Origin of the sequence: Flavobacterium hercynium, from assembly GCF_002217285.1 — a bacterium.
GTDB lineage: Bacteria > Bacteroidota > Bacteroidia > Flavobacteriales > Flavobacteriaceae > Flavobacterium > Flavobacterium hercynium.
Genome location: NZ_MUGW01000036.1, coordinates 1 through 57,671 on the forward strand (window position 1 = coordinate 1; position 57,671 = coordinate 57,671).

Consider the following 57,671-nt stretch of genomic DNA (forward strand, 5'->3'; position numbering starts at 1 on the left):
AATCCAAAAATCTAAAATCTAAAATCTAAAATCTAAAATCTGAACTCTAAAATCTATTACTCCCATTCCCTTGCGTATATTCAAACTAATTCTTATTTTTAGTACTTGAATATGCCGTTATGATAGAAATAGATATTGAGAAAGAAAATAAAGCAATTGCACAGGAATACAAGGAGTTACTCCGCATAAGCTACCAGACTTTATCGCCAACTGACAAAAAACTTATTCGTAAGGCTTTTGATGTAGCAGTTGATGCGCATAAAGAACAGCGTCGCAAATCCGGAGAGGCCTATATATTTCATCCCATTGCGGTTGCAAAAATCGTTGCTTCTGAAATTGGTTTGGGAGCGACTTCTATTGCCGCGGCTTTATTGCATGATGTTGTAGAAGACACACCGTTGACGGTTGAAGATATCGAACGACTATTCAATCCAAAGGTTGCTCAATTGGTTGAGGGACTTACCAAAATTTCATTGGTTCAAAAAGACCTGAATGCTTCGATGCAGGCAGAGAATTTTAGAAAAATGATTCTGACGCTGAATGATGATGTCCGCGTTATTCTGATAAAATTAGCCGATCGTCTGCACAACATGCAAACCATGGACTCCATGGCGGAATACAAGCAAACCAAAATTGCCTCCGAAACTTTATACATTTACGCTCCACTCGCCCACCGTTTAGGTTTGTACAACATTAAAACCAAACTGGAAGATTTAGGATTAAAATACACTGAACCTGCTGTTTACGAAGATATTGTAAGCAAAATTAGAGAAACAAAAGAGGAACAGGATGCTTATATCAAAGATATCTCCGATGTTTTGAAGAAATCGCTTGATGGCGAGCAAATTGATTACATTATCAAAGGACGTCCAAAATCTATTTATTCTATTCGTCGAAAAATGCGTGCTCAAAACGTAAGCTTCGATGAAGTTTATGATAAGTTTGCGCTTCGAATTGTGTATAAATCAGCTCCACATGATGAGAAATTTGTGGCTTGGAAAATCTATTCGATCGTAACAGATCATTACAGACCAAGTCCAAGTCGTTTGCGTGACTGGATTTCATCACCAAAATCAACAGGTTACGAAGCACTTCACATTACGGTTATGGGACCAAAAGGCCGCTGGGTCGAAGTTCAGGTGCGAAGTGAGCGTATGGATGAAATTGCCGAAAAAGGATATGCAGCGCATTACAAATATAAAAATGGAGCAACGGAAGAAAGCGGACTTGATGTTTGGCTTAATCTGCTTCGCGAAGCTTTAGAAAATCAGGAAACCAATGCGGTAGATTTTGTTGAAGATTTTAAAATGAATTTATATTCTAAAGAAATCTTCGTCTTTACACCCAAAGGAGAAATAAAATCGTTACCCAAAGGAGCGACTTCACTTGATTTTGCCTTTAGTATTCACTCTGAAATCGGAATTAAAACGAGAGGAACCCGCGTAAACGGACGTCTAGTTCCTTTGAACCACGAACTAAAAAGTGGTGATCAGGTTGAAGTTATTACGTCTGTTAACCAAAAACCAACTGTAAACTGGCTTGAATACGTAACGACTTCAAGAGCTAAAAATAAGATTAAAAATGTTCTTAACGAGAACACCAAAAAAATTGCAGAGGAAGGAAAAGAATTACTTACCAGAAAACTAAAACACCTAAAAATAACCATTAGCGAACAGGTTATCAATGAATTAGTTAACTTCTTCAAATTAAAAACAAGTCTTGATTTATTTTACAGAGTTGGAATTGGCGCTATCGAAAATCAGCAATTAAAGGATTATGCTGCGCAAAAAAGCAATTCGATCATCAACTTCTTCAAAAATAAAATTAAGCGTAACAAAGACACTACGACTCCGGAAGAAATTCACAAGCAAGTTATTAGCAGTAACTACGACATGCTGGTTTTTGGAACGGAACACGATAAACTTGATTATAAACTTTCGCAATGCTGTAACCCGATTCCGGGTGATGATGTTTTTGGATTCGTAACGATCAACGAAGGAATAAAGGTGCACAAGAAAGATTGTCCAAATGCGATAGGAATGCAATCTAACTATGCATACCGAATCATGAGCGCAAAATGGATCGATTCTTCGCAGGAAGAATTTAAAGCGATCATTAATATTACCGGAATGGATGTCCTTGGACTTACGAACCAATTAACGAAGGTAATTTCGAATAATATGAGTGTAAACATTCAGAGTATTTCATTGAGTACTGATGCTGGTATTTTTCATGGTCAGGTCGCGGTAATTGTACAGAACAATACAATTTTGAAAAAAATGATAAATGCCATTAAAAAAATTGATGGTGTTGATAAAGTAACGAGAGAATACCGAACCTAAATTTCGATATCTTAGAAAATAGAGTTAAGAAAAACACGGTACAGAAATTGTTAGTTTTATCTTAAATAAAAACAAATATGTTAATTAAGTTTTAAGTGTGTTGAAGCAAAAAAAACAGCGCAAAAGCCCTAAACAAGACTATTTACAGGTTACAAACTGAGAATTGAAAGTTAAACTTTGAACTTTAAACTTTTATTCATTAAAATAAAAAATTATCTTTGCCAGATTATGACACTAATTTCAACTGACAACACTAAGAATCAAGAAATTGTAAAAAATGTTTTTACAATGTATCTTGAGCAAAAAGGGCATCGCAAAACTCCTGAGCGTTATGCTATACTTCAGGAAATTTACGATAGTGAAGAGCATTTTGATATAGAAAATCTTTATATCAAAATGAAAAATAAAAACTATCGTGTGAGTAGAGCAACATTATACAATACTATTGAGTTATTGTTAGACTGCGCTTTGGTTAGAAAACATCAATTTGGTCAAAATCAGGCTTATTACGAGAAATCATACTTCGACAAACAACATGATCACATTATCATGACGGATTCTGGCGAAGTAATTGAATTTTGTGATCCCCGAATTCAGACCATTAAAAAAACAATCGAAGAAATATTTGATATCGAGATCACGAATCATTCTTTATATTTTTACGGAAACAAAAAGCAAAAACAATAGTTCCTGAACGGGAATTATTAAAAGATAAAAAAAAAGAAAAATTAACTACATTAATCAGTAGGGCAATTGAAATTGTCTAAACGCAAATTTAAAAACAGAATGACCGTAGATTTATTACTAGGATTACAATGGGGAGATGAAGGTAAAGGGAAAATTGTTGACGTTCTTACCTCAAATTATGATATTATTGCACGTTTTCAAGGAGGACCAAATGCTGGACATACATTAGAATTTGACGGAATTAAACATGTTCTTAGAACTATCCCTTCAGGAATTTTTCATAAAAAATCAGTAAATATCATCGGAAATGGTGTTGTTATAGATCCTGTAGTTTTTCAAAAAGAAATTGAAGGTTTAGAAAAATTTAATCTTGACATCAAAAGCAAATTAATCATTTCAAGAAAAGCACACTTAATTTTACCTACACACCGTTTATTAGACGCAGCTTCTGAAGCATCTAAAGGAAAAGCTAAAATTGGTTCTACTCTTAAAGGAATTGGTCCAACTTACATGGATAAAACCGGAAGAAATGGTTTACGTGTTGGAGATATCGAATTAGAAGATTTTAAAGAGCGTTACAGAGCATTAGCTGACAAGCATGAAGCTATGATTGCTTTTTATGATGTTGCTATTCAATACAACTTAGCGGAACTTGAAAAAGAGTTTTTTGAAGCTATCGAAGAATTAAAAAAATTAGATTTTATTGACAGTGAAGAATACATGCACCAAGCTCAAAAAGCGGGTAAATCTATTCTATGTGAAGGAGCTCAGGGTTCTTTGTTAGATGTTGATTTTGGAACTTATCCATTCGTAACATCTTCAAATACTACTGCAGCCGGAGCTTGTACTGGTTTAGGAATTGCTCCTAATAAAATCAAAGAAGTATATGGAATTTTTAAAGCGTATGTTACACGTGTTGGTAGCGGACCTTTCCCAACTGAACTTTTTGACGAAGTTGGTGCTACAATGGCAAGAGTTGGAAACGAATTTGGATCTGTTACAGGAAGACAAAGACGTTGTGGATGGTTAGACTTAGTAGCTTTAAAATATGCTATTCAAGTTAACGGTGTTACACAACTTATGATGATGAAAGGCGATGTTCTTTCTGGATTCGAAACTTTAAAAGTTTGTACAGAGTACAACTACAAAGGTCAAAACATTTCTCACTTTCCTTACAACATCGAGCCGGAAAACGTAACTCCTGTTTACAAAGAATTTAAAGGGTGGCAAGCTGACTTAACTGGAATGACTAGTTATGATCAATTGCCAATCGAGCTAAAAGAATATATTGAGTTTATTGAAAAAGAAGTTGAAGTGCCAATCAAAATTGTATCGGTTGGACCAGACAGAAAACAAACAATCACAAAATAAGAATACTAAACGCTCTGATAAACAGAGCGTTTTTTTTTGTAAAATATTTTGCATTTATTTTTTTAATAACGGAGATAAAAAGATTCTCTTTTGTAAATTAGATTAACATAGAACACCTTAGCTTAATTATGAAAAATCCTGAGATTGAAATAAAAGAAACTCAATTATTATCAGACAACTGGTATACCTTAAATAAAGTAACTTTTACTTATAAAACAGAAAAAGAAAGGGCAGAAACTCATATTCGCGAAGTTTATGATCGAGGAAACGGAGCGGCTATTTTATTATACAACAAGGCTAAAAAGACGGTTATCCTAACGAGACAATTTCGTTTACCAACGTATCTTAACGGAAATAAAACCGGAATGCTTATCGAAGTTTGTGCAGGACTTCTTGATCAGGATAATGCTGAAGAAGCTGTTATTCGAGAAACTGAAGAAGAAACAGGTTATCGCTTAAACAAAGTTCAAAAAGTAATTGAAACCTATATGTCTCCGGGCTCTGTTACTGAAATCTTGTATCTTTTTGTTGGAGAATATGACGAAAGCATGAAAGTTAATGCCGGCGGAGGATTAGATGAAGAACAAGAAAACATTGAAGTTCTGGAATTTACTTTTGATGAAGCGTATGCAATGATCGAATCAGGAGAAATTTTAGATGCTAAAACAATTATGTTACTCCAACATGCAAAAATAAAAGGGCTAATCTAAGCATTAAGCAATAATCAATATATTTTTGACCTTGTTCCCAATGGAATAAGGTCAAATATCTGAAATGATAATCCAATAAATAATTCAAGAAATTATGTAATTCGATTGGAGGCTAAAAAAATAACTTTACTAAACTAAAAAAAACCAGTTTATGAGAAAGTTATACTATACATCAAATGCTCTTTTGCTAATTTTTCTAGTTTTTTCTTCTTGCAAAAAGAACGAAACAAAAGAAACTAAAGAAATAGCTGCAACAAAAAAAACAGTTGAATACAAAAAACCGCAATCAATTGGATTTCATTTTGAAAAAACAAAAGAATGGTTAGAAGCTAATAAAAGTGATTCAACCAAACTAGATATCGCTTACGCTGTAAACAGAACTGATAAAGCCAACTTTGCTAAATTGGATTCTGTTGTAATTCCGTCTGATTTTAGTGGTGATTTACCTTATTATCTTTCGTTTCCTATTCACGTTTCAAATTTGAAGGAAGTAAGCAAGGTTATTATCTTTTCTTATCCTTCTCAGACTTTTGCTGCGTATGAGAATGGTGATTTAGTATATACGGGACCAACAAACATGGGACGTAAGAAAGACCAAACGCCTACCGGATTGTTTTTTACGAACTGGAAAGCAGAAAAAACAACAAGTACTTTTAATGATGAGTGGGAATTGAAATGGAATTTTAACATCGAAAACAAACTTGGTGTTGGGTTTCATCAATATGAGTTACCTGGATATCCTGCTTCGCATTCATGTCTTCGTTTGCTGGAAAAAGATGCAAAATTTTTATACAAATTTGCTGATGAATGGATTCTGAAGGATAAAGAGAATGTAAAAGTAAAAGGAACTCCTGTTATTGTTTTTGGACAATATCCTTTTGATGGCCCAAAACCGTGGTATGCATTAGTGCAAGATCCAAAGGCTTTGAACATTTCTGAAGAAGAAGTAGAAAGTCAAACGCAGGGTTTTATACAAGAAATATTAGAAAATCAAAAAGTTAGAGAAGCTGAATCCAATACAGCATCGTAAACTACTTTTTATATAGCATATTGCAGCTGACACAAATTTGAAACTTTGGTGTTGGCTGCTTTCTTTTTTAGCCAATTTTACTTTTAAAAAATCGCTTTTTATTTTAGCGTAAGTCGATTAAATTTTTATACTTTCGCTTTCGAAATAACTTCTTTTTGACTAAAAAAAAGAATGTAAAATAACGTAAACGATGGTAAAAAAACTAGCCCTCCTTTTTATGCTGTCCAGCTTTGTAGCGATAGGACAAACCAAAAAAAAACCTACTTTAGAATCGTACACCAGCCGAAAAGGAATTTATGAGTTAAAATATAATCCTGCTAACTGGATTAAAAACGAAGAAACAACCGGCTGGGATGCTGAATTTCATGACAAATACAATTTGATTAATGCGTATTTTATTGAATATGATTATTTCATTACTGAGAAAAATCTAAAAAGCACAATCGAAGAGCAATACAAAGAGTTTGGAACTATTGCAAACCTTAAAATTGCTAAAAAGAAAATTAATGATCTTACCGTTAATTACTACACTTGCGAGTTAGACTACAACGATTATTTATATAAATATCAAGGTTTTTTCTACAGCGGAAAAGGTGGCTCTATACAATTACAATATGGTGCACAGGCTGAAGCAATAGAACCTAATCAGGGTATTATTGATGAGCTGAATAATGGTCTTGTTGTTATTCCTAATTAAGCTAACTGCCTAATTTATCTATTTATAGATACCTACAAGGTTTTGAAAACCTTGCAGGAAAGCTAAATTAATATAGATTCTTATAAATAAAATACCTAACAGGTTTTGGAAACCTGTTAGGAGAGCTAACTAAATATTATTTATTACTTGACCTGCAAGGTTTTCGAAACCTTGTAGGTCTTTTTCTTTAAACATCGACAATACCTAATAGGTTTTGGAAACCTGTCAGGAGAATTAAAAATAATAGCTAAATTATTTAACTAGAAAAACAAAAAGGCATAAGAAGCGAATCTTATGCCTTTTGTTTTATAGAAAAAACTAAAAATTATCTTGAATAATTTGGAGCTTCTTTTGTGATTGTAACGTTATGTGGGTGACTTTCTGTAATTCCGCTTGATGTAATTCTAACGAAACGTCCTGATTCCTGTAATGTTGGAATATCTTTTGATCCGCAGTATCCCATTCCGGCACGAAGACCACCAATGAATTGTAACATACTTTCGTTTAATTCTCCTTTGTAAGGAACACGTCCTACGATTCCTTCCGGAACTAGTTTTTTAACGTCGTCTTCAACATCTTGGAAGTAACGGTCTTTTGAACCTCCTTGCATTGCTTCTACAGAACCCATTCCGCGGTATGATTTGAATTTTCTTCCTTCGAAGATAATTGTTTCTCCTGGAGATTCTTTTGTTCCTGCTAGTAATGATCCTAACATTACACAGTCTGCACCTGCTGCAATTGCTTTAGGAATATCTCCTGTGTAACGAATTCCACCATCTGCAATAACGGGAACTCCTGTTCCTTTGATAGCAGCAGCTACTTCTAGAACTGCTGAAAATTGAGGAAAACCAACACCTGCAACAATACGTGTTGTACAGATAGAACCAGGTCCGATTCCAACTTTTACACCGTCTGCTCCATTGTCTACTAAATATTTAGCAGCTTCCGGAGTTGCAATGTTACCTACAATTACATCTATTTTTGGGAATTTTGATTTTACTTCTTTCAATACATTCACTACACCTTCTGTATGTCCGTGTGCTGTATCGATAATAATAGCGTCTACACCTGCTGCAACTAAAGCTTCTGCTCTTTGTACTGCATCGCCTGTAACTCCAATGGCTGCAGCTACTCTTAAACGTCCGAAGATGTCTTTGTTTGCGATTGGTTTTTGAGTTAATTTGGTAATATCTCTAAAGGTAATTAACCCAACTAATTCATTGTTAGCGTTTACAACTGGTAATTTTTCGATTTTATGTCCTTGTAAAACTACTTCTGCTTGTTCTAATGATGTTCCCTCAGCTACTGTTACTAAGTTTGAACTTGTCATTACTTCTGCAATTGGTTTTGATCCGTCTTTTTCGAAACGTAAATCGCGGTTGGTTACGATTCCTTTTAAGATTCTGTTTTCATCAACGATTGGAATTCCGCCAATTCCGAATTCTTTCATGGCATTTTTTGCGTCTGCAATTGTTGAGTTCATTGGTAATGTTACCGGATCGATAATCATTCCTGCCTCAGCACGCTTTACTTTTCTAACTTTCGCAGCTTGTTGCTCGATTGTCATGTTTTTATGTAAAACACCTATTCCACCTTCTTGAGCCATAGCAATTGCCATTGCACTTTCGGTAACGGTATCCATAGCAGCTGATACTATTGGAACGTTTAGTGTTATATTTCTTGAAAATTTTGATTGGATACTCACTTCGCGAGGAAGCACATTCGAGTAGTTAGGTACTAATAATACATCGTCGTAAGTTAAACCTTCGCCGATAATCTTGGTGTTGTGTGCTATCATGTTGCAATTTCTAGTTGAATTGCGTGCAAATATAGTGAATAAATTGCAAACTTAAATACTAACTTATTCATAAATTTAATTTTACAGGAAAAGCATTATCTTTTTGATGAGCTCTAGCCCTGATGGAAAAGGAAAGCCACGAGAAGTAAAACTGCATTTTTTTTTGGGTTTAAAAAGCGACCAGCGGAAGCTCTTTTAAAGCCTTAAAAAAAGTGGTTTTGCCCAAGTGCTTGTATTGGACAGCAGGAATAGCTTCTAATTATTTTTCTGCATCCTGAAAAACAAAATTGAAACCTAATTGAAATGCCATACTATTGGCTTTCGTAACATCTTTGAGTTCTAAAAGATTATTGACCATAGCATAAACATTGAATTTACCGACGGTTCCTGAAAATCCCAATCCTATGTTTTTACTCGAAAAGGCATCGACGGTATAGGTTGCTTTTAAATCTAGACCATCTGAAATACTCCGTTTGTAATAAGCGGTGAGTGCTGCAAATGGGGTTCTGGGTGTGCTCATGAGAAATAATTGTCCTCCAACGGCATTGGCATATTTTCGTTTTGCAGAGGTTTTGCAATTACAATCTTCTGATGATCTCGATTCACCAAAGGAATATTGAAGTGATGTGTAGAATTTTGTGGGCCTCCATGTGGTGTATTTATTGTAGGTTGTGTCACGCGGAATTGCTTTTTCGAAATCGTCGATGATGTTTCCGGGTTCATCGGTTTGGGAGAAATTTGGTTTTACGCCATCATAACGGTATTGTCCTTTGTAGGTTAGGGTTTCGATGTCTTTGGTCTGATTGATAAATCCTAAATCGACGATACTGGCGGTAAATTGCAGGTTTTCTTTGAAATAATACGTTATTCCGGCATCGATTCCCAAACCTAAGCTTCCGTCTAAAAAAGTGTTGCGGGCGATATCGCTTGCTATACTTCGATCGTATTCGTCTTTGGTAAAGCTGGAGATACCAGATGTTTTAAGTTCTAAATGCGAGGCAATTACCTGAGTATAAAGATTGGGTGTTCCTTCGGTTTGTTGTGTCCAGATGAATCCGGAATTTTTTGTGGATGTTGCATTTGCTCCGCTGGAATACAATTTTGCACGTCCTCCGACTACTAATTTCTTATTGATCTTTTTGTGAAATCCGATATGAAATACAGACAATACTTCGGCCTTGACACTTAAGTCGGCTAAATCGAATGATTTTCCGATGTAATTTTGATTACCATACATTGCCAGTATGGCGGGGTCTTTGGGCATGTACATAAAGAAGTCGAATTCCTGATAAGCACCAAATGAAATGTAAGATTGGCTTTTTTCTCCTCCTATTCTAAATCCGCCTGAAAATAATTCTAGTTGTTGATTGACCTGTACACGATCATTGTTTGATGTTTTATTGATTACGCTTCGTACTTTATCATTGAAGTCAACGCCATTGTCTGCAAATAAATCATAGGCAGAAAAACCGCTTGAACCTATATTTGCTGAAATTCCGGAGAGTAACGGAACGCCAAAATAAAAATTATACGAAACATCGGCTCCTGGATTTAGCATAGACGATTGTGGAATGCTGGTAAAATTATACAGGATTTCTTTGTTTTGAGCAAAACAAGTGAGCTGAATAGCACTAATCAATACTAGATATACTTTTCTTATTTGTCTCATTGAATCTCAAAATAAACGGTTCCGCCGGAACGTAATTTTATATTCCCTGTACTATTTTGATCTAGTGGTGTTCCGGGTAACATTCTGACCACGAAACCTACTTGTGCGGTTTGCTTAAGAAGATCTAAACGTTGATTTTGAAATACTTCAGTTGGATATTTTATGATATTTGTACTTCCTGAGTTAGCAGGTATATCGAACCTAAGAGTTTCTAAAATTTGACTGTTGGCATCTAAAAGCTGAAGATCTACAATAAAGGCACGTGGAATTGTATTTTCGAGTTCAAAATCGATATCAGTTCTTACGATATTTTCTCTTAGAAATTTTTGTTTAAAGACTTCAAATTCTTTTGCATCAAATGCTATTTCACCTCCTCCTCCGTAACCAAAATCGGAAACGGGAAGATCAAAATAGGCAAAATTAGCTACAACAACCGGCTCTAATTTCAGGTCTTTGGTCTGATCAAAATCGAGATCACTCGCGCATGAAAAAAACAACGATGCGGCAATTAAAATTCTGAAAATTCTATTACTGGAGTTTATTTTCATGACTAAATATCTAAAGTATAATAAGATACAACGTCAATAAATCAAAGCTTATTATGACGCTATACTAAAATTAATACTTTTTAGTGATATTTACCAAATAATTTTGAAGCCTCATTATAAGCACTTTCAAAACTAAGCGAGTTGAGTCCTGTTGTTTTTTTGTTTGATGTAAAGTAGGAAATTAGTTTTTCAGTAGGCATATTTCCGGTTAGTTTGTCGGTTGCCATAGGACAGCCGCCAAACCCCTGAATAGCACCATCGAATCGAAGGCAGCCGGCTTTTGATGCTGCATCAATTTTTTCGAACCAGCTTGTTGGTGTGGTATGCAAATGCGCACCAAACTCTATTTGAGGATATTTTGGAATTAAATTTGAAAAAAGATAGGTAATCACTTCTGGTGTAGAACTTCCCACGGTATCTGAAAGCGACAGGATTTTGACCCCCATTGTAGACAATTTTTCTGTCCACTCGCCTACTATTTCAACATTCCACGGATCACCATACGGATTTCCAAAACCCATTGAAAGGTAGGTCACTACTTCTTTGTCTTTTTTAGCTGCAATTTCGAGAATCTCTTGTAAGGTAACTAATGATTCTGCAATGGTTTTATGGGTGTTTCGCATCTGAAAATTTTCGGATATCGAAAATGGAAAACCTAAATATTGTATGGCTTCGTGCTCTGATGCTGTTGCTGCTCCTTGTGTATTGGCAATAATCGCCAATAGTTTACTGGTAGTTTGCGAAAGATCTAATTCAGCCAAAACCTCGGCTGTGTCCTGCATTTGAGGAATTGCTTTGGGTGAGACAAAACTTCCAACATCGATGGTATCAAATCCTACTCTAAGCAAAGCCTGGATGTACGAAACCTTGTTTTTAGTCGGAATAAAAGTTTTGATACCTTGCATGGCATCACGTGGACATTCGATAATTTTGATTTCTTTACTCAAAGCTTATTCTTTTGTGAAGGCTAAGTTAGTTTCTTTTTTAAAGAAATAAAAGTTATAATTTTCTAAATTAATTATTACACAATAACGTAATAAAAAACAATATTACATATAAACGTAATAATAATAAAAATTCCTTATATTTGTAATAAACTACTTTAATAATTTTTAATTATATTTGAATTATGACTAGCGTAATTACAGGTGATATCATTGGTTCGAGACAACAAAAGTCCGAACATTGGGTAGAGGGTTTAAAAAAAATCCTGTCTCCGTTTGGTACTACACCAAGCAACTGGGAGGTTTACAGAGGTGATGAATTTCAAATTGAAATAAAAAATCCTGAAGATGCGTTATTGACTGCTATTTTAATAAAAGCGCATTTAAGAGCCGTAAAATCAGATGCGAGAATGAGTATTGGTTTTGGAGATAAAACGTATAATGCGGAAAGAATTTCTGAAAGCAACGGATCTGCCTTTATCAATTCGGGTGAACTTTTTGAAACTTTAAAAAAACAAAAAGTGACTTTGGCAATGCGAATGGGCGATGTTGCATTCGACGATACGCTGAACCTGATGTTGCGACTAGCCTTGACTTTTATGGACAGCTGGCTAATACAGTCTGCTGAATTTGTTGCTCTTGCTATTGAAAATCCTGATTTATCGCAGGAGGAATTAGGTCAAAAACTGGGCATTAATCAAGCTGCTGTGAGCAGACGACAAAAGCGGGCTCAATTTGATTTGGTTATGAATTTAGATCGTTATTTTAGAACTCAGATAAAACAACTTACGACATTATGATTTTATTTATAAAACTTCTTTTAGCACATTTACTTGGTGATTTTATCTGGCAGCCCAATTCATGGGTTACCGACAAGGAAGTCAAAAAACATAAAAGCATTTATTTATACCTTCACATTCTACTTCACGGAACATTAGCAGCAATTCTGGTTAGAGAAATTAAGTTTATACCGTATGCCATTTTAATTGCCGTTACGCATGGCGCTGTTGATCTTGTAAAACTGAATTTTCAAAAAAGCAAAACAAAACGTACCTGGTTTGTCGTAGACCAGATAGCGCATGTTCTTATTTTAATTGGTATTGTTTTGCTATATGAAAATAAAGCCGTGAGTTTTTCGTGGATCAACAATCAATTTTGGATTTTACTAACTGGTATTTTACTGATTACGAAACCTACTTCTATCTTTATTAAAACAATTATCTCGATATGGACTCCTGATAATGAAACAAGCAGCGACGATTCTCTCGCTAGTGCAGGTAACTACATTGGGATACTGGAACGATTATTTATTTTCTGCTTTATCCTAATTGGACATTTTGAAGCAATCGGTTTTTTGCTGGGTGCTAAATCTGTTTTTAGATTTGGAGACCTGAAAATAGCCAAAGACAGAAAACTTACTGAGTATGTTTTAATTGGTACTTTAATAAGTTTTGGAATTGCTATTGCAGTCGGACTTATTGTTCAGGCGCTGCTTTTACAGTTGCTTTAAAATTTCTTTATTAATGGCTTTGATCAAGGCTGGCCCTTCGTAAATAAAACCTGTATACAATTGTACTAAACTTGCTCCTGCATTTAATTTTTCGATAGCATCCTCCGCAGTATGAATTCCTCCTACTCCAATAATTGGAAATGCTTTGTTGCTTTTTTCAGATAAAAAACGAATTACTTCTGTAGATCGTTTTGTTAACGGTTTTCCTGAGAGACCACCCATTTCTGCCTGATTTGGAGATTCTAATCCGTCACGCGAAATGGTTGTATTGGTAGCAATTACTCCTGCAATTTGAGTTGTTTTTACAATATCGATGATATCCAATAATTGCTCGTCTGTAAGATCCGGAGCGATTTTTAATAAAATTGGTTTTACTTTCTGAGTGCTTGTTTTTTGCTTTTCTACGTTGGCATCCTGCAATGTCTGCAATAAGGCTGTTAGTGGCTCTTTATCCTGTAATGCTCTTAAATTGGGTGTGTTTGGTGAACTTACGTTTACCACAAAATAATCTACGTGATCGAACAAAGCATCAAAACAAAGTAAATAATCTTCTACGGCATTTTCGTTTGGCGTAACTTTATTTTTACCAATATTTCCTCCAATTAATACTCCTGAATTACTCTGCAAACGTCTTACAGCATCAATAACACCTCCGTTATTGAATCCCATTCGGTTTACAATTGCCTGGTCTTCTTTTAATCTGAACAAACGTTTTTTTGGATTTCCTTCCTGACCTACCGGCGTTACAGTTCCTATTTCGATAAAACCAAATCCAAAGTCTGAAAGCTCTTTGTACAACTTAGCGTCTTTATCAAATCCTGCAGCAAGTCCAACCGGATTTTTGAATTTAATTCCGAATACTTCACGCTCTAAACGAGGGTCTTTTACTTCGTAAACTAATTTAACTATTGATGAAACTCCCGGTATTTTTGAAATGAATTTAAGAAATGAAAAAGTAAAATAATGAACTTTTTCAGGATCAAAACAAAAAAGAATCGGACGAATTATCAATTTATACATAAAAGTTTTGTGTTGTAGTTGTTATTGCGTGCAAATGTAATTATTCATACTTTAAAATGCTTCATTTTTACAAAAAACTGTTTTTTGTGATTTATTTCTCCTCTAAATCAAGAATAAGCTTCTAAATCCTATCCACTGTTTATTACATACTTTTAAACCCCTGAAATATTGTTTATATTTGCCTAAAAATTAGAAAAATGCAACATATCATAGATCGCTTCATCAGTTATGTAACAATTGATACAGAATCTGACCCAAATTCACAAACTACACCAAGTACTGCTAAACAATGGAACCTTGCCAATAAATTAGTCGAAGAGCTAAAAGCAATTGGCTTAGACGATGTTACAATCGATGATAAAGCGTATATCATGGCTACTTTGCCAAGTAATGTGGAACATGAAGTGCCTACAATTGGTTTTGTTTCGCATTTTGATACTTCGCCTGATTTTAGCGGAGCGAATGTAAAACCTCAGATTGTTGAAAATTACGATGGAAAAGACATTATTCTAAATGCTGAAAAAAATATCGTTTTATCTCCAAGCTATTTCAAAGATTTACTGCAATATAAAGGGCAAACGATTATTACGACTGACGGAACTACCTTATTAGGTGCCGATGATAAAGCCGGAATTACAGAAATTGTATCGGCAATGGAATATTTAGTTCAGCATCCTGAAATTAAACACGGAAAAATCAGAATAGGTTTTACTCCTGATGAAGAAATTGGCCGCGGAGCGCATCATTTTGACGTTGAAAAGTTTGGCGCACAATGGGCGTACACGATGGACGGAAGTCAGATTGGTGAATTAGAATATGAAAATTTTAATGCTGCAGGAGCTAAAATTACTTTTAAAGGAAAAAGTGTTCATCCTGGTTATGCTAAAGGAAAAATGATTAACTCAATGCTGATTGCAAATGAATTTATCAACGAACTTCCAAAAGGCGAAACACCACAGGAAACTAAAGGTTACGAAGGTTTCTTTCACGTACACCACTTAACAGGAAGTATCGAAGAAACGGTTTTAGAACTGATTATTAGAGATCACAACAAGATTAAATTCGAAAAGCGAAAAGACCTAATTGGAAAAATTGCTAAAAAAATAAATAAAAAATTCGCTAAACAATTTGGAGAAGATATTGTAACCACTGAAATAAAAGATCAGTATTACAATATGAAGGAAAAAGTGCTTCCGGTAAAACATATTGTTGATATTGCTGAAAAAGCAATGAGAGAATTAAACATTAAACCGATCATTAAGCCTATTCGTGGCGGTACTGACGGATCTCAATTATCTTTTATGGGATTACCTTGCCCGAATATCTTTGCAGGAGGACACAATTTTCACGGAAAATACGAGTATGTTCCGGCAGAAAGCATTCAGAAAGCAACTGATGTAATTGTGAAAATCGCTGAATTGACTGCTATACCGGGTATTTTTGATGTAACAGAAAAACCGAAAAGAAAAAAGTAAGGAATGTAATCTGTCCAAAAATACATTTAAAAAAATCCCAAATTCTATTTCAGAATTTGGGATTTTTTATGCTTATATAATTTGTGCAATTGCTTTTTTTACTGCGAAATTTGTTGTTAAATTTTAAACTTAACATTTGTTTTGTTTGAGAACAAAAACTTACATTTACGCTCGAAAAAAATAACAAACCTTTTCTTAATATCAATATTCAAAAGATGTCATCAACCTGACATTAGAAAAATATGGACTAAATGGGAAGGTGATTTTAAAGAAAAAATAAAAACAATTATAAACCCCTAAAAAAAATTAAACAATGGAAAAAGAAAAAAGTAAAGCAGGAAGGATAATGCTAATAATAAGTATCATTTTTTTAGCAATAACTTTATACGTTACTTATTACAGATATACAAAAATTCAAAGAGCGATTTTTACTACGGGCAAAATTGTTCGTTTTGAAAAGAAAATTGAAGAAAAACGGGAAAATAATAGAACAAAAAAAACAACTTTTTATTATCCTGAATTTGAGTTTAAAGATAAAACAGGGCGATTAGTAAATGTAAAATCAAATGCAGGTAAAGGAAATTCTCCTGCTTACAATGTTGGCGAAGAAATTGAAATTATGTATAGTCCCGACGATAGCAGCGATGCACAAATAAACGATTTTGCAAGTTTATGGTTACCAACTTTTGTCTTAGGTATTTTTACTTTAATCTTTTCATTCGTTACTTATATCATAAGAAAAAAAGAACTTTAATAGTTCTTTTTTTCTTATCCCTTTTATCCTTAACAGAATTTTCAAACCTATATGTTTATCGGATCATGAAATTAAACTATAATTTTTCTATTATTACTTTTAGAAAATCCTTTCATAAAACAGTATGAAGATCACTACCCTATTCTCATTTCTATTTATCTTTTCATCCCTACAAAGTTTTGCTCAAAGAAGCGAAAACAAAAGTAATCCTAAAACGAAAAATATTTACGAAGTAATTAAAGATGATATTAATCTGACATTAGAAAAGTATGGACTAAATGGGAAGGTGAAAACAGTAGAACAAAAAACCCATTCTCTTCCTAAAGATTCTATAATTAATTTTAGTAATTATGAATTAATCGATCTAAATAAAGAGCACGAATATTCTAACCTTGCGGAAATGGATAATGATTGCAGAGTAACTTTTAATGAAAATGGTTTTCTAACAAACAGAATTTCATTTGGAAACAGATTTGGCAGTAAGTCTGTAGTAACAGATGCCTTATTTTATGACAAAAACAATCAACTTATTATTAGTAAAAATAATTTACTAGGCGATGATTTTTCATTTTCTGGCGACATAAAATTTGAGTATACTAAAACCGGACATCTTATTAAGCAACATGTAAAAAAGCAGGTATGGCTTTACAGTTATTTTGAAGATAAAAATCAGGTAAAAATTCTGCATCATGAAGATAATGAGTTCTGGTACGAGAATTTATATACTTATAATCAATTAGGACAAAAAATTGAAACTTTAAGGTATAAAAAGGACAAAACTATAGAAAGCCGTATCGTATATGAATATGATGATCAAGGAGAAATAGCAAAAGAGATACTCTTTAATCCTGATGGTACATCTCAAGAATATTACAAGCACAAGTACGACCAAAACATAAAGGTTTATCAACAACTTGACAAAAATCAGAATTGCATAACAAGGATTACAATTAACCCAAAATACACACCAACTATCAGAATAAGGAAAATTGAATATTATCAATAAAACTAAAAAAGAAAAAACTATGATCATTTAAATACTCTTTATCTAAGTGCTAATGTTGAATAACATCAATCAGAATCCTTTTCGAAAAATGTTATTAAAAATCATCAATCAAAAAGCTCAAAACAATTAGAAATAATACATTAAACAAAAGTACACACCAAACAAAACCAATATATAATCAATACCTTAATGAAAAAAAATAATCTGATAAGCTTTTTACTTTTACTTTTTCTTGTGAGTTGCAACTCACAAGAAAAAGTAAAAGTAAAAAAAGGACATATAAAATCTACAAAAGAAATTGAGTACAATCTAGTTAACAATATTGTGACATATTCTAAAGGTGAGCGAGTAAGCTTGACAGGATTTGGTCAGGATCATATTGAAAATTTTGATTCTTTAGGAAATTTAAAAGAAACTTATAGCATATCCAATCTATCACCAGACCTAAAGTTTGTTTTAAGATCTAAATATGAATACAACAAAAAAAATCAGCTGGTTTCGGAAATCCGTTACACAGATAAAAACACTGTTTTTTCAACAACAACATGTAAATATGACAAGAAAAACAGATTAGAAAAAGAAGAATATATAGTAAGTAAAAACAGAGCTGGTTATCAAAGTTCTTTACAGGTTTACATGTACGATAAAAATCCAATTTTAAAGGCTGATCTTTTATTAGATACAATTACAAACAAGTATGAAGTCAATCATTATGAATTAATTAAAAAAGATAAAAACAACAATATTTTAGAAACCATTTATCAAGATGCTGACGATAAAACATATCGGGAAGAATATCACAAATATGATAAAAACAATAATTGTATTAGTACCACTTTTGTAGAACAAAGATTTGAAGAAGAAAAAGAAAAGTCCACATTTGATTACGAATACAACAGTCATAATGATATTGTAAAATCTCTTTATAAAACAAAAAAATACGAGTCTGTAACAAAATATCAATACGAATATGATAAATACGGAAACTGGATCATCAAAAAAGTTATAAAAGACGATGGTACTGGCAGCTATTTTGAAAGAGAAATTTCATATTACTAACTTAAATCAAGTTGCAATTCAAAATTTTAAAATAAAAAAAATCCCAAATTCTAAATTAGAATTTGGGATTTATATTTTATAGTAATCTAAAAATTATACTTTTTTGTTTAAAGCAGCACTCATTTCCATAGAAATAGCTGAACGCTCTAATTTTAATTTTCCAGACATTGTTTCAATAATAACTGTTGTCTCAGCAAGCTCTGCCACTCTACCGTGAAAACCGCTTTTAGTAATTATTTTGTCCCCTACTTTTAGGCTGCTTTCAAATTCTTTTTCGTTTTTCGCTCTTTTTTGTTGTGGTCTGATCATGAAGAAATAGATTACCACGAACATTAATAGAAATGGCGCAAATTGAGTTAATTGTCCCATAATTTAAATTCTGTTTTTGATTTATTATTATTTTTTTGAAATCTTACATTAAACCTCTTCCAACTTTTACCAGTTTTTTATTGGCTTCAAGTTCTTTTACAAGGTTATCTAAAATCCCGTTGATAAAAATACTACTTTTTGGTGTAGAATACTCTTTTGCAATTTCTAAATATTCGTTAAGAGTTACTTTTACAGGAATTGAAGGGAATTTTAAAAACTCACAAATTGCCATTTTTAAAATAATCGTGTCAATTTCAGCAATTCTTTCGCTATCCCAGTTTGGCGTTTTATCATCGTATTCTTTTGCTAATACTGATTCGTTTAAAACTGTTCTTCTGAATAAATCTTTTGCAAAATCCTTATCTTCAACGTCCTTATACAATTTAGGCACTCTAAACTCGTCAGGATTGTTGTTTTTTATTGCTTTTAATTGTTTAATGATATGTGTATTAACAACAGGAATATCATCAACCCAAGTTAACTTATCATCTTCAAGGTATTCGTATAACTTTTCGTTAGGAACGATTACTTCTGAAAACAAATCAATTATAAATTGTCTGTCTTCTTCAAATGTATTCGCAGTATTGCTCATGTATTTTGCATACACATCGCTTGCTTTAATATCATTTAAAAGCAAAATGATATAATCGTCATTTAAAGACCAATTGTTGATTTTACGGTTTTCTAAAGCGATGCTTAAGGAATTGCTTTCGGCAAGAAGCTGAAAAATTTTATTGTTTATAAATTTTTCATTAGGATTACGTTCTGCAGCAGTCGCAAGATGTTTTTTACTTGATAAATGCAAAAATACAGATTCTTTTTTGCAAATTTCGATCAATGAAGAAACCATTATAAGATATAAGTCCTGAATATTATCAATACTATAAAAAAGAAACTTCTCTTCTTTTTCCATATTATCAGAACCGCTTTGGTGCATTGCATAAATGGATTGCATTACTTTAACGCGTATGTGTCTTCTGTTTACCACCTTGTAAGAACATTTAAAAATTAGTCTGCAAAAATAAGTATTTCACACGTCAAATTAAAATTTATATCCATTAATTTTTTAAGACTCAAAAATCAAGTATAATTTCTGCCAAAATTTATTTTTACAAAAAAAAATCCCAGTATTCACTTCCTGTTTACATGGTAAAACGGGATTGAATACTGGGATTGTAAAATAATAGTTTTTACTTATTTTTTGCTGTTTTCAATTTTTCTCAAATCAATACGATTTTGAGCGATTGTTAAAGCAGCTTTATGTGTCGTCATGTTGTTTGCAACAGCATAATCAATAATTTCTAAAGTTGTATTATAGATATTTTCTGTTTTGCTCATGATTTCTGCTTTACCATAATGCTCTAATTCAGCATAAACGTTGATAATTCCACCAGCGTTGATTAAGAAATCAGGTGCGTATAAAATACCTCTTTCCTGTAATCTTGCTCCGTGAACATTTTCATCTGCTAATTGGTTGTTGGCAGCACCAGCAATTACTTTAGCTTTGATTTTGTTTACTGTATTGTCATTGATTGTAGCTCCCATTGCACATGGTGCGTAAATATCAACATCAGCAGTATATAAATCTTCGCCTGTATAAATTGTAGCGTTGTATTTTGAAGCTACTTCATATAATTTTTCTTCGTTGATGTCTGCAATAGTAACTACTGCTCCTTCTTTAGTTAAATATTCTACTAAAGCTTCTCCAACGTGACCAATTCCCTGAACTAAAACTTTTTTACCATCTAAAACATCAGAACCAAACTGGCTTTTAGCAGCCGCTTTCATTCCTAAGTAAACACCATAAGCTGTAATAGGAGAAGGATTTCCTGAACCACCTCTTTCTTCAGAGATACCTGTAACGTAAGGTGTTACATCTCTAACAGTGTCCATATCTTTAGTTTCCATTCCAACATCTTCTGCTGTAATATATCTTCCACTTAGAGAGTGAACAAACTCACCAAATTTACGCATTAATTCAGGCGTTTTTTGTGTTTTTGCATCTCCAATAATTACTGCTTTACCTCCACCAATATTAAGTCCGGTAATTGCAGATTTATAAGTCATACCTCTTGAAAGACGCAAAACATCGTTTAATGCTTCCCATTCGGTATTATAATTCCACATTCTAGTACCTCCTAAAGCTGGCCCCATAACTGAATTATGAATACCAATAATTGCTTTTAAACCCGTATCTTTGTCGTTGCAAAATACAATTTGTTCGTGATCGTCAAAAGATAATTGACCAAAAACGGGATCCATTTTTTGAAGTTCCTTTCCAGTTGCGAAAGTTGCATCCATAGCGTTACTATTTATTTGTTAAATATTATGAATTTGTCAAAAAGACATCTCAAACTTAAACAAAAAATATACATGTGCTAATTTTTTATCCTTTTAATAACAATTTTACAATCGAATTGTTTTGACATAATTATAAATTCTATTACCTTTAATTGAGAATAATTTATAAAATCAAATCAATTTAATATTGAATCTCTTAAAAAAATGAAAGAATTAAGCTATTTAAACAAATATTTCATTAAATATAAATACAGTTTTTCAGCCGGAATTTTAATCACCATTATCGCACAAATATTTTCTTTGTTTACACCAAAGCTTATTAGTAAGTCGCTAAACGCTATTGAAAAGTTCGATAATTTACCTGAATCTCAAAAAGTTTCAGAAGCAATTATCGATTCTTATCGCCAGGATTTAATCCATAACGTACTGCTAATCATAGCCACTACAATTGTTGCAGGATTTTTAACCTTCTTAATGCGTCAGACTTTGATTGTAATGTCACGTCATATTGAGTTTGATTTAAAAAATGAAGTTTTTAAGCAATACGAAAATTTGTCTCAAAATTTCTACAAACAAAACAGAACTGGAGATTTAATGAATCGTATTAGCGAAGATGTTTCAAAAGTGCGTATGTATGTAGGTCCGGCCGTAATGTACACGATCAACACTTGTATACGTTTTGCTATCGTTATTATATATATGTATAGTGTTTCACCATTATTGACTTTGTATACAATTTTACCATTGCCTATTCTTTCGTATTGTATTTTCAAACTTAGCTCAGAAATCAATAAGCGAAGTACCACCTTTCAGCAATATTTATCTAAAGTATCAAGCTTCTCACAGGAAATATTTTCAGGAATCAGAGTCATTAAAGCTTATTCTTTAGAAAACCAGCATCAGAACAATATGGTGATGCTTGCTGACGAAAGCAAAAAAAAGAGTTTGGATTTAGCCAAAGTACAATCGCTGTTTGGTCCTCTCATGATTGCCTTAATCGGAATTAGTAATTTGGTGGTAATTTATTTTGGAGGTGTTATATACATCAACGGTACTATTCCTAACATTGGTACGATTGCTGAATTTATTTTATATGTAAACATGCTAACATGGCCGGTAGCGTCTTTAGGTTGGGTTTCTTCTATGGTTCAGGAGGCAGAAGCTTCTCAAAAACGTTTGAATGAATTTTTGAAAATCGAACCGGAAATCAAAAACAATAATGAAAACCCTTCTGATATTCAAGGTTCAATTGCTTTCGAAAATGTAAGTTATACGTATGAAGATACTAATATTGAGGCGCTAAAAAATATAAGCTTTACTGTAAAGAAAGGAGAAACTTTAGCTATTCTTGGAAAAACAGGTTCCGGAAAATCTACAATATTATCATTGCTTTCGCGTTTATATGATGTTAGCCATGGAAAAATAACAATAGATGAGAATGAAATAAGCGCTTTAAACTTAAACGATCTGCGCAATAATATTGGAATTGTACCGCAAGACGCTTTTTTATTTTCTGATACTATTAAAAACAACATTAAATTTGGTAATCAGCATGCAACTGACGAGGAAGTAATAGAAGCTGCTAAAAATGCTGTTGTACACGACAATATTATTGCTTTCAACAAACAATACGATACTGTTCTGGGAGAAAGAGGTATTACACTTTCGGGAGGACAAAAGCAGCGTGTATCTATTGCAAGGGCAATAATTAAAAACCCTGCTATTCTATTATTTGACGATTGTCTGTCTGCAGTTGATACGGAAACAGAAGAAACTATTTTAAATAATTTATTTGAAATCTGTAAAGATAAAACTACTATAATTGTAAGTCATCGTATTTCATCGGCTAAAAATGCCGATAAAATAATCATTCTGGAAGACGGCAGAATTATTCAACAAGGGTCTCATAATCAATTAATAAATCAGGAAGGTTATTATTCATCATTATATTTAAAGCAACTTTCGGAAAAAGAATTACTTTAATTGTTGTATAATCGATAAATTTTTATGATTTTTGAGTTCTATTAATTCCAAAAATGACAGAACGTATTATGAGAGAAAATGACATGCTAGAAAAAGAAGAGATTTTTTCTAAAGTTTTACGAGCAGGAAGAAGAACTTATTTCTTTGATGTAAGAGCTACTAAAGCTGATGATTACTATATCACGATTACCGAAAGTAAAAAATTCACTGAAGAAGATGGTTCTTTTCATTTTAAGAAGCACAAAATCTACCTATATAAAGAAGATTTCAGCGCTTTTGGCGAAATATTAGACGAAATGACTTCGTACGTCTTAAACCACAAAGGCGAAGAAGTAATTTCTGAGAGACACCAAAGAGATTTTAAAAAAGAATACGGTTCTGAAAAACTTGAAGTACAAAGAACTAGTTTCACTGATATTGATTTTGACGATATTTAGTCCAACCTACATAGCTTTTTAAAAAGTATAAGTCCAACATGTCCCGCATCTTGGACTTTTTTTATATATTTAAATTTCTATTTTTAAAAAATATAAAATGAAAAACCTATTTCTTTTATTAAGTATCTGCCTAATCGGAATTTCTTCTTTTGCCCAAAAGTTAGATTACGATACTAAATCAAATATTCAATACTACAATTCGGCTGTAAACAAAACCGACAGCTATATCAACGAACGCTGCGTTTTGGATATCTATTACCCAAAAAATTCTAAAGGCTTTGCTACGATTGTTTGGTTTCACGGTGGAGGATTAACTGGCGGCAGCAAAGAAATTCCTGAAGCGCTGAAAAATAAAGGCGTGGCTATCATTGGCGTAAATTACAGATTGTCTCCAAAAGCAAAAGCCGCAAAAGCGATTGATGATGCAGCCGCCGCAGTTGCCTGGGTCTTTAATAATATTTCCAATTATGGAGGTGACCCTTCCTTAATTTTTGTTTCCGGACATTCTGCAGGCGGTTATTTAGACTTAATGATTGGCTTAGATAAGAAATATTTACAAAAAGAAGGAATTGATGCCAATGCTATCGCGGGACTAATTCCGTTTAGCGCTCAATGCATTACTCATTTTGAAATTAGACGAGAAAACGGAATCCCGGAAACTCAGCCAACAATAGATGCTTTCGCTCCACTATTTTTTGTTCGTGCTGATGCACCTCCTCTTTTATTGATTACTGGAGATCGCGAATTGGAAATGTTGGGACGCTATGAAGAAAATGCTTATCTCATGCGCATGATGAAATTAAAAGGTCATAAACAAACGCGCCTTTTTGAATTAGACGGTTACAATCATGGTATGACGGAACCTGCTTTTCCATTACTTTTAAACGAAGTAAACCGAATAATTAAAGAAAAGAATAAAGATAAAACACCCCAAAAATAGTTCCTTAACCAAGACATCAAAATGAATACACATTTATTAATTTTACCCGGACTTGGTAATTCCGGAGAGAAACACTGGCAAACTTTCTGGCATGAAAAATTCAAAAATTCAACACGTGTAGTACACGACAATTGGGATGAGCCTGTACGCGAAGAATGGATTGCACGATTAAACGAAGAAATTTCTAAACTTGAAGAACCTACTGTTTTAGTTGCTCACAGTCTTGCCGTTTCACTCGTTTTGCATTGGACAGCCTTGTATACTAACAAACACATTGTTGGAGCTCTATTAGTTGCTCCCGCCGATGTAGATTCACCGGAACATACTCCTGAATGTATTCGGAATTTCGCACCTATGCCAACGCAAAAGCTACCATTTCCATCTATTGTTGTAGCTAGCGAAAATGATCCTTATGCTTCTTTCGAAAGAAAAAAATATTTTGCCGAAACATGGGGAAGTGATTTGGTAAATGTTGGTAAACAAGGACACATCAACTCTGATTCTGATTTAAAATATTGGGAAGAAGGGCAAGTTATTTTGCAGCAGCTGATCAAACGTATAGGATAGTGGTCAGTTTGTTAGTGGTCAGTGTTCAGTTTCTTTTAGTGTTCAGTTTTTTAGTATTTCACTGATTTTATTTTAGCCAATGAAATTCTAAACCAAAAACATTAAAAAAAGGAGTCCTTGGCGCTAAATACTAAGTACTAAGAACTAAGTACTAAGTACTAAAAAACTAAGAACTAAGAACTGATCACTAACAAGCTGAACACTGAATACTAAGTAACTATCCTATTCGAAGTCCGTTTTCTACTTTAAAGTCGGGTGCTAATAATATAACGTCTCCCTCCTCGCCTACTGCGCCAAGAACAAGGCATTCACTCATAAATTTCCCGATTTGTTTTTTAGGAAAGTTAACTACTGAAACGATCTGGCGATTTACTAAATCTTCTTTTTGATAACGTTTGGTAATTTGAGCCGAAGATTTTCTGATTCCAATTTCGGCACCAAAGTCTATTGTAAGTTGATAGGCAGGTTTTCTGGCTTCAGGAAAATCATTTACTTCGATAATTGTACCTACACGCATATCTGTTCTTTCGAATTCACTCCAGGTTAAATCCATATTATATTTTTAATTTTTAAATATTTTAATGTTATAAATATTCTTACTAATTCTATAACATATTTTATTGGTTCCGTTTCTACTTTTACAAATGTAAATGAACAAGTTAACATTTAAAAATTTATAAAATGGAAAATAACGTACTAAATACCGACCAATCGCTTAGAGATTCTCAATTTGATATTCAGCATCCCAATACAGATAAATTTATAGAGACTGCACATAATGTCAAATTATATGTAAAAGATTATGGTAAAGGAAAACCGGTTATTTTAATTCATGGCTGGCCGCTTTCGAATGAAATGTGGGAATACCAAATCGATTTTCTGGTTCAAAACAATTACAGAGTAATTGCTTACGATCGTCGTGGATTTGGTAAATCTTCGCAACCTTGGGACGGATACGATTACGATACGTTAACAGATGACCTGAAAGAAATTATCGAACAGCTTCAATTAGAAAACGCAACGCTTGTTGGTTTCTCAATGGGAGGTGGTGAAGTAGTTCGTTATTTTAGCCGTTATGGTGGAAAAGGCGTTACGAAAGCAGCTTTAATTTCCTCAATTATTCCATTTTTATTAAAAACAACTGACAATCCTGAAGGACATCCAAAAGAAAAAAGCGACGGAACTGCCACAGCTATTGCAGAGGACAGAATTGGATTTGTAGATAACTTTGGAAAAACCTTTTTTGGGATTAACATTATCAACAAACCATTGAGTACTCCTTTATTGGAATATTACAGAATGTTATGTTCTTTTGCTTCGCCAAGAGCTACACAAAAATGTGCTGAATCTTTTTCTTATACTGATTTTAGAGATGAATTAGATTTTATCAAAGTTCCTACTTTAATTATTCACGGTGATGATGACAAGATTGTACCGATCGATCTTACTTCTAAAAAAGCAGCCGAAGGTATTCGTAACAATACGTATATTGTTTATGAAGGCGCACCACACGGCTTATTTTACACAGATAAAGATAAATTAAACAATGATTTATTGAGTTTTTTAAATTCGTAAACATTTCCATATAAAATCAATAGAAACATCCAAGGAGCAAAATACAATTAAAGTAAAATGCTCTTTGGATGTTTTTTTATTACTGATGCTCTTTTTTATCCGGAATTTAAATTTAAATTTGAATTAAAGAATATAAAATGGCACGAACTTCTTCAAACATGTTACCTCTCGGAACAATTGCTCCAAACTTTAAATTAAAAGATACGAATTCTAATAATACGTATTCTTTTGAAGATTTAAAGGGATCAAAAGGTACACTGGTTGTTTTTATGTGCAATCATTGTCCGTTTGTACTTCATGTACTTAGCGAAATCATCATGATTGCTAATGATTATCGTGTTCAAGGACTTGGTGTTATTGCAATTTCAAGCAATGATATCGAGAAATATCCACAAGACGCTCCCGAGATCATGACGGAATTTGCTTTTCAGAACAAAATAGACTTCCCTTATTTATTCGACGAAAGTCAGGAAGTAGCCAAAAGTTATGACGCTGCCTGCACACCTGATTTTTACTTGTTCGACAATCAGGATCGTTTGTTTTACAGAGGTCAATTAGACGATTCCAGACCTAATAACGGAATACCTTTAAGTGGAAGCGATTTGCGAAGCGCTATTGATGCTTTAATCTACAACAGAACGCTTAAAGACCCGCAAAAACCAAGTTTAGGGTGTAATATTAAATGGAAATAATCTCCTAAAAATAACATTACTATCCTTTAAAAAAGTTTAGTTATCTTTGTAGATCATCAAAAAAATAAAATTGTGAACAATCTATTATTTACAGCATCTTGTCATGCGTTTTCTTTTACAGGAAAACCGCTTACGGCTGTATTTGTTTCACATAGCAAGGCCTTTATCAATTAGGCCTCCGTCTATTTCATTTTCTCTTTCAGGCGGAGGATTTCTTTACGTTTACCGATTCATTTTTACTTAGCGGAACTTCCTCCTCTAAATAGTTTTTTATTTAAATCATTTTTCAAACAATAAATTGTTTCTCCATTAGAACCGGGAAACAGAACTACTTTTTATAAACTTTAATTCATTACTTATGAAACCAACACCTATTTTTAGTAAAACAGATTATACTCTTTTAAGAGAATTGATCCTTAAAAGTAAAAATTCAACCAACGCAAAAGAAGCGGGACAACTTTCGCACGAATTAGACAGAGCTATAATTAGTAAAGAAAATAATCTTGAAGATTCAATTATTAGAATTAACTCGTTTGTAACTGTTGAGGATGTAAAAGCCAATAAGCAAATGAAGATTCAAATTGTATTGCCATCGATATCTGACGTAAAGGAAGGAAAAATATCTGTTCTCGCTCCCTTAAGCGTTGCTATAATTGGGTTTAAAGAGAATGATATCGTAGACTGGGAATTGCCTGCGGGAATAAAAACTTTAAAAATAGTTGCTGTCAGCAATATCTAATTTTATAAACACCTCCATTGCGAAGGTGTTTTTTTATATACTATTGTAAAAAAAGCTTATATCGTTACCTTGAACATCACAATTGTGAGTCGATATAATTTGAAACAAAGACCATTTCTGCGTCTTCTAAATTGGTAAACTTTTGCATTTTTACTAAAATAGGCTTCCACTCTTCTTTTGTAAATGTCTTAGGCTGAAATAATTTATGGCAGCCTGCACAATTCTTTTCATACAAACTCTTTCCTTTTACTAATTCCGGTGCTAACTCCGTAACTTTGACTTCTGCTGCAGAGGAAGATACTGTAGAAGCAACCGGCGCCACAGGAGTTGTTGCTACTATTTTTGGAGTTCCACACGAAAAGGCAAATAAAACTATAACAGCTGCGAATATGATTTTTAATTTCATTAATGTTTTTTTTAATGGCGTAAATATAAAAAAAATCCCATTCGGCCAGCGAATGGGATTGTATAGTAGAAATAATTAAAAATTTTAGTTTTTAATTATTTTACGTCCATTAATTCAACATCAAAAATCAAGGTAGCGTTTGGTGGAATTACTCCTCCAGCACCTGAAGCTCCGTATCCTAAATCAGATGGAATTACAAAACGAGCTTTGTCTCCAACTTGTAATAATGCGATACCTTCATCCCATCCTTCGATAACCTGACCTTGACCTAATCTAAATTCGATTGGTTTTTTACGTGGGTAAGAAGAATCAAAAACTTTTCCGTTTTCTAATGAACCTTCGTAATGTACTGAAACTGTTTTACCTGCTTCCGCTTTTTTACCATCACCTTTTTGAATCATTTTGTAACGTAATCCGCTTTCTGTTTTATCAAAACCAGCAGCAAGTTGCTCCATTTTAGCTTCAGATTCTGCTTTTAAAGCTGCATCACGCTTCAAACGAGCACCTTTTAAAGCAATAAAAGCCTCAATTGCATTCCATTTTTCAGCTTCTTCACCAACTCTAATAATTTCTAAAGTCTGAAGTGTATCACCTTGTGCAACAGCATCAACAATATCCTGACCTTCGATCACGTGACCAAAAACAGTGTGTTTTCCGTCTAACCAAGAAGTTGGAACGTGTGTAATATAGAATTGAGAACCATTACTTGCAGGTCCTGAATTTGCCATTGCTAAAACTCCCGGACGATCGTGTTTTAAACTTGGGTGAAATTCATCATCAAATTTATATCCTGGGTCTCCAGTTCCAGTTCCTTTTGGGCAACCTCCCTGAATCATAAAATCAGGTATTACTCTGTGAAATGATAAACCATCATAGAATTTTTGTCCTTGTGGTTTAACTTTATTCTCCATATTTCCTTCTGCAAGCGCTACAAAATTACCTACAGTTCCAGGAGCTAAATCGTGTGCCAATTTTACTAAAATTGAACCTTTGCTAGTGTTGAATTTAGCGTATATTCCGTTTTCCATTATTGTTATTTTAAATTTTAATGCAAATTTACAAATTAATTTTTTATCAATTTGTGGTTTCTATTTTTTAGAAGAAGACTTAAATGTAACACCGTAAACCACCAAAGATAATAGTGATAAAGCAGCACATCCGATCGTTACAGCATGCCATCCGCCTAATTTCCATAATAATAATCCGTATGCTGTACCAGCTGCCGTTCCTAAAAAACTAAATGACATAAATACAGTATTTAATCTGTTTCGTGCTTCCGGTAATAAAGAGTAAACTCTTGTTTGATTGGAGATATGAACACCCTGAATTCCAATGTCTATTAGAACAATCCCAATAACTATTCCTGCGATACTTTCTATTGAAAAGTAAAATACGATAAAGCTAATCAGCATTAACAAGCAACCATAACCTACGGCAACTCTTGGACTTCCTTTATCTCCCATTTTACCTACCAAAGGCGCTGCCAAAGCTCCTGAAGCTCCTACAATTCCAAAAAGTCCAATGTGAGAACTATTCAAATTAAAAGGAGATTCCGAAAGCAACAATACCATTGTAGTCCAGAAAGCGCCAAACTGAGCAAAACAGAAAACATTGATTAAAGTAGCTTCACGCAAAAGTGGCTGTGTTTTTATTAATGTAAAAAGCGATTTAATTAATTGCCCGTAGGTTCCCTGAAATTGAGGTCTGTTTACCGGAAATTTATTTTGAATTACAAAAAAGATCAGCGTACAAATTCCGGCGGCAATCAAAAACATAGATCTCCATCCCAGAATCTGACCAACAAATCCGCTTAATGTTCTGGAAAGCAAAACTCCAAGAAGTAATCCACTCATGATGGTTCCGACAACCTTCCCTCGTTCTTCCGGTGCAGTTAATGAAGCAGCCAGAGGCAAAATAAGCTGTGGAACAATAGAGGTGATTCCTATAAGTAAAGAGGCTATTTGCAAAACTAAGAAACTCTTTGCCGTAGCTGCAATTATCAAAGCGACGACAGAGGCTAAAGTCGTAATTAGAATTTGCTTTTTTCGCTCAATTTTATCACCTAACGGAACCATAAAAAACAGTCCGATGGCATAACCTCCCTGAGTCAGATAAGCTATTGTTCCGGCATTGGCTTCGGGAATATTAAATTCTTTGGCAATTAAAACAATTAAAGGCTGGCAGTAATACAGGTTTGCAACTATAAGACCAGTGCAAGCTGCCATAAACAAGACATTCGTTTTAGTTAAATTCATGTTGCAAAAATACTATTCTAATTAGTACCTGAACTTAAAAAAGAATACAAAATTTTCTAATTAGCGTATCTAATTTTTACTTTACTGCTAAAAATTATTGATTTCCAAGTCGTTATTATTTCAAAAAATCTTCTCTCATCGGACTAAATACATCTGTCAAAAGTCCACTTTCTAAACAAACCACACCATGAACAGCATGAGGCGGGATATAAAAACTATCTCCTTCTTTTAAGGTTTGTGTAACACCACTGATTGTAACATCGAATGTACCACTCGAAATATAGGTTACCTGAGAATGATAGTGTTCGTGCAAAACGCCAACACCACCTTTTTCAAAAGCAACATTTACCAGCATAACTTTATCATCGTAGGCGAGAATTTTGCGTTTGATTCCTTCCCCAACCACTTCCCACTCAATATCATCTCCTTTTATAAACTCTTTACTTGTTCCCAAACTTTGCATATCCGTTATTTTATAATTTTTACAAAAATAAGATTTTTAGACGATTATCTTTTAGACCTGTTTTTTGAAATGAAAATAAAATCAGGTAACAGAATTTCATTTCTGTTATTACAAATTAATTCCGACTAACTTTTTAATATCAACTTCCTGAGGAGGCGATTGATCTTTTTCCGTTTTTATGGCATTGACCTGACCATCTTTGCCTACATATACATAGGTAAGATCCCAATGATTAGAACCTGCAATCCCTGTATTATTACTGGAACCATTGCCAGAATTCGTATAAATCTGATCTCCATAAATTAATACTTCGCCGTCTTTATAATTTTCGATAGTTCGTACAGGAGGTCCCCAACTCTTAACAAGATCTTGCTTTGGTTTTCCTACCCATTGTGCGGTTGTACTTTTTGTGCCTGAACATGATAGATGAAAAATCAGTATCAATGTGACTAAAAATATTTTTCTCATAAGACTGTGGTATTATTTTAGAAATCGAATTCCTATAAAAGTAGAGGTTATTTCTTAAAAAACAGCAGAAAATACAAATGAAAAGGTTAAATTAACATTAAGAAAAGCACCATCATCTAAATATTTCTTAAAAAAAATAATTATCTCCCAACATCAAGTTAGTTTACTTTCCATTTTTAAAATCTTTAATTTCTCAACTTTTAACTTTGTATCTTTGCCTTTAAAATTTTGAAAAAATAAAATGCGAATTGATATAATAACGATTTTGCCGGAATTACTCCGAAGCCCTTTTGAAGCTTCGATTATGAAACGTGCTATAGATAAAGGTTTAGTCGAAGTACATTTTCATAATTTAAGAGATTACACAACCAACAAACAAAAAAGTGTTGATGATTATCCTTTTGGCGGAGGTGCCGGAATGGTTATGACCGTACAGCCAATTGATGCTTGTATTACACATTTAAAAAGCGAACGCGAATACGACGAAATCATTTATATGTCGCCAGACGGAGAAACGCTTAATCAAAAGATGGCGAATACCATGTCTATGTATGAAAACATCATTATTTTATGCGGACATTATAAAGGAGTCGATCAGCGTGTTAGAGATCATTTTATTACTAAAGAAATATCTATTGGAGATTACGTTTTATCCGGAGGAGAATTAGGTGCTTTGGTTTTATCTGACGCCTTAATACGATTGATTCCAGGTGTTTTAAGCGACGAAACTTCGGCATTGACTGACAGCTTTCAGGATAATCTGCTTTCCGGACCAATATATACAAGACCAGCCGACTACAAAGGATGGAAAGTCCCTGAGGTTTTAACAAGCGGTCATTTTGCCAAAATCGACAAATGGAGAGAAGATATGGCATACGAACATACCAAAAATAGACGCCCGGATTTGCTTGAAGAGTAATTTGTGGTTTGTTGTTTTGAGTTTATTGTTTATTGTTTTTGCTTTTGAGTTTCAGGTTTCAGGCCTAAAGCTTAAAGCCTATCGCGTAAAGCTTAAAAAAAAAGCAATTTACAATTTATAATTCATAATTATTTTCTACATTTGCACCCGAATTAGACTAACCTCTGGCGAAATCCGTGAATGTTGCTCTATATAAAAACAAAATTATAAGATACCATGGCAGATTTAATGAAATTCGTTCAAACCGAATTAGTTGCTAAAAAAGATTTCCCTGTTTTCGGAGCTGGAGATACTATCACAGTTTACTACGAAATTAAAGAGGGTGAAAAAACAAGAACTCAGTTTTTTAAAGGAGTTGTTATTCAAAGAAGAGGTTCTGGAAACACAGAAACTTTTACTATTCGTAAAATGTCTGGAGCTATTGGAGTTGAGCGTATCTTCCCAGTAAACTTACCAGCTTTACAAAAAATTGAAATCAACAAAAAAGGAGCTGTACGTAGAGCTAGAATTTTCTACTTCAGAGAACTTACTGGTAAAAAAGCTAAGATTAAAGATAAAAGAAGATAATCATTTATCACTTTATTATAAAAAACTCGTTTCATGTATTGTGAAACGAGTTTTTTTATGCCTTATTTTTCAAAATGACAAAACTGTAATATTTTAATATCAAAATCACCAATTTCTCAATATAATGACCTCGAAATAACAATCTGATAATTCCTGTAATTCTCCCTAAAACGCAACCGTTTTCGGACTGTTTTTATTATATTTGCTCCGCTCGTTTTGAGCCGACTAATACCATTTACATCACTCCCAACAGTGATACGATTATAAAAAAAAGAAAAAAAATGACAAAAATTTCAAAAATTGTTTACACGTTAACTGATGAGGCGCCTTTATTAGCGACTTATTCATTTTTACCTATTGTACAAGCATTTACAGGCACGGCTGGAATTGCGATTGAAACAAGAGACATTTCGTTAGCAGGAAGAATTTTATCAAACTTTCCTGAATCATTAACAGATGCTCAAAAAACTGGAGATGCTTTGGCTGAATTAGGTCAATTGGCAACACAACCAGAAGCAAACATCATAAAATTACCAAACGTTTCTGCATCTGTACCGCAATTAAAAGCAGCTATTACAGAATTGCAATCTCACGGTTACAAAATTCCTAATTTCCCGGAAGATCCTCAAAACGATGCTGAAAAAGAAATTAAAGCAAAATACGCTAAAGTTTTAGGTTCTGCTGTAAATCCGGTATTACGTGAAGGTAACTCTGATCGTAGAGCTCCAAGAGCAGTAAAAAACTTTGCAAAAGCAAATCCACATTCAATGGGTGCATGGTCTGCTGATTCTAAAACAAAAGTAGCTTCTATGCCAAACGGTGACTTCTACGGAAGTGAAAAATCACTTACTGTTGCGGAAGCTAATGCTGTAAAAATTGAATTCGTAGCCAAAGACGGTACAACTACTGTTTTAAAAGCAAGTACTCCACTTAAAGCAGGTGAAATCATTGACAGTTCTGTACTGAATTTAAATGCCTTAAAAACTTTTGTTGCCGGTGCAATTGCCGAAGCAAAAAAAGAAGGTGTTTTACTTTCTGTACACTTAAAAGCTACAATGATGAAGGTTTCAGACCCAATTATCTTTGGTGCTATCGTTGAAGTATATTTTGCTGACGTTTTCAAAAAATACGAAGCTTTATTCGCTTCATTAAACATCGACACCAGAAATGGTTTAGGAGATGTATATGCAAAAATCGCAGGAAAACCTGAACAAGCTGAAGTTGAAGCTGCCCTTACTCAGGCAATCGAAAACGGACCTGCTTTGGCAATGGTAAATTCTGACAAAGGAATTACCAACTTACACGTTCCTTCTGACGTTATCGTAGATGCTTCTATGCCGGCTATGATTCGTACTTCAGGACAGATGTACAATAAAGAAGGAAAACAACAAGATACAATAGCTGTTATCCCGGATCGTGCTTATTCTGGAATCTATACAGCAACAATCGATTTCTGTAAAAAACACGGTGCTTTTGATCCTAAAACAATGGGAAGTGTTCCTAACGTAGGTTTAATGGCTCAAAAAGCAGAAGAATACGGATCTCACGATAAAACTTTCCAAATAAAAGCTGATGGTGTTGTTCGCGTTGTAGACAACAAAGGAACAGTATTAATGGAACAGACTGTAGAAGCTAATGACATTTTCAGAATGTGTCAGGCAAAAGATGCTCCTATTCAGGACTGGGTAAAATTAGCTGTAAACAGAGCTCGTTTATCTGATACTCCTGCTGTTTTCTGGTTAGACGAGAACAGAGCACACGACAGAGAATTGATTTTAAAGGTTCAAAAATACCTTAAAGATCATAATACAACAAACTTAGATATTCGCATCTTAAACCCAATTGCCGCTACAGAATTTACTTTAGACAGAATCATCAAAGGTTTAGACACTATTTCTGTAACAGGAAACGTTTTACGTGATTATTTAACAGATTTATTCCCAATTTTAGAATTAGGAACTTCTGCTAAAATGTTATCTATTGTACCTTTAATGAATGGTGGTGGATTGTTCGAAACTGGTGCTGGAGGTTCTGCCCCAAAACACGTTGAACAATTTACTGAAGAAGGCTATTTACGTTGGGATTCATTAGGAGAATTTTTAGCTCTTGGTGCATCGTTAGAGCACTTAGGACAAACTTTAGACAATTCTAAAGCAATTGTTTTAGCTGAAACACTAGACGAAGCAAACGATAAGTTCCTGGCAAATGACAAATCTCCTGCTCGTAAAGTTGGTCAGATCGACAACCGTGGATCTCACTTTTACCTTGCATTCTACTGGGCTCAGGCTTTAGCTGCTCAAAGTAAAGATGCTGAATTAAAAGCTATTTTCTCTCCAATTGCTTCAGAATTTGAAGCAAACGAAGCAAAAATAGATGCTGAATTAATTGAAGCTCAAGGAAAAGCGCAAACTCTTGGTGGTTATTACCAGCCAACTCCTGAATTAGTAAGCAAAGCAATGCGTCCAAGTGCTACTTTTAACGCTATACTTTCAAAAATAAATTAACATAATATTTTATTAAAATTTTTAACAAAACATTTTAATAAAATCCTATTTGACGTCAAAATGTCATAAAAAACAGAAAAAGACAACGTAAATGTTGTCTTTTTTTTTACCCTTAAATGACAAAATAGTGTCTTTCATATACCACATATCTTACTATTTATCAAACATTAGAGCAACATAAAAAAAATAAATTTAAACTTATTTTACGATTAAAGGTCTTTAATATATTAATTAGAGACAACATTCAACACAACACAATACTCTTTAACAAATATTTAACAGTTGACGTTAATTAGAATAGGTAATTATGCATAATCAAAAAAATAATGTTATGCTTATAAAAAAAATTACTCTATTGATTTTTCTTACATTTACAAGTCTTGCGACCTACGCGCAGCAAAAGTTTACTGTAAGTGGTACTATTAGCGATTCTAAAAGTAATGAAACCTTAATTGGTGTCAATATCTATGTTCCAGCACTAAAAATTGGTACAACAACTAATGAATATGGATTTTATTCCTTGACAATGCCTGAGGGAGAACATGAAGTTGAAATTTCGTATGTTGGATATGAATCCATTCAGGAAATGATCGTTTTAAATGATAACTCTAAAAACAATTTTTCATTAAAAGAAAGCGGTCAGGAACTTCAGGAAGTTGTTATTTCCAGCAAAAAAGGAAAACTTAATATTAGAACTGCTGAAATGAGTACCAACAAACTTTCTATTACTGCCATTAAAAAAATGCCGGTTGTTATGGGAGAAGTTGATATTTTAAAATCACTTTTATTACTTCCGGGTGTTACCAATGCAGGAGAAGGTGCTTCTGGCTTTAATGTTCGAGGAGGAGGTGCTGATCAAAATTTAATTTTACTGGATGAAGCGCCGGTATTTAGCACTTCACATTTATTTGGATTTTTCTCTGTTTTTAATCCGGATGTTATTAAAGATTTGAAATTATATAAAGGCGGAATTCCTGCAAAATTCGGAGGAAGAGCTTCTTCAGTATTAGACATTCATCAAAAAGACGGAAACAGTAAAGGTTTTCATGCTAGTGGCGGAATCGGATTAATTTCCAGCAGACTCTTGGTAGAAGGTCCTTTAGTAAAAGACAAAGCTTCATTCCTGATTGGAGGAAGAGCTTCTTACCTGCATTTGTTTCTCAAGTTATCAGAAGAAACTAAAAATACCGGTCTTTATTTTTATGATTTAAATACTAAATTTAACTACAAAATAAACGATGATAATAGCTTATATCTTTCTGGTTATTTTGGACGTGACGTTTTAAACTTAAACAATGTATTCAATAATACTTACGGAAATTCAACACTAAACCTTCGTTGGAATCATCTGTTTTCTGATAAATTATTTTCTAATCTGTCTCTTGTATACGGTGATTATAATTTTGGATTAGGCCTCAAAGCTACCAATTATCAATGGGATTCCGGAATCAAGAATTACAATATTAAATATGACCTTAAAAATTACATTTCAGATAGTTTCAAGCTGAACTATGGTTTAAATGGCATTTATTACGAATTTAATCCGGGAACCATAACCGGAAGCGGAAATTCTACTATTAATCTGCAACAGTTAGATAAAAAATATGCTTTTGAGCCAGCTGCTTATGTAGATGCAGAAACTAAAATCTCTGAAAAAATTACTGCTTCATACGGATTACGTTACAGTTTGTTTTATCGTTTAGGAGGTTCTACAATCAATTATTATGACAATAACAACCCTCTAATTTTCAATTCTGATTTGCAGATTTATGAAAAAGCAAAACCTGTTGCGACAAAATATTTTAACCGAAATGAAGTTGTTCAAAATTATAACAACTTAGAACCTCGATTTGGTGTTTCATATCAGTTAAGTGATGATGCAGCTATAAAAGCCAACTATAACAGAATGGCACAATATCTTCAATTAATTTCGAATACCTCATCTCCTACTCCTCTTGATGTATGGATGCCAAGTGATACTTACATTAAACCTCAGATTGCGGATCAGGTGGCGTTAGGTTATTTTAAAAACATAAACGACGGAACTTACACTCTTGAGGTGGAAAGCTATTACAAAAAAATTAAAAACAGGCTGGATTACATTGATGGAGCCAATTTAATTGCTAACAATGCGATCGAACAAATTGTTTTAAATGGACAAATGCGATCTTATGGTGTTGAATTCTTACTTAAAAAGAACGAAGGTAAACTGAACGGATGGATTTCTTATACCTTATCAAAATCAGAACAGCAAACTCCGGGAAGAACTGCCGAAGAAATAGGAATTAATGACGGAAAATGGTATAATTCTGTTTACGATAAAAGACATAACTTAGCTATTACATCATCTTATACACTAAATGAAAAGTGGTCTTTTGGAACTAACTTTGTTCTGCAATCAGGGCAGCCTGTCACGTATCCTACAGCTAAATATGAGTATATCGGAGAAACCGTTCCGGATTACAGTTTAAGAAATCAATACCGTTTGCCAGCGTATCATCATTTAGATATTTCGGCTACTTTAACACCAACCAAAAATAAATACAGAAACTGGAAAGGAGAATGGGTTTTTAGTATCTATAATCTATACGGCAGAAAAAATGCCGCTTCTGTTCATTTCGCTGATAATCCAAGAACCGGTGATGGTGAAGCAGTTAGAACTTCTATATATGGAATAGTTCCTTCTATTACTTATAATTTTAAATTCTAAAAATTACATTCTATTAAGAAATAAAAAATAAATCATGAAAAATATAACTTTTTTAATCGTATTTCTTACATCGCTTTTTTTGACAAGCTGTGAAGATGTCATTGATGTTAATTTAGAAACTGCTGCGCCAAAATTAGTAATCGAAGCATCTATCAATTGGGAAAAAGGAACAAGTGGTGAAGAGCAAATCATAAAATTATCGACCACAACAGGTTATTTCGATAAAGTAATACCGAAGGTTTCCGGAGCTGTAGTATTCATAACCAATAGTCTAAATGAGCAATTTGACTTTGTTGAAATACCTTTAACCGGACAGTACGTTTGTTCTAATTTTGAACCTGTAATCGACGAAAAGTATACACTAACAGTTATTAATAACGGAAACACGTATACTTCAACCGAAACTTTGCAGGCTGTTACTCCTATTACACGCATAGAACAAAATAACAATGGCGGACTTTTGGGTGACGAAATAGAAGTGAAAGCTTTCTTTAATGATCCTGCAGATCAGGATAATTTTTATATGTTCACACATAAATATTCAAATAAAATTTTAGATGATGTTTATGTAATCGAAGATAAATTCAATCAAGGTAGTGAACTTTCAAGTAATTCAGATAATGCTGATCTAGAAACCGGGGTAGAAGTTCAAATTACCCATACCGGAATTTCAGAACGATACTATAATTACATAAGAACTTTCCTTAGCACTACCGATACTGGTGGTGGACCTTTTCAATCGCCTCCTGTAAAACTGAAAGGAAATATCGTTAATACAACTGACAAAAATAATTATCCTTTAGGCTATTTCTCAATTGGAGAAACAAAAACAGTAACCTATATCATTGAATAATTACAGTTAATTTAAAACTATCATCTTTTTGACGTATAAACGTTAATCCTTCTATTGTAAAAAAGACAACGTAAAAGTTGTCTTTTTTTTCCTCAGCAAAAAAACAATATTATGCATATGAAAAAAAATACTCTATTGATTTTTCTAATATTTACAAGTCTGGTGACTTACGCTCAACAAAAATTTACGGTAAGCGGTACTATTAGCGATTCTAAAAATAATGAAACCTTGATTGGTGTAAATATATATGTACCAAATTTAAAAATTGGTACTACTACTAATGAATATGGTTTTTATTCTTTAACAATTCCGGAAGGAGAACATGAATTTGAAATTTCGTATGTTGGATATGAATCCATTCTGGAAATGATTATTTTAAATGATGACTCCAAAAACAATTTTTCACTAAAAGAAATTGGTCAGGAACTTCAGGAAATTGTTGTTTCCGGTAAAAAAGGAAGACTTAACATCAAAACTGCAGAAATGAGCATTAATAAACTTTCTATTACTGCCATTAAAAAAATGCCTGTTGTTATGGGAGAAGTTGATATCTTAAAATCCCTTTTATTACTTCCGGGTGTTACCAATGCAGGAGATGGTGCTTCAGGCTTTAACGTCCGTGGAGGCGGTGCTGATCAGAATTTAATTTTACTGGACGAATCTCCTCTATTTAATACTTCTCACTTATTTGGTTATTTATCTGTTTTTAATCCCGACGTTATTAAAGATTTGAAATTATACAAAGGAGGAATTCCTGCCAGATTTGGAGGAAGAGCTTCTTCTGTATTAGATATTCATCAAAAAGACGGAAACAGTAAAGGTTTTCACGTAAGCGGAGGAATTGGATTAATTTCAAGCAGACTTCTTGTTGAAGGCCCTATAGTAAAAGATAAAGCTTCATTTTTGATTGGAGGAAGAATTTCTTACTTAAAACCATTACTTGAATTATCACAAGAAACTGCAGACACCTCTCTTTCTTTTTACGACCTAAACAGTAAATTCAACTATAAAATTAATGATGAAAACAGCTTGTTTCTTTCCGGTTATTTTGGTCGTGACGCCTTTGCCCTAAATAAGCATTTCAGTAACAATTACGGAAATACAACTTTAAATCTTCGCTGGAATCATTTATATTCTGATCAGTTATTCTCCAATCTGTCTCTTGTATACAGCGATTATTATTACAGACTGGGTATGAACGTAAGAAAATATGCCTGGGATTCCGGAATCAAAAATTATAATATTAAATATGATTTTAAAAATTATATATCAGATACCTTCACCCTTAATTATGGTTTAAACGGAATCTACTACGATTTTAATCCGGGAACTATCAATGGGATTGGAGCATCTACTATTGATTTTAAGCAATTAGATAAAAAATATGCTTTTGAACCTGCGGTTTATGTAGACGCTGAAAGTCAAATATCTGAAAAAATCAGAATTTCATATGGCTTACGTTACAGTTTATTTTATCGTTTAGGAAATTCAACCGTAAATTATTATGCGAATGACAATCCTGTAATTTTCAATTCTGACTTACAGATTTATGAAAAAGCAAAACCTGTTTCCACAAAACAATTTGGACGAAATGAAGTTATAAAAAATTACAACAATTTAGAGCCACGATTTGGTATTTCATATCAATTAAATGATGATGCTGCTATAAAAGCCAACTACAACAGGATGGTTCAATATCTTCAACTCATTTCAAACACCACATCTCCTACTCCTATCGATATCTGGACGCCTAGTGATAATTATATCAAACCTCAGATTGCAGATCAGGTTGCATTAGGTTACTTTAAAAACATAAGCGACGGAGATTACTCTGTTGAAGTTGAAAGTTATTACAAAAAAATTCAGAACAGACTGGATTACATTGATGGAGCTGATTTAATTGCTAACGATGCAGTTGAACAAATCATTTTAAATGGCCAGATGAGATCTTATGGAGTTGAATTTATGCTTAAAAAGAATGAAGGTAAACTGAACGGATGGATTTCTTATACTTTATCAAAATCAGAACAACAAACTCCTGGAAGAACTCCTGAAGAAATAGGAATTAATGACGGAAAATGGTATAATTCTGCTTATGATAAAACGCACAATTTAGCTGTTACAACAGCGTACAATGTAAACGATAAGTGGTCTTTTGGAGCTAACTTTATTCTGCAATCGGGACAACCGGCTACTTACGCTACATCATCATATCAGTATGGTGACAACTTAATTCCTGATTACAGCTTACGAAACCAACACCGTTTACCGCTTTATCATCATTTAGATATTTCGGCAACTTTAACACCTCGAAAAAATAAAAACAGAAACTGGAAAGGAGAATGGGTATTTAGCATTTATAACCTCTACAACAGACACAATTCTAATTATATTGAGTTTAGATATCATAATACTTACTCAACCTATACATACGGCATAGTACCGTCTGTTAACTATAACTTCAAATTCTAAAATTACTTTTTGTTTAAGGAATAAAAAATAATAAATCATGAAAAAAATATTTTTTTTAGTATTACTTTTAACACCAATTTTGTTTACTAACTGTACAGAACCTATTGATTTGGAATTAGATAATGACACTCCAAAATTAGTTGTCGATGCCTTTATCGATTGGAAAAAAGGAACTTCCGGTGAGATACAAGTCATAAATCTAACAAGAACATCGGCTTTTTACGATAAAGAAATACACGCTGTTTCCGGAGCAACAGTTTTTATAAAAAACAGTTTAAACGAACAATTTGATTTTTTTGAAACAGAAAAAAAAGGCAAATATCTTTGTACAAGTTTCAAACCTGCTACTGATGAAACATATACATTAACCGTAATTAACAATGGGCAAACTTATGTTGGTACGGAGACTATGACATCAGTAACACCTGTAACACGTGTAGAAAGAAAAACAGGTCCGGTTGAAAAAGAATATGCTTCAGTTGAAGTCAAAGCTTATTTTAATGATCCAAAAGATGTTGATAATTTTTATATGCTAAAAGTAAGTCCTATACATGAAGGTGATCCATCGTTTACCTTAATTTCGGATGAGCTCTTTAAAGGCAAAGAATATTTTAATATCCATTCTGACAGTTACTATGTATCAAATGATGCTGGAAGTAAAGATAAAAGAAAATCAGAATCTTCCTCTAAAATTTCAGCTGATTTGTTTAAAAACAAAAAACATTTCAATAAAAACTCAAAAAAGTTCTTTGAAGACGGAGATGAAGATGAAAATCAAGATGATGAGAACCAAGACGACGAAGATCAAAATCAAGGACCATTCTTTAGTCACAAAGTTACACTTACGAATACCGGAATTTCAGAGCGATATTACAACTATCTTAAAAAGCTGCAAAGTATTGTGGATAATATAGATGATAAATTTAAAGCACCCTCTGTAAGACTGAAGGGAAACATGAAAAATATAACCGAAAAAGGTAATTATCCGTTAGGTTATTTTTCAGTGAACGAATCGGAAGAAATAGTACACGAATTTAATATAGAATAAAAAAAAATATGATAAACAGGATTGAAACTTTAGCTAAAAAAAAGCTTATTGGCAAACATCTTACAATGTCTTATCTCGAAAATAAAACTTTTGAGCTTTGGTGTGGTTTCATGCCACGCCGCAAAGAAATTACTAACAATGTAAACGCTAATTTGTATTCGCTGGAAGTATATCCTGTTGGTCATTTTGATAATTTTGAAGCAGCAGATGAATTTGAAAAATGGGCCGCAGTTGAAGTTGATGATTTTAATGCAATCCCGGCTGAAATGGAAGCACTTACAATTCCTTCCGGATTGTATGCTGTTTTTATTCATAAAGGAGCGGCAGCTGAAGCACACAAAACCTATCATTCGATATTTGTAGAATGGCTGCCCAATTCGCCCTATACAGTTGATGACAGACCTCATTTCGCTGTTATGGAACGTCATTATAAAAAAGATGATCCCCAATCTGAAGAAGAAATCTGGATTCCGATAAAAAACAAAAACTAAACTATGCTGATCGAAATACTAAAATCACTTTATAATCGAGATCTTAACAAACTAAAAGTAGAAATAGAATCGTATCAAAATGAAAATCAACTTTGGGCAATAGACAAAAATATTTCTAATGCCGGAGGTAATTTGTGTTTGCATCTTATCGGAAATCTTAATACTTATATTGGAGCACAACTTGGTAAAACAGGTTATATCAGAAACCGTCCTTTAGAATTTTCGTCGAAAGATATTCCAAAATCAGAATTAATCAAGAAAATTGAAGATACCATTGTAGTTGTAAATAAGGTGCTGGATATTTTAACCGAAGAAGAATTAAATCAAATATATCCTGAGATCATATTTGAAAAAGAAATGACTACGGGTTATTTCCTTGTTCATCTATCTACTCATTTAGCATATCATTTAGGGCAAATCAATTATCATCGAAGATTAGTAGAGGCTTAAATATTAAAATACAAAATGGTAGCATTGGCATTTTATCCTTTTGTACATTTGCAACTCATTCAAAAAAATAAGCATGTCATCACATCATATTGTTCGCGACGATCAGGAACCCGCTTTAATTATTGCTAACGGCGCTGCCTGCAATCCTGAACTACTCGGACAATTACTTGAATGGTCTCCACTGGTTATTGTTCTGGACTCCGCAATTGAACGTGTAATTGAACTTGGAATAAAAATAGATGTTCTGCTGGGCGATTTTGATCGTGGCTTCGATCCTGAAATATACCGAACTTCCCAATATCCTATCGAAATTGTACAAACACCCGATCAAAACAAAACAGATTTAGAAAAAGCATTTGATTATTTAATCGACAGAAAAATTCCGGCTGTAAATGTCGTTTGGGCTACTGGTAAACGCGCAGATCACACGATTACTAACCTTACCAACATCGTTCGATACCGCGATTTACTCAAAATCGTTATTCTTGACGATCATTCTAAAATATTCTTATTGCCTAATAAATTCGAAAAATGGTATACGGCTAAAACGCCTATTTCTTTAATTCCAATTGGTATCGTAAATGGCATTAATTCGGACAACTTAGAATATCCTTTAGAAAATGATACGCTCACCATTGGTTATAGAACAGGCAGCAGCAATGCCGTTGCAAAAGATGGAATTGTATCTATTACTCATACTGACGGCGATTTGTTGATGATGGAATGTATGGATTAATTTAGATTGCTGGATTTTTAGATTGTTAGATTGTTAGACTAGGACTGTTGAATCTTTAGATTGTTGGATCCTTAGAATCTTAGATAGTTTATCGCTTAGATTCTAAAAAACTTTGCTACTTAAACTCTTAGTACCTTAGAAACTTAGCCCCTTAGAGACTTAGCTAGAAACTTAGAAGCTCAGATAAAAAATGACTATCTTTGCACGGAAATTTATAAAATGGAAACAATCGACAATTCTGAAAAAACCAACTTACATCCTCGAAATCTGCATCGTTCACGTTATGATTTTGAACTACTTATTACGAATTGTCCTGAATTAAAAGAACATGTTGCGATAAATCATCACAACATCGAAACTATAGATTTCAGCAATCCCTTGTCTGTAAGAGCGCTTAATAAAGCTTTATTAAAAACATATTACAACATTCAAAACTGGGATATACCTAAAGATTACCTTTGTCCTCCTATTCCGGGAAGAGCAGATTACATTCATTATCTGGCTGACTTACTGGCAACCGGCAACAATGGAGTTATTCCTGAAGGAGCATCTGTTGCAGGATTAGACATTGGTACGGGATCAAATTGTATCTATCCTATTTTAGGAAATGCTATTTACGGCTGGGATTTTGTGGGTACCGATATCGATGAAAAAGCTATTGCAAATTGCAGTAAAATCATTGAAGCTAATTCCAATTTAATTGATGCTATCAGCTTACAGCAACAAATTGAGTCACGCTTTATTTTCAAAAATATAATTACACCCGAAGATCGTTTTACTTTTACAATCTGTAATCCTCCTTTTCATTCTTCAGCAGAAGATGCTAATAAGAGTGCATCAAGAAAAGTGTCTAACTTAAATCCGAAAGAAAAGAGAAAAACAAATCTTGTTCTGAATTTTGGCGGTCAGAATTCGGAATTATGGTGTGATGGCGGCGAAAGCGGTTTCGTAACCCAAATGATTTATGAAAGTGCTAAATTTGCCACACAATGTTTGTGGTTTACTACTTTAGTATCTAAAAGAGAAAATCTCGCTAGTTTCTACAAAACATTAAATAAAGTAAATGCTGCTACTGTACGAACCATTGACATGGCACAAGGACAAAAAAACAGCCGAATTCTTGCCTGGACTTTTTTGAATGAAAGTCAGCAGAAAAACTGGAAATTCTAAGTTGTCATCAAATCTGGTTTCATTGTAATTATGATACTTTAGATTAAAATTCTATTACTTTATCGGCATGTCATTTTCATACCTTTAAAAGTAAATTGAGTTTTATGACAGCGAAAAAATTACTTTTTAAATTAATGCTTTGCCTTTTATTTGTGGGTTGTGCTTCTTCCAAAAAAGCCAAATATGATGATTATATCTTTCACACTAAAAAAGAAAAAGCAACTTACATTAGCTCCTATAATAATTCCCTGAAACTTTGGGGTGTTCCTTATATAGAAGAAGATATAAAAACCAGTTATGGAACTGCACATGTTGTAATTGCCGGTCCAAAAAATGGTAAAGAACTTGTTTTGCTTCACGGAATGGATGCGAGCTCAACGATGTGGTATCCTAATATAAAATCCTTAGCAAAAAATCATCGGGTTTATGCGATTGATTTTTTAATGGAACCCGGAAAATCAACCTTAACTTCAAAACCACTTTCTTCAAAAGAGATTGTGATTTGGTACAATGAAATTTTCTCTCACTATAAATTAAAAAACTTCGATATTGTGGCTGCTTCACGTGGCGGATGGATTGCTACATTACTGGCAAGTCAAAAACAAAATTCAATTGATAAAATAGTTTTACTAAGTCCTGCTCAAACTTTTAAGTTTATTGATAAAGTAGGCAAAACTACTTCGGCATTAATGCTTAAATTATTCCCTAGTGAAAAGAAATTCGGTAAAACACTGAACACGTTTTCGAGTCATCCTGAAAAAATCAGTCCTGTTTACAAAAGACAATTTTACTTAGCCAACAAATACGCAAAATCAAATTCGACTATGCTTAAAATGCATCCTTTTTCCGATGATGAACTAAAAGCGATCGACAATCCTGTTTTAGTTTTAATAGGCGATCACGATGTTATAAACTCCGAAGAAAGTCTGGAAAGAGCCGATAAATACCTTAGAAAAGGCAAAACAAAAATTATAAAAGATGCCGGGCACTTTCTGACCATTGACCAATATCAGCATATTAATGAAGAAATAGTGGCATTTCTAAAATAAGAAAACAATCTCTATCTTTCTCGTATCTTTGTAACTAAGAACTTTTACTTTTCCAAAATGAATTTCCAAGTATCCTCAGAATATAGTCCAAAAGGAGACCAGCCGCAAGCTATTGAAAAACTTGCTCAAGGTATCGTAGATGGTGAAAAATATCAAACTTTATTAGGTGTAACGGGTTCAGGTAAAACTTTTACCGTTGCCAATGTTATTCAGGAAGTTCAGAGACCCACCTTGGTCTTGGCACATAACAAAACGCTGGCAGCACAATTGTATTCAGAATTCAAACAATTCTTTCCTAATAATGCTGTAGAGTATTTTGTATCGTACTACGATTATTATCAACCGGAAGCTTTTATGCCTGTAACAGGTGTTTTTATTGAAAAAGATTTATCTATCAATGAAGAGCTTGAAAAGATGCGTTTAAGCACCACCTCTTCCCTGCTTTCAGGACGAAGAGATATTTTGGTTGTGGCTTCTGTTTCTTGTTTGTATGGTATTGGAAATCCCGTAGAATTTAAGAAAAACGTAATCGAAGTTGCAAGAGATCAGGTTATCTCGCGAACAAAATTATTGCATAGCTTAGTGCAAAGTTTGTATTCCAGAACTGAAGCTGACTTTACTCCGGGAACTTTTAGAATAAAAGGTGACACAGTCGAAGTATATCCGAGTTATGCTGATGACGCGTATCGTATTCATTTTTTTGGAGATGAAATTGAGGAAATAGAATCGTTTGATGCGAAGACTTCACAAGTTATTGAGAAATTTAAAAAACTGACCATTTATCCCGCCAATATGTTTGTGACTTCTCCTGAAGTTTTACAAGGTGCTATTTGGGAGATTCAGCAGGATTTAGTAAAACAAGTAGATTATTTTAAAGAAACCGGAAAACATCTGGAAGCAAAACGTTTGGAAGAACGTACCAATTTCGATTTAGAAATGATTCGCGAATTAGGTTATTGCTCCGGAATCGAAAATTATTCAAGATACCTTGACGGACGTTTACCCGGAACAAGACCTTTCTGCTTATTAGATTATTTTCCAAGTGACTTTTTAATGGTAGTTGACGAAAGTCACGTAACGGTTTCGCAGGTACACGCTATGTATGGAGGTGACCGAAGCCGAAAAGAAAATCTGGTAGAATATGGTTTCCGATTACCTGCGGCAATGGACAACAGACCTTTGAAATTTGAAGAATTTGAGGCTTTACAAAATCAGGTTATTTATGTATCTGCAACGCCGGCTGATTATGAATTACAAAAAACAGATGGTGTATATGTGGAACAAATTATACGTCCTACAGGTTTATTAGATCCTATTATTGAGGTTCGGCCAAGTTTAAATCAGATTGATGATTTAATCGAAGAAATTCAGGTGCGATGCGAGTTAGACGAAAGAGTTCTGGTTACTACCTTAACCAAAAGAATGGCCGAAGAACTGGCGAAATATTTAACTAAAGTTAATGTTCGTTGCCGCTATATTCACTCTGAAGTAGATACTTTGGAACGTATTGAAATTATGCAGGATTTACGAAAAGGTATTTTCGATGTACTAATTGGAGTAAACTTACTGCGCGAAGGTTTAGATTTACCCGAAGTTTCTCTGGTTGCTATTCTGGATGCTGATAAAGAAGGTTTTCTTCGTAACCACAGATCGTTGACACAAACTATTGGTCGTGCCGCAAGGAACCTAAACGGAAAAGCCATTTTGTATGCCGACAAAATTACGGCGAGCATGCAAAGAACTATTGACGAAACCGATTATCGCAGAACAAAGCAAATTAATTATAATACGGAACATGGCGTTGTTCCGCAGGCATTAAATAAGAAAATCGAAAGTGCTTTTACCAAAAATCCTTTGGTAGAATACGAATTAGGACATACACTACCTGCCGCTGCAGAACCGGAAACGGCTTATTTATCTAAAGCAGAATTAGAAAAAATGATTCGCGAAAAACGCAAAACAATGGAAAAAGCAGCAAAAGAATTAGACTTTTTACAAGCGGCTAAATTGCGTGATGATATTAAAAAATTACAGGAACAACTGCCTTAAAAATAGTAAATTACCAATAAAAGTAAATATATTAATAGCTGCCATCTATCAAATAAATGAGCAGCTATTAATTAAAAATCTTTCTATTTGATATCTATTTAAGATCGTTTTAATCTCCTCCACTTCCTATTTCATATTCATCATTTTGATTCGTACGATCTTTTGCTGCATCCCCTTGTGTTTGCCCATGTTCATCATCAGGGTTAACGTTTAAATTTTGCACCAAAAACCAAGGTGCTCTTCTGTCTGAAATTGGATTTCCTGAATTCATAATTTCTAATTTTTAAGTTAATTTTTGATTCTATTCATTATTCCTCTTTACGGCTTTTGTAAATACCGATTTGCTCTATTTTTTTAAGGGTCATAAAAACAGCTGTAGCAATCCCTTATAATTACGTAATTTTAAAAAACAGTTTTCGGGCTATATTATGACCTGAAAACCATATTTTTTCAGTTGCTAAAATAATAAAAAAAATCATACAAATAAAAATTTTACATATTTTAACAAAAAATAAACCGCTTAAAATCAATAAGTTAAAACAAAATATCAACTTTACGAAGTCCCATATAATGACTATTTTTTAAAATTCTAATCTAAAAAAAAGATTAATAAATTGAATCTTTAATTTAAATCTTAAAATTCATTAGTTTTATTAAAAATTTATAAATCCCGAAATGAAATATTATTTCCTCTTTTTATTTTTTTTAATTTTCACTTTTCCTTCTCTGGCACAATTGTCTAAAGATGATTTTTGGAATGCAGAAATAGAGAATTCTTCTGACATTGTAAAACCCTATCTTCTTTCTACACATCCGTTAGGGATTTATATTTCGCGGTTACATCACAATTTTAATGTTCGATCTCCTGATAAATATTCCTTTTCATTTGATGTTTCAAGTGGAAACGTTGTTTTGCCTTATGTAAAATCATACGAACTAACCAATCCTGAAGATCGCGAAGCCTCCGAAAATTTACCTTGGTACAACCGAGAATATGCATTCAATTTAAATCAAGTGCCTTCTAAAATTAAAGAGTTTTCTGCTGATGGCGTTATACGATCATACCGATTTACTTTTACCTTACCTATTACCACTTATCATGAACTGAATTTTAGTCTTCGTGCTAACTCTCTGGATCGTGGTAAATATCCGTTCTCTGTTTTTACTTCGGATGCATCGATAGAATGGTTTCACCGAAATATTGCCGGCGGAAAAGATCCGTTTTCCCGTTATCATTATGGGATCAACAAAGCCGGAATAGCGTATAAGGACGAAAACGGAAAAGTTATTACCATGAATAATAATGACTTTATAATTCCGGGAATTGATATTAATTACAATTTTTATCCCAAATTAGAAATGAACAAAAAGCATCATATCTATCTTAATTTTGGTGCTCAGCTGGGTATTAATACTTCAAAGTATAATCCTTCTACAGATCTTGGTATTTCTTCGTCTATTCTAAAAAAAATGATCTTCAAAGATAAAAATATATTGAGCTTTGGTTTTAGCGCAGGAGCACTTCGTCAGCATTTTATAGAATATGGAGACCGGGTAAATATTAGCAATCAAAAATTTCTATATAGTTTTGAAGGTCTTGTCAATTACCAAGTTAAACTCAAAAATAGTAACCGCATTTCATACAGCATCAATTACAATTTTCAGAGCGCTTACAACAACAAAAAAGATGCTGATTATCTTGTTTTAACCGGAGAAAGAGTAAAAACGCATTGGCAGACTGCGCTATCACATTTATATGAAGATTTAGAAGGATGGAATTTTATGTGCACCTACTCGACTAAGCGATTCTCCTATTTTGTATATTTAAGAGAAGATATAAAAGTAGACAATGCACCTGATCTTCAAACGGGTATAGGTGTAAAAATGTCCATCAAAAAAAGTTAGGAAAGCTTGGTTTATTAATTCGTTTATTAAAAAAAAAACAATTTCACCCGGAATCTCATTACTATGGAACTAATTTTAAGAGAATACAATCTTAAACTAAAACACACTTTTAGAATATCCAGAAAAACAATCGATTTTCAGCCTTCGCTTATTGTGGAGCTAAAAGACGGTTCTTTTTCAGGTTATGGCGAAGCAACGTCGAATCCCTATTACGATATTACGATTGAAATTCTTCAGAATGATATTGAAAACATTCGAGCTGTTATCGAGAATACAAGCAACGAAACTCCTGATGAATTCTGGAACAAAATAAGTCCTTTGCTTGCAGACAATCCTTTTGCCTTGTGTGCGCTCGATAATGCATATCACGATTTGTACGCCCGCAAAAAAGGAAAAAAACTATATCAATTATGGAATTCTAATATTAATACTAATCCGCTAACCAATTACACAATTGGCATAGGAAGTATTGAAAATATGATTACCAAAATGAAAGAACGTCCGTGGCCTATTTACAAAATAAAACTGGGAACTCCTGAGGACATTGCAATCGTTACAGAACTGCGTAAACATAGCGATGCCATTTTTAGAGTCGATGCCAATTGTGCCTGGACTGCTGACGAAACCATATCGTATGCTCCAATTTTAAAAAAATTAGGCGTAGAATTTATCGAGCAGCCTCTTAAAGCAAGCGATTGGGAAGGACAAAAAGAAGTTTTCAAAAACTCCGTTTTACCAATTGTTGCAGACGAAAGCTGTATTACCGAAACTGATGTAGCAAAATGCCACGAACATTTTCATGGTATTAATATCAAATTGATGAAATGTGGCGGAATCACACCGGGCAGAAGAATGCTTGCAGAAGCCAAAAAACTGGGTTTAAAAACGATGATAGGCTGTATGACCGAATCTACGGTTGGTATTTCGGCAATTGCGCACCTATTACCGGAACTGGATTACGTAGATATGGATGGTCCGCTTTTATTGGCTGAGGATATTGCCAACGGTGTAACAATCGTAAATGGTAAAACCTATTATCCGGAAAGAACCGGAACTGGTGTAATTTTGTTGTAACATTTCCTTCTAAAATAATGTACCTTTGTAAAAAATTAAACAATGACAAACAACGATATACTAAAAAAACTTCGCGTGGCTTTGATGCTCCGTGATGACCAAATAGTTGAAATTTTAGAATTAGTAGATTTTAGAATTACAAAATCAGAATTAGGTGCTTTTTTTAGAGCTGAAGATCACCCAAATTATATGGAATGTGGCGATCAGGTTTTACGCAACTTCTTAAACGGTTTAGTTATTCATTTAAGAGGGACGAAGGAAAATCCTAAAAACCCTACTGATGTATTATCAAAGCACAAAGCAGAAATTCCAAAGAAAGATACAACCGACAGACCGGAATTTAAAGCAGCTCCAAAAGATGCTGAAAGAGCAAGAGGTGATCAAAAACCTTCTAAGTCAGCGGCTGCAACTAAAAAACCTTTCAAGAAAAAACCGGCTACTCCAAAAATTCAGGTGGTAGAAAAGGTAGTTTACAAAAACGGAAAGAATAAAAAATCATAATATCAAAAATCCATTCCTACGTTGAATGGATTTTTTTTTACATTTTATTCTGGTCGATTCTTTCAAAGAAAACATCTTTATACGTAGCGCCAATTGGCAATTCTTTGCTATTTACAAAAACCGAAAAGTTATCTGTCGATTCCACATGTTTTAACGCAACAACATACGATTTATGTATTTGAATAAAATCATTTTGCGGCAGCGACTCAACAACATTCTTTAAGGAGGAATGCGTGATAATTTGCTGTTTAGAAGTATTAACGCAAACATAATTTTGTAAACTTTCTACGTATAAGATATCGTTCAGCATTACTTTCTGAAACTTATTCTTTCCATCTGTTTTTACAAAAATAAATTCAACTGGATTCGTCGCTACTATTTCTGTTTTAACCTCTGTATTCAATTTAGAGACAGCCTGATAAAAACGTTCAAATGCAATTGGTTTTAATAAATAATCAACAGCATTTAACTCAAAACCTTCTAAAGCAAAATCAGAATAAGCGGTTGTAAAGATGATTTTTACGTCTTTTGAAATGATTTTTGAAAGTTGTAGTCCCGTTAATTGTGGCATTTGAATATCGAGAAAAACGACATCAACTTTATTCGAATTCAAAAACTCCAATGCTTTCAGCGAATCATTAAAAATGCCTGTCTCTTCCAGAAAAGAAACTTTCTCAACATAGCTTTTTAATATTCGGGTTGCAGGCGGTTCATCGTCTACAATAATACATTTATATTTCATGAATTATTTGTTTAATGGAATTTTCAGATAGGTTTTAAATATATTATTTTCCTTCGTTTTTTCAAGTACAAACTGGTCTTTATACTGGTACGCTAGTCTTTTGGTTACGTTTTCAAAACCAATTCCCGTAGAAGAATAATTTTCTCCTTCTGTTACATAATTGAAGGTTGAAATCTCCAGAAAATTTTCATTTATCTGAATCAAAATACGCGCTCTTTCTTCCGGATTATTCAATTTCCCATGTTTAAAAACATTTTCTACAAAATGAATTAATGTTGAAGAAAGTATTTTCTCTTTTGAATAATCACCTTCTACCGTAAAATCCAAGTACAGCTGATCTTCAAATCTTTTTTTCTGTAAATGAATATAATTCTGAATGAACTGAATATCGCTCGAAAGCAGCGTTTCATTTTTATCTGTCTCCGTAATTACATACCGAAGCAAATCGGACAAAACCAAGATATCATCCGCCATTTTATCTTCCTTTAGAACGAGTTGGCTATAAAAAGAATTCAACGTATTAAATAAAAAATGCGGACTCACTTGCGCTTTCAACATCTGAAATTCAGCTTTTTTATTCTCTAATAACAATTCCTGATTTTGTTTGTGCGCGTTTTGAAATTGCCAATAAAAATAACTTACTGCACTTAAAATAACAGCCGGTAATCCAAAGAAAAAATTATCACCGATATAATTGGTTATTTCTCTTGATTTTGCTGTATAATTATGAATTCCTGTGATTTCAAAAACAATAACTTCCTGCAAAAAATAACGTACTCCGGCAAAAATCAATAAGGAAACCGGAATGCTCAACAAGTATAAAAAAAATTTCTTTTTATTTAAAAACCAATTGCAAAATGTATAGAAATTAAGAATATAAACAAGGTAAACTGACAGAAAAAAACTGATATTGAACAGAAAATACATGCTGCTAAAAATGTAATCTAATCCACGGTTATTAACTCCTATATCCACAATATAAAAAAGAAGAAAAACCCCAAGAAAAAGAAAAACATGAAAAGAGAACGGAATTTTTAGCTTCATAATACTATTGTTATGATTTCAAAAATACAACTATGCAATAAAATGAATACTATATTTCTATAAAATAGCTGTTTTCTGTGATGAACTATTAAAAAGGATACACGAATTTTTTTGCTCCTTACTTTTTAATGTTTGTAATTTGAAATTTGACGTTCATCAAAAACTAAAATATTAGGAAAAATACTGAGATACATTTGTTATGAATTTAAAAACAAACCATCATGCAAAAAATCATTTTATTACTAGTGTTAACTACCTTAAATCTTACTTTTTCCCAAACAAAAAAGAAACAAATTTTATTAATCGGAACATTTCACTTTCAAAATCCGGGGCTTGATGTTGCGCAAATAAACGCGTTTAATGTTATGTCTGATAAAAGCCAAAAAGAACTGGAAAACATTGCCAATAAAATTAAAAAGTTTGGACCTGATAAAATTTTTGTTGAATGGAACTATCAAAAACAAGACAAATTGGATCAATTCTACAGTAAAAACACAGATAGTTTACTTCAGAAAAAGGTGGATGAAATAACGCAATTAGCCTTAAGAGCTGCCAAAAAATTAGGTCATACAAAATTGTTTGCAATTGATTATAAAAATACTGTTTTTCCTTATGACAGTTTGGTAAAAGGAATGACAGCAGCCGGTCAGCTTGATTTAATCACGAAGGATGAGGAAGACATGAAACAATTTGAAGCAAATCAAAATAAAAAAATTGCCAAATTTTCTCTAACTGAATTAATTTTAGATTTTAACACAAAAGTATCTAATGAACAGAATATTGGCTGGTATATTGAAACAGCGCTTAAGGGAGGAAAAACAGACAATTTTGTGGGTGCTTTTTTAGTTTCCGAATGGTATAAAAGAAATCTTTATATGTATGCTTTAATTAAAAAACTGACTGAAAGTAAAGATGATAAAGTAATGGTTTTATTAGGTGCCGGTCATGCTGCGATGCTTAGAGAATTTATAGCACATGATCCTACGTTTGAAATTGTAGAATTAGCGACGGTTTTAAAATAATTTTTTAATCGAAAAGTTTCTTTAGCCACGAATTCACGAATTATTTTTTATCTCAAAGATTATCAAATTAATTCGTGGCTATTTTTAAAGACAAAGCATTACAGTTAAAATAATTCACAAAAAAAACCTTCCGAATGATCGGAAGGTTTTTCTATATAATTGATTTCTTATTTAATTAAGAAAGAGCAGCTTTAACTTGATCAGCAGCTTCTTGAAATTGAACTGCAGATAAGATTGGCATACCTGAATTGTCAATTAATTCTTTTGCAATTTCAGCATTTGTTCCTTGCAAACGAACGATAATTGGCACATTGATAGCGTCACCCATATTTTTGTAAGCATCAACAACTCCTTGCGCCACACGGTCACAACGAACGATTCCACCAAAAATATTAATTAAAATAGCTTTTACGTTAGGATCTTTTAAGATAATACGGAAAGCAGTTTCAACACGTTTAGCATCAGCAGTTCCACCAACGTCTAAGAAGTTAGCAGGCTCAAAACCAGCGTATTTAATTAAATCCATAGTTGCCATAGCAAGTCCGGCACCATTTACCATACATCCAACTGTACCGTCAAGATCTACGTAATTTAAACCTACTTCTTTAGCTTCAACTTCGATTGGATTCTCTTCACGTACATCACGCATTTCAGCATACTTTGGTTGTCTGTATAAAGCATTATCATCGATATTTACTTTAGCATCAACAGCCATAATTTTATTGTCTGAAGTTTTCAAAACCGGGTTGATTTCAAACATAGAAGCATCAGAACCAATGTAAGCATTGTATAATGAATCGATGAATTTAACCATTTCTTTGAAAGCATTTCCAGAAAGACCTAAGTTAAAAGCAATTCTTCTTGCCTGAAAACCTTGTAATCCAACAGTAGGATCAACTTCTTCAGTAAAAATTAAATGAGGAGTGTGCTCAGCAACTTCTTCGATATCCATTCCACCTTCAGTAGAATACATAATCATGTTACGACCTGTTGCTCTATTCAATAAAACAGAAACATAAAATTCAGAAGTTTCACTTTCACCAGGATAGTAAACATCTTCAGCTACTAAAACTTTGTTTACTTTTTTACCCTCAGCAGAAGTTTGAGGTGTAATCAATTGCATTCCGATAATTTGTCCTGCAATTTCTTCAACTTGTTGTAAATTTTTAGCAAGTTTAACTCCACCACCTTTTCCACGACCACCTGCGTGAATTTGTGCTTTTATTACGTGCCATCCTGTACCAGTCTCGGCAGTTAATTGTTTTGCAGCAGCAACAGCTTCAACTGCATTGTTAGCCACAATTCCGCGTTGAATGCGTACTCCGTAACTCGCTAGAATTTCTTTTCCTTGATATTCGTGTATGTTCATAATATAGAATTTGTCTGGTTCTGAATTTGTTTCAGAATAAAAGTGGGACAAAAATAGCAAAATTCAACTGAAAAGTAAAATCTTTTTCAATTAAAAAAATCAGTATAACTTCAGTACAATCCAGATTAAAACTTTATTCTTTTTCAAAGAAAAGTAATCGTTAGGTTATTGTGTGTAAATTGTTAACTAAAAACAGTGATTCTGTTTGAAATTTAACAAAAACACTAGTGTTATCAATAGCTAAGCACCGAGTTTTCCTAATATTATTTAGAACATATTGTGATTTTATCATTTCACAATACCTTCTATAAAATTATTATCATTTAAGAATCATTTTTCTAGTATTACAATAAAAATGAAAGCCAAAATAGAATTTCACTACATTATATTCAACGAAATAGCTATTTTTGAAGAAAAAATATCAAGAATGAAAGTTAAAGAACAAGGGCTTTATTTGCCTGAATTTGAACACGACAATTGTGGTGCAGGATTTATTTGTAATTTGAATGGTATTAAATCTAACGATATTATTCACAAAGCATTGGACATCTTAATAAAATTGGAACATCGTGGTGCAGTGAGTTCTGATGGAAGAACTGGTGACGGAGCTGGAATTTTATTCGACATTCCACACGCTTTTTTTAAAAAAGTGTGTGATTTTGAAATCCCTGAAACACGCGAGTATGCAGTAGGAATGGTTTTTTTACCAAAAAGCAAAAACCAGGTTTCTTTTTGTATTAACGCATTCGAAGCAACTATTAAGGATCAGAACTTAAAAATCCTTGGTTGGAGAGATGTGCCTGTTGAAGTTGAAAATTTAGGGCAGATTGCCGCAGAAAAAGAACCAACAGTTAAACAAGTTTTTGTTAGCAAAAACGGTCAGGATTTAACTGAACAAGAATTTAATGCAAAACTTTTTGCAGCTAGAAAAATTGCTGAACATGCTGTCAGAGGATCAAAAACTTCTGAAAGCCACATGTTTTATTTCTCTAGTTTATCGACAACTACTATAATATATAAAGGTCTATTGATGCCGGAAGACATCAGCCGATATTATATTGACTTAAAAGATCCCGAAGTAGTAACACGTCTGGCGTTAGTTCACCAGCGTTTCTCTACCAATACTTTTCCTTCATGGGAATTAGCTCAGCCATTTAGATACATGTGTCATAATGGTGAAA

The 57,671-nt window shown here is 33.3% G+C and carries 55 protein-coding genes (1 of these 55 running past the window's edge); 37 read left to right on the plus strand and 18 right to left on the minus strand.

Going from position 1 to position 57,671, the window contains the following annotated elements; genetic code table 11:
• Window positions 1-119: 119 nt before the first annotated feature.
• The 6 genes from B0A66_RS16610 to B0A66_RS16635 all read left to right on the plus strand — a co-directional run bounded on the left by B0A66_RS16610 (window position 120) and on the right by B0A66_RS16635 (window position 6,837).
• Window positions 120-2,342 (plus strand): RelA/SpoT family protein, encoded by a 2,223-nt coding sequence (locus B0A66_RS16610; protein WP_089050981.1) that lies wholly within the window; start codon window positions 120-122, stop codon window positions 2,340-2,342.
• A gap of 228 nt (window positions 2,343-2,570) precedes the next feature.
• Entirely contained in the window at window positions 2,571-3,029 is a 459-nt protein-coding gene (locus tag B0A66_RS16615) for a Fur family transcriptional regulator (RefSeq protein WP_026981862.1), read from the plus strand.
• Window positions 3,030-3,128: 99 nt separating this feature from the next.
• On the plus strand, window positions 3,129-4,400 hold the full coding sequence (locus B0A66_RS16620; RefSeq protein ID WP_089050982.1) for an adenylosuccinate synthase: 1,272 nt from the start codon (window positions 3,129-3,131) through the stop codon (window positions 4,398-4,400).
• Window positions 4,401-4,528: 128 nt separating this feature from the next.
• Window positions 4,529-5,110, plus strand: a complete 582-nt coding sequence (locus B0A66_RS16625; protein WP_208862597.1) for an NUDIX domain-containing protein — start codon at window positions 4,529-4,531, stop codon at window positions 5,108-5,110.
• A gap of 151 nt (window positions 5,111-5,261) precedes the next feature.
• Window positions 5,262-6,140, plus strand: a complete 879-nt coding sequence (locus B0A66_RS16630) for a L,D-transpeptidase (RefSeq protein WP_089050984.1) — start codon at window positions 5,262-5,264, stop codon at window positions 6,138-6,140.
• Between the two features lie 190 nt (window positions 6,141-6,330).
• Complete coding sequence (locus B0A66_RS16635; RefSeq protein ID WP_089050985.1) at window positions 6,331-6,837, plus strand: hypothetical protein; 507 nt, start codon at window positions 6,331-6,333, stop codon at window positions 6,835-6,837.
• Window positions 6,838-7,162: 325 nt separating this feature from the next.
• Here B0A66_RS16635 and guaB read toward each other — a convergent pair whose 3' ends face one another.
• The 4 genes from guaB to B0A66_RS16655 form a co-directional block, all read right to left on the minus strand.
• Window positions 7,163-8,635 (minus strand): IMP dehydrogenase, encoded by a 1,473-nt coding sequence (guaB, locus tag B0A66_RS16640; RefSeq protein ID WP_089050986.1) that lies wholly within the window; start codon window positions 8,633-8,635, stop codon window positions 7,163-7,165.
• Window positions 8,636-8,894: 259 nt separating this feature from the next.
• A complete protein-coding gene (locus B0A66_RS16645) occupies window positions 8,895-10,304 on the minus strand; it encodes a DUF5723 family protein (protein WP_317044365.1) in 1,410 nt (469 codons plus the stop codon).
• Window positions 10,301-10,852: a hypothetical protein gene (locus tag B0A66_RS16650; RefSeq protein ID WP_089050987.1), complete on the minus strand. Its 552-nt coding sequence runs from the start codon at window positions 10,850-10,852 to the stop codon at window positions 10,301-10,303. The genes B0A66_RS16645 and B0A66_RS16650 overlap by 4 nt, the downstream gene beginning before the upstream one ends.
• 80 nt (window positions 10,853-10,932) lie before the next feature.
• On the minus strand, window positions 10,933-11,799 hold the full coding sequence (locus B0A66_RS16655) for a beta/alpha barrel domain-containing protein (protein WP_089050988.1): 867 nt from the start codon (window positions 11,797-11,799) through the stop codon (window positions 10,933-10,935).
• A 182-nt stretch (window positions 11,800-11,981) separates the two neighbouring features.
• Between B0A66_RS16655 and B0A66_RS16660 the strand changes: the two genes are divergently transcribed.
• Window positions 11,982-12,596 carry a hypothetical protein gene (locus B0A66_RS16660; protein ID WP_089050989.1) on the plus strand — a complete coding sequence of 205 codons (615 nt, stop codon included), beginning with the start codon at window positions 11,982-11,984 and terminating at the stop codon, window positions 12,594-12,596.
• Window positions 12,593-13,306: a DUF3307 domain-containing protein gene (locus tag B0A66_RS16665; protein ID WP_089050990.1), complete on the plus strand. Its 714-nt coding sequence runs from the start codon at window positions 12,593-12,595 to the stop codon at window positions 13,304-13,306. The genes B0A66_RS16660 and B0A66_RS16665 overlap by 4 nt, the downstream gene beginning before the upstream one ends.
• Here the strand turns inward: B0A66_RS16665 and B0A66_RS16670 are convergent.
• Window positions 13,292-14,326, minus strand: coding sequence for a quinone-dependent dihydroorotate dehydrogenase (locus tag B0A66_RS16670; protein WP_089050991.1), 1,035 nt, complete (start codon window positions 14,324-14,326; stop codon window positions 13,292-13,294). The two genes, B0A66_RS16665 and B0A66_RS16670, sit on opposite strands and share 15 nt — an antisense overlap.
• A 197-nt stretch (window positions 14,327-14,523) precedes the next feature.
• On the opposite strand from B0A66_RS16670, the gene pepT reads away from it, so the two are divergent.
• The 4 genes from pepT to B0A66_RS16690 all read left to right on the plus strand — a co-directional run bounded on the left by pepT (window position 14,524) and on the right by B0A66_RS16690 (window position 18,620).
• Entirely contained in the window at window positions 14,524-15,801 is a 1,278-nt protein-coding gene (gene pepT, locus B0A66_RS16675; RefSeq protein WP_089050992.1) for a peptidase T, read from the plus strand.
• A gap of 313 nt (window positions 15,802-16,114) precedes the next feature.
• A complete protein-coding gene (locus tag B0A66_RS16680) occupies window positions 16,115-16,555 on the plus strand; it encodes a DUF3592 domain-containing protein (protein WP_089050993.1) in 441 nt (146 codons plus the stop codon).
• A gap of 124 nt (window positions 16,556-16,679) precedes the next feature.
• A complete protein-coding gene (locus tag B0A66_RS16685) occupies window positions 16,680-17,561 on the plus strand; it encodes a hypothetical protein (RefSeq protein ID WP_089050994.1) in 882 nt (293 codons plus the stop codon).
• A 189-nt stretch (window positions 17,562-17,750) separates the two neighbouring features.
• Window positions 17,751-18,620 carry a hypothetical protein gene (locus tag B0A66_RS16690; RefSeq protein WP_089050995.1) on the plus strand — a complete coding sequence of 290 codons (870 nt, stop codon included), beginning with the start codon at window positions 17,751-17,753 and terminating at the stop codon, window positions 18,618-18,620.
• Window positions 18,621-18,713: 93 nt separating this feature from the next.
• Here B0A66_RS16690 and yajC read toward each other — a convergent pair whose 3' ends face one another.
• From yajC to B0A66_RS16705, 3 genes are all read right to left on the minus strand, one after another.
• Window positions 18,714-18,989 (minus strand): preprotein translocase subunit YajC, encoded by a 276-nt coding sequence (yajC, locus tag B0A66_RS16695; protein ID WP_089050996.1) that lies wholly within the window; start codon window positions 18,987-18,989, stop codon window positions 18,714-18,716.
• A 43-nt stretch (window positions 18,990-19,032) separates the two neighbouring features.
• Window positions 19,033-19,944, minus strand: a complete 912-nt coding sequence (gene nusB, locus B0A66_RS16700) for a transcription antitermination factor NusB (RefSeq protein WP_089051052.1) — start codon at window positions 19,942-19,944, stop codon at window positions 19,033-19,035.
• Window positions 19,945-20,183: 239 nt separating this feature from the next.
• A complete protein-coding gene (locus B0A66_RS16705) occupies window positions 20,184-21,290 on the minus strand; it encodes a Glu/Leu/Phe/Val family dehydrogenase (protein WP_089050997.1) in 1,107 nt (368 codons plus the stop codon).
• Between the two features lie 204 nt (window positions 21,291-21,494).
• Here B0A66_RS16705 and B0A66_RS16710 point away from each other — a divergent pair, with 204 nt between their 5' ends.
• The 4 genes from B0A66_RS16710 to B0A66_RS16725 all read left to right on the plus strand — a co-directional run bounded on the left by B0A66_RS16710 (window position 21,495) and on the right by B0A66_RS16725 (window position 25,217).
• The gene (locus B0A66_RS16710) at window positions 21,495-23,273 is read left to right on the plus strand and encodes an ABC transporter ATP-binding protein (RefSeq protein ID WP_089050998.1); all 1,779 of its coding nucleotides are present in this window, start codon (window positions 21,495-21,497) and stop codon (window positions 23,271-23,273) included.
• A 68-nt stretch (window positions 23,274-23,341) separates the two neighbouring features.
• Entirely contained in the window at window positions 23,342-23,710 is a 369-nt protein-coding gene (locus B0A66_RS16715; RefSeq protein ID WP_089051053.1) for a PUR family DNA/RNA-binding protein, read from the plus strand.
• A 97-nt stretch (window positions 23,711-23,807) separates the two neighbouring features.
• On the plus strand, window positions 23,808-24,650 hold the full coding sequence (locus tag B0A66_RS16720) for an alpha/beta hydrolase (RefSeq protein ID WP_089050999.1): 843 nt from the start codon (window positions 23,808-23,810) through the stop codon (window positions 24,648-24,650).
• Window positions 24,651-24,671: 21 nt separating this feature from the next.
• Window positions 24,672-25,217, plus strand: coding sequence for an RBBP9/YdeN family alpha/beta hydrolase (locus B0A66_RS16725; protein WP_089051000.1), 546 nt, complete (start codon window positions 24,672-24,674; stop codon window positions 25,215-25,217).
• Between the two features lie 217 nt (window positions 25,218-25,434).
• On the opposite strand, the gene B0A66_RS16730 is transcribed toward B0A66_RS16725, so the two are convergent.
• Window positions 25,435-25,770, minus strand: a complete 336-nt coding sequence (locus B0A66_RS16730) for a tRNA-binding protein (protein WP_089051001.1) — start codon at window positions 25,768-25,770, stop codon at window positions 25,435-25,437.
• Window positions 25,771-25,898: 128 nt separating this feature from the next.
• Here B0A66_RS16730 and B0A66_RS16735 point away from each other — a divergent pair, with 128 nt between their 5' ends.
• The 3 genes from B0A66_RS16735 (at window position 25,899) to B0A66_RS16745 (ending at window position 28,223) form a co-directional block, all read left to right on the plus strand.
• The gene (locus tag B0A66_RS16735; RefSeq protein ID WP_089051002.1) at window positions 25,899-26,792 is read left to right on the plus strand and encodes an alpha/beta fold hydrolase; all 894 of its coding nucleotides are present in this window, start codon (window positions 25,899-25,901) and stop codon (window positions 26,790-26,792) included.
• 137 nt (window positions 26,793-26,929) lie between these two features.
• Window positions 26,930-27,484 (plus strand): thioredoxin family protein, encoded by a 555-nt coding sequence (locus tag B0A66_RS16740; protein ID WP_089051003.1) that lies wholly within the window; start codon window positions 26,930-26,932, stop codon window positions 27,482-27,484.
• A gap of 358 nt (window positions 27,485-27,842) precedes the next feature.
• Window positions 27,843-28,223: a GreA/GreB family elongation factor gene (locus B0A66_RS16745; RefSeq protein WP_089051004.1), complete on the plus strand. Its 381-nt coding sequence runs from the start codon at window positions 27,843-27,845 to the stop codon at window positions 28,221-28,223.
• Window positions 28,224-28,299: 76 nt separating this feature from the next.
• Here the strand turns inward: B0A66_RS16745 and B0A66_RS16750 are convergent, their stop codons facing one another.
• The 5 genes from B0A66_RS16750 to B0A66_RS16770 form a co-directional block, all read right to left on the minus strand.
• A complete protein-coding gene (locus B0A66_RS16750) occupies window positions 28,300-28,629 on the minus strand; it encodes a cytochrome C (protein WP_089051005.1) in 330 nt (109 codons plus the stop codon).
• Between the two features lie 95 nt (window positions 28,630-28,724).
• The gene (locus B0A66_RS16755) at window positions 28,725-29,657 is read right to left on the minus strand and encodes a peptidylprolyl isomerase (protein WP_089051006.1); all 933 of its coding nucleotides are present in this window, start codon (window positions 29,655-29,657) and stop codon (window positions 28,725-28,727) included.
• A gap of 60 nt (window positions 29,658-29,717) precedes the next feature.
• Window positions 29,718-30,854 carry an MFS transporter gene (locus tag B0A66_RS16760; protein WP_244283517.1) on the minus strand — a complete coding sequence of 379 codons (1,137 nt, stop codon included), beginning with the start codon at window positions 30,852-30,854 and terminating at the stop codon, window positions 29,718-29,720.
• 145 nt (window positions 30,855-30,999) lie between these two features.
• Window positions 31,000-31,347, minus strand: coding sequence for a cupin domain-containing protein (locus tag B0A66_RS16765; protein WP_089051008.1), 348 nt, complete (start codon window positions 31,345-31,347; stop codon window positions 31,000-31,002).
• 108 nt (window positions 31,348-31,455) lie between these two features.
• On the minus strand, window positions 31,456-31,791 hold the full coding sequence (locus tag B0A66_RS16770) for a hypothetical protein (protein ID WP_123868254.1): 336 nt from the start codon (window positions 31,789-31,791) through the stop codon (window positions 31,456-31,458).
• Between the two features lie 265 nt (window positions 31,792-32,056).
• On the opposite strand from B0A66_RS16770, the gene trmD reads away from it, so the two are divergent.
• From trmD to uvrB, 13 genes are all read left to right on the plus strand, one after another.
• Window positions 32,057-32,734: a tRNA (guanosine(37)-N1)-methyltransferase TrmD gene (gene trmD / locus B0A66_RS16775; protein WP_089051010.1), complete on the plus strand. Its 678-nt coding sequence runs from the start codon at window positions 32,057-32,059 to the stop codon at window positions 32,732-32,734.
• A 216-nt stretch (window positions 32,735-32,950) separates the two neighbouring features.
• The gene (gene rplS, locus B0A66_RS16780) at window positions 32,951-33,301 is read left to right on the plus strand and encodes a 50S ribosomal protein L19 (RefSeq protein WP_055098496.1); all 351 of its coding nucleotides are present in this window, start codon (window positions 32,951-32,953) and stop codon (window positions 33,299-33,301) included.
• Between the two features lie 281 nt (window positions 33,302-33,582).
• Entirely contained in the window at window positions 33,583-35,805 is a 2,223-nt protein-coding gene (locus B0A66_RS16785) for an NADP-dependent isocitrate dehydrogenase (protein WP_089051011.1), read from the plus strand.
• Window positions 35,806-36,136: 331 nt separating this feature from the next.
• Window positions 36,137-38,515, plus strand: coding sequence for a TonB-dependent receptor (locus B0A66_RS16790; protein WP_089051054.1), 2,379 nt, complete (start codon window positions 36,137-36,139; stop codon window positions 38,513-38,515).
• A 34-nt stretch (window positions 38,516-38,549) separates the two neighbouring features.
• Window positions 38,550-39,368: a DUF4249 family protein gene (locus tag B0A66_RS16795; protein WP_089051012.1), complete on the plus strand. Its 819-nt coding sequence runs from the start codon at window positions 38,550-38,552 to the stop codon at window positions 39,366-39,368.
• Between the two features lie 111 nt (window positions 39,369-39,479).
• The gene (locus tag B0A66_RS16800) at window positions 39,480-41,840 is read left to right on the plus strand and encodes a TonB-dependent receptor (RefSeq protein ID WP_089051013.1); all 2,361 of its coding nucleotides are present in this window, start codon (window positions 39,480-39,482) and stop codon (window positions 41,838-41,840) included.
• Window positions 41,841-41,877: 37 nt separating this feature from the next.
• On the plus strand, window positions 41,878-42,888 hold the full coding sequence (locus tag B0A66_RS16805) for a DUF4249 domain-containing protein (RefSeq protein WP_089051014.1): 1,011 nt from the start codon (window positions 41,878-41,880) through the stop codon (window positions 42,886-42,888).
• 8 nt (window positions 42,889-42,896) lie between these two features.
• Window positions 42,897-43,379, plus strand: coding sequence for a GyrI-like domain-containing protein (locus B0A66_RS16810; RefSeq protein WP_089051015.1), 483 nt, complete (start codon window positions 42,897-42,899; stop codon window positions 43,377-43,379).
• Between the two features lie 3 nt (window positions 43,380-43,382).
• Window positions 43,383-43,829, plus strand: coding sequence for a DUF1572 family protein (locus tag B0A66_RS16815; protein WP_089051016.1), 447 nt, complete (start codon window positions 43,383-43,385; stop codon window positions 43,827-43,829).
• A gap of 73 nt (window positions 43,830-43,902) precedes the next feature.
• On the plus strand, window positions 43,903-44,565 hold the full coding sequence (locus B0A66_RS16820) for a thiamine diphosphokinase (RefSeq protein WP_089051017.1): 663 nt from the start codon (window positions 43,903-43,905) through the stop codon (window positions 44,563-44,565).
• A 219-nt stretch (window positions 44,566-44,784) separates the two neighbouring features.
• The gene (rlmF, locus tag B0A66_RS16825) at window positions 44,785-45,735 is read left to right on the plus strand and encodes a 23S rRNA (adenine(1618)-N(6))-methyltransferase RlmF (RefSeq protein WP_089051018.1); all 951 of its coding nucleotides are present in this window, start codon (window positions 44,785-44,787) and stop codon (window positions 45,733-45,735) included.
• Window positions 45,736-45,839: 104 nt separating this feature from the next.
• Window positions 45,840-46,784, plus strand: a complete 945-nt coding sequence (locus B0A66_RS16830) for an alpha/beta fold hydrolase (RefSeq protein WP_089051019.1) — start codon at window positions 45,840-45,842, stop codon at window positions 46,782-46,784.
• Between the two features lie 57 nt (window positions 46,785-46,841).
• A complete protein-coding gene (gene uvrB / locus B0A66_RS16835) occupies window positions 46,842-48,833 on the plus strand; it encodes an excinuclease ABC subunit UvrB (RefSeq protein WP_089051020.1) in 1,992 nt (663 codons plus the stop codon).
• A gap of 109 nt (window positions 48,834-48,942) precedes the next feature.
• Here uvrB and B0A66_RS22925 read toward each other — a convergent pair whose 3' ends face one another.
• Window positions 48,943-49,104 carry a hypothetical protein gene (locus B0A66_RS22925; RefSeq protein ID WP_165766631.1) on the minus strand — a complete coding sequence of 54 codons (162 nt, stop codon included), beginning with the start codon at window positions 49,102-49,104 and terminating at the stop codon, window positions 48,943-48,945.
• A 404-nt stretch (window positions 49,105-49,508) separates the two neighbouring features.
• Between B0A66_RS22925 and B0A66_RS16840 the strand changes: the two genes are divergently transcribed.
• From B0A66_RS16840 to B0A66_RS16850, 3 genes are all read left to right on the plus strand, one after another.
• Complete coding sequence (locus B0A66_RS16840; protein WP_089051021.1) at window positions 49,509-50,738, plus strand: hypothetical protein; 1,230 nt, start codon at window positions 49,509-49,511, stop codon at window positions 50,736-50,738.
• A gap of 63 nt (window positions 50,739-50,801) precedes the next feature.
• On the plus strand, window positions 50,802-51,812 hold the full coding sequence (locus B0A66_RS16845; protein WP_089051022.1) for a dipeptide epimerase: 1,011 nt from the start codon (window positions 50,802-50,804) through the stop codon (window positions 51,810-51,812).
• A 42-nt stretch (window positions 51,813-51,854) separates the two neighbouring features.
• Window positions 51,855-52,313 (plus strand): DUF1456 family protein, encoded by a 459-nt coding sequence (locus B0A66_RS16850; protein ID WP_089051023.1) that lies wholly within the window; start codon window positions 51,855-51,857, stop codon window positions 52,311-52,313.
• A 37-nt stretch (window positions 52,314-52,350) separates the two neighbouring features.
• Here B0A66_RS16850 and B0A66_RS16855 read toward each other — a convergent pair whose 3' ends face one another.
• Window positions 52,351-53,055 carry a LytR/AlgR family response regulator transcription factor gene (locus tag B0A66_RS16855; RefSeq protein WP_089051024.1) on the minus strand — a complete coding sequence of 235 codons (705 nt, stop codon included), beginning with the start codon at window positions 53,053-53,055 and terminating at the stop codon, window positions 52,351-52,353.
• A gap of 3 nt (window positions 53,056-53,058) precedes the next feature.
• Entirely contained in the window at window positions 53,059-53,868 is an 810-nt protein-coding gene (locus tag B0A66_RS16860) for a sensor histidine kinase (protein ID WP_244283519.1), read from the minus strand.
• A 452-nt stretch (window positions 53,869-54,320) separates the two neighbouring features.
• On the opposite strand from B0A66_RS16860, the gene B0A66_RS16865 reads away from it, so the two are divergent.
• Window positions 54,321-55,121, plus strand: a complete 801-nt coding sequence (locus B0A66_RS16865) for a DUF5694 domain-containing protein (RefSeq protein ID WP_089051026.1) — start codon at window positions 54,321-54,323, stop codon at window positions 55,119-55,121.
• A gap of 175 nt (window positions 55,122-55,296) precedes the next feature.
• Here the strand turns inward: B0A66_RS16865 and sucC are convergent, their stop codons facing one another.
• Window positions 55,297-56,490, minus strand: a complete 1,194-nt coding sequence (gene sucC, locus B0A66_RS16870) for an ADP-forming succinate--CoA ligase subunit beta (RefSeq protein ID WP_089051027.1) — start codon at window positions 56,488-56,490, stop codon at window positions 55,297-55,299.
• Window positions 56,491-56,917: 427 nt separating this feature from the next.
• On the opposite strand from sucC, the gene gltB reads away from it, so the two are divergent.
• Window positions 56,918-57,671 carry the start of a glutamate synthase large subunit gene (gene gltB / locus B0A66_RS16875; protein WP_089051055.1) on the plus strand. The gene runs 3,761 nt beyond the window's last position, so 754 of the gene's 4,515 nt are visible here — the first part of the coding sequence; it begins with the start codon at window positions 56,918-56,920; its stop codon lies off the right edge, out of view.

Coding starts and splice junctions, on each gene's coding strand:
- B0A66_RS16740 (WP_089051003.1), top strand. CDS start 26,930: ATGGCACGAACTTCTTCAAACATGTTACCTCTCGGAACAATTGCTCCA.
- B0A66_RS16820 (WP_089051017.1), top strand. CDS start 43,903: ATGTCATCACATCATATTGTTCGCGACGATCAGGAACCCGCTTTAATT.
- trmD (WP_089051010.1), top strand. CDS start 32,057: ATGCGAATTGATATAATAACGATTTTGCCGGAATTACTCCGAAGCCCT.
- B0A66_RS16755 (WP_089051006.1), bottom strand. CDS start 29,657: ATGGAAAACGGAATATACGCTAAATTCAACACTAGCAAAGGTTCAATT.
- B0A66_RS16785 (WP_089051011.1), top strand. CDS start 33,583: ATGACAAAAATTTCAAAAATTGTTTACACGTTAACTGATGAGGCGCCT.
- B0A66_RS16685 (WP_089050994.1), top strand. CDS start 16,680: ATGAAGATCACTACCCTATTCTCATTTCTATTTATCTTTTCATCCCTA.
- B0A66_RS16630 (WP_089050984.1), top strand. CDS start 5,262: ATGAGAAAGTTATACTATACATCAAATGCTCTTTTGCTAATTTTTCTA.
- guaB (WP_089050986.1), bottom strand. CDS start 8,635: ATGATAGCACACAACACCAAGATTATCGGCGAAGGTTTAACTTACGAC.
- B0A66_RS16650 (WP_089050987.1), bottom strand. CDS start 10,852: ATGAAAATAAACTCCAGTAATAGAATTTTCAGAATTTTAATTGCCGCA.
- B0A66_RS16715 (WP_089051053.1), top strand. CDS start 23,342: ATGAGAGAAAATGACATGCTAGAAAAAGAAGAGATTTTTTCTAAAGTT.
- rplS (WP_055098496.1), top strand. CDS start 32,951: ATGGCAGATTTAATGAAATTCGTTCAAACCGAATTAGTTGCTAAAAAA.
- B0A66_RS16750 (WP_089051005.1), bottom strand. CDS start 28,629: ATGAAATTAAAAATCATATTCGCAGCTGTTATAGTTTTATTTGCCTTT.
- nusB (WP_089051052.1), bottom strand. CDS start 19,944: ATGCAATCCATTTATGCAATGCACCAAAGCGGTTCTGATAATATGGAA.
- B0A66_RS16815 (WP_089051016.1), top strand. CDS start 43,383: ATGCTGATCGAAATACTAAAATCACTTTATAATCGAGATCTTAACAAA.
- B0A66_RS16800 (WP_089051013.1), top strand. CDS start 39,480: ATGCATATGAAAAAAAATACTCTATTGATTTTTCTAATATTTACAAGT.
- B0A66_RS16725 (WP_089051000.1), top strand. CDS start 24,672: ATGAATACACATTTATTAATTTTACCCGGACTTGGTAATTCCGGAGAG.
- B0A66_RS16810 (WP_089051015.1), top strand. CDS start 42,897: ATGATAAACAGGATTGAAACTTTAGCTAAAAAAAAGCTTATTGGCAAA.
- rlmF (WP_089051018.1), top strand. CDS start 44,785: ATGGAAACAATCGACAATTCTGAAAAAACCAACTTACATCCTCGAAAT.
- B0A66_RS16730 (WP_089051001.1), bottom strand. CDS start 25,770: ATGGATTTAACCTGGAGTGAATTCGAAAGAACAGATATGCGTGTAGGT.
- uvrB (WP_089051020.1), top strand. CDS start 46,842: ATGAATTTCCAAGTATCCTCAGAATATAGTCCAAAAGGAGACCAGCCG.
- B0A66_RS16645 (WP_317044365.1), bottom strand. CDS start 10,304: ATGAGACAAATAAGAAAAGTATATCTAGTATTGATTAGTGCTATTCAG.
- B0A66_RS16665 (WP_089050990.1), top strand. CDS start 12,593: ATGATTTTATTTATAAAACTTCTTTTAGCACATTTACTTGGTGATTTT.
- B0A66_RS16710 (WP_089050998.1), top strand. CDS start 21,495: ATGAAAGAATTAAGCTATTTAAACAAATATTTCATTAAATATAAATAC.
- B0A66_RS16610 (WP_089050981.1), top strand. CDS start 120: ATGATAGAAATAGATATTGAGAAAGAAAATAAAGCAATTGCACAGGAA.
- B0A66_RS16615 (WP_026981862.1), top strand. CDS start 2,571: ATGACACTAATTTCAACTGACAACACTAAGAATCAAGAAATTGTAAAA.
- yajC (WP_089050996.1), bottom strand. CDS start 18,989: ATGGGACAATTAACTCAATTTGCGCCATTTCTATTAATGTTCGTGGTA.
- B0A66_RS16850 (WP_089051023.1), top strand. CDS start 51,855: ATGACAAACAACGATATACTAAAAAAACTTCGCGTGGCTTTGATGCTC.
- B0A66_RS16845 (WP_089051022.1), top strand. CDS start 50,802: ATGGAACTAATTTTAAGAGAATACAATCTTAAACTAAAACACACTTTT.
- B0A66_RS22925 (WP_165766631.1), bottom strand. CDS start 49,104: ATGAATTCAGGAAATCCAATTTCAGACAGAAGAGCACCTTGGTTTTTG.
- B0A66_RS16840 (WP_089051021.1), top strand. CDS start 49,509: ATGAAATATTATTTCCTCTTTTTATTTTTTTTAATTTTCACTTTTCCT.
- B0A66_RS16865 (WP_089051026.1), top strand. CDS start 54,321: ATGCAAAAAATCATTTTATTACTAGTGTTAACTACCTTAAATCTTACT.
- B0A66_RS16795 (WP_089051012.1), top strand. CDS start 38,550: ATGAAAAATATAACTTTTTTAATCGTATTTCTTACATCGCTTTTTTTG.
- B0A66_RS16680 (WP_089050993.1), top strand. CDS start 16,115: ATGGAAAAAGAAAAAAGTAAAGCAGGAAGGATAATGCTAATAATAAGT.
- B0A66_RS16830 (WP_089051019.1), top strand. CDS start 45,840: ATGACAGCGAAAAAATTACTTTTTAAATTAATGCTTTGCCTTTTATTT.
- B0A66_RS16660 (WP_089050989.1), top strand. CDS start 11,982: ATGACTAGCGTAATTACAGGTGATATCATTGGTTCGAGACAACAAAAG.
- B0A66_RS16760 (WP_244283517.1), bottom strand. CDS start 30,854: ATGGCAGCTTGCACTGGTCTTATAGTTGCAAACCTGTATTACTGCCAG.
- B0A66_RS16790 (WP_089051054.1), top strand. CDS start 36,137: ATGCTTATAAAAAAAATTACTCTATTGATTTTTCTTACATTTACAAGT.
- B0A66_RS16805 (WP_089051014.1), top strand. CDS start 41,878: ATGAAAAAAATATTTTTTTTAGTATTACTTTTAACACCAATTTTGTTT.
- B0A66_RS16735 (WP_089051002.1), top strand. CDS start 25,899: ATGGAAAATAACGTACTAAATACCGACCAATCGCTTAGAGATTCTCAA.
- sucC (WP_089051027.1), bottom strand. CDS start 56,490: ATGAACATACACGAATATCAAGGAAAAGAAATTCTAGCGAGTTACGGA.
- B0A66_RS16620 (WP_089050982.1), top strand. CDS start 3,129: ATGACCGTAGATTTATTACTAGGATTACAATGGGGAGATGAAGGTAAA.
- B0A66_RS16765 (WP_089051008.1), bottom strand. CDS start 31,347: ATGCAAAGTTTGGGAACAAGTAAAGAGTTTATAAAAGGAGATGATATT.
- B0A66_RS16720 (WP_089050999.1), top strand. CDS start 23,808: ATGAAAAACCTATTTCTTTTATTAAGTATCTGCCTAATCGGAATTTCT.
- B0A66_RS16625 (WP_208862597.1), top strand. CDS start 4,529: ATGAAAAATCCTGAGATTGAAATAAAAGAAACTCAATTATTATCAGAC.
- B0A66_RS16855 (WP_089051024.1), bottom strand. CDS start 53,055: ATGAAATATAAATGTATTATTGTAGACGATGAACCGCCTGCAACCCGA.
- B0A66_RS16635 (WP_089050985.1), top strand. CDS start 6,331: ATGGTAAAAAAACTAGCCCTCCTTTTTATGCTGTCCAGCTTTGTAGCG.
- B0A66_RS16670 (WP_089050991.1), bottom strand. CDS start 14,326: ATGTATAAATTGATAATTCGTCCGATTCTTTTTTGTTTTGATCCTGAA.
- pepT (WP_089050992.1), top strand. CDS start 14,524: ATGCAACATATCATAGATCGCTTCATCAGTTATGTAACAATTGATACA.
- B0A66_RS16690 (WP_089050995.1), top strand. CDS start 17,751: ATGAAAAAAAATAATCTGATAAGCTTTTTACTTTTACTTTTTCTTGTG.
- B0A66_RS16705 (WP_089050997.1), bottom strand. CDS start 21,290: ATGGATGCAACTTTCGCAACTGGAAAGGAACTTCAAAAAATGGATCCC.
- B0A66_RS16745 (WP_089051004.1), top strand. CDS start 27,843: ATGAAACCAACACCTATTTTTAGTAAAACAGATTATACTCTTTTAAGA.